This window comes from Sorangium sp. So ce124, assembly GCF_051525235.1.
GTDB classification, from domain to species: domain Bacteria; phylum Myxococcota_A; class Polyangia; order Polyangiales; family Polyangiaceae; genus Sorangium; species Sorangium atrum.
This window is the reverse complement of sequence record NZ_CP150312.1, coordinates 13,716,614-13,774,284: the sequence shown is the minus strand read 5'-3', so window position 1 is coordinate 13,774,284 and position 57,671 is coordinate 13,716,614. Positions and strand designations below refer to the sequence as shown.

The window sequence follows — 57,671 nt, the reverse complement described above, 5'->3', positions numbered from 1 at the left end:
TCGGCCGAATGGGCCGAGGCCTGGTCCAAAGCGCAGGCCATGCGGCAGCAGAGCCCGATCCAGAACTTGATCGAGCTCCTCCAGGAGGGTGCCTCTTCCGGAGACCTGCTCGCTGTCGGGTCGGACGCGATCGAGCTCTTCTTCCAGTCCTACGATCCCGTCCTGTTCGAGATGGAGCGCCAGCACGCGGACGGGACCCTCGACGCAAGGCTCACGGAGCTGCGCGCGAGCTGGCTCTCGGTCGCGGAGAAGGTCGTCGAGTCCGGCGACTCGTCCCAGAGGGCGTCGACGTACTGCTGCCGCGCCAGCGTCTCCTTCTCGGACAACTGGAGTTGCTACCAGTTCAACACGATCGGGATCTGGGCGGCCGCGAAGTGTTCGGCGTTCTTCGCCGGGGTGCCGGTCGTGGACGGCATCCGCCTGTCGAAGGCGTCCTGCTCCAGCATCCAGGAGTGCCAGTAACCGATCCCGAGGGCGCGGCGAGCCGGGCACCCGAGCCCGGCTCGCCGTGAGCCCGGAGCCTTCGTGACATGCGCTCACGCCTCGTCGCTCTCGCCTGCGCGGCCCTCGGCGGCCTCGGGGGGTGCTCGGACGTCCTGCCCGGCGACCCCGTGGAGGAGCAGTCTTTCGCGATCAAGGACGGGAGACCGGCGACCCCAGACGCCCTCTTCGGCGCGGTCGCCGTGCTGGACAGCGAGGGTGTCCAGGAGTGCTCGGGCGTCCTCATCTCACCGAGCTGCGTTGTCACCGCGGCCCACTGCGTCGTGCTCCAGGACGAGGTCACCGGGGAGCTCCTTGCCGAGCTCGGGCCAGCGAACCTGCGGGTGGCGGCGGGCGCGCTCGACGTGACGGACGCGCCGCCCGAGCAGACCTTCCGTATCCGAAAGGTCGTCCGGCACCAGGGCTTCCCGGCGCCTGGCACGATCGGCGCGAGGGAACTCGCCCGGGCGGAGGACATCGCGCTCTTGCTGCTGGAGACCCCCGTGCAGACGATGCCCCCGGTTCCGCTGGTCCCGCCCGAGGCGCTGGACGACCTGCTGGACGAAGGCGCACAGGTCGTGATCGCCGGCTACGGCGCCCGGGGCGAGCCTGGCGAGCCCTCCGGCGCGCTGTACGTCGGCGAGACGCCCTTCCAGCAGCGGAACGCGACCGAGTTCTCGGCCGGCGCGCCCGGGTCGCCGGACAGCTGCCCTGGTGATTCGGGCGGGCCTGCGTGCCTGATGATCGCTGGAGAGCCGCACCTGCTCGGCATCAGCGTCCGGGCGCTCGGCTCGCCCGCCGGCGCCGAGTGCGGAGACGGCGGGATCTATACGCTCGCGCCCGCATACGGCCGCTGGATAGCGGAGAACGCCGACGGAGAGGCGCCCGTAACGGGCGACGGCGAAGCGCCGGCGGCGGGCCTCGAGGGAGCCCCGCCGGGCGGGTGCGCCGTTGGCCGCACCGGGCGCTCCATGGACCACCAGAGAGGCGTCGGAGCGAACGTCGCCTTGATGGCGGGCGCCATCGCGATGCTCGTGCGACGATCCAGGGCACGCCGGTGAGATGTAGTTGGGCTTTCTATGACCAGCGCGATCAGGGGGTGCAGCTCGGGTTCGCGGGGGAGGTCGGCGACTGGCGTGAGGTTCGCCAGCGTTGCGGAGAGCCCCATGGTTGCTCGAAAGAGCGAATGCGCACCTATCCGCAGGGTTGGCGGGTGATGGATGCGCCGTTATCGTTCCGCGCATGAAACCTGGGCGCGCAAGCCGGACCGCGGAGCTCGTGTGCATGGGACGTGCAGCGGCGCACGGCGCGACGACGGTGACGCGGTTCTCCGATCCGACCGCGATGGCGCTCCTGCCCGAAGAGGCGCGAGCCCGCGTCGAGCGCTTCCGTGCAGGCGTCGCGCCGAAGGGGCTACGCGGGCGCCTCGGCCGCTTGTACCTCGAGCGCCAGTCGAAGGTGATGGTCGCGCGCACGGTCGCGATCGACGACGCCATCCGAGGGGCCACGTCACCGCAGCTCGTCATCCTCGGCGCCGGCCTCGACGGCCGCGCGTGGCGCATGCCCGAGCTGCGCGACGTCGTCGTCTTCGAGGTCGATCACCCGGACTCGCAGCGCGACAAGCGCTCGCGCGTCGGGGCGCTCTCCCCGTGCGCGCGGGACATCCGCTGGGTACCCGTCGACTTCGAGCGCGACGCCCTCGACGGCGCGCTCGCGAAGGCGGGCCACGATCCCGCGCGCCCGACCACCTGGATCTGGGAGGGCGTGGTCATGTACCTGACCCCGGCTGACGTCGAGGCGACGCTCGCCGCCCTCGCGCAGCGATCGGCCGCGGGCAGCCGCCTCGTCATCCTCTATCACAGCCCCGCGCTCATGCTCCGCGTGGTCGGCCTGCTCGTGCGCCGGCTCGGGGAGCCGCTGCGCTCCGCGTTCACCGCCGACGCGATGCGCGCGCTCCTCGCCAGGCACGGCTTCGGCGTCACCGCGGACGAGGACGTCCACGGCATCGGCGCCGCGCTGTCTCCCGACGTCGGCCGCGCGACGAAGGTGGCGAATCATCTGCGCATCGTGACGGCGGATCGCCTTTCCTGAAGCGGAGAGCGCGCGACGCGGCCCGACAGCGACCGCGCTCCACTTCCGGAGCCGGGAGGCAGCGCCCTACCTGCCCACGTTCCCATGAACGAGCCGCCATGACGCTCGCGCTCCCGCCCCTCCGGTTCGCCGCGCCACACTTCATCGCGCAGCGAACCGGCTTCCGTTACCTACGCGCAGAAGCTCAGAACGTCGCGAAATACGCCCAGGGCTCGTTACCGGCGCTGGCCTGCATGCAGTAGCCGCCGTTTCGCGTGGCCGGCAAAGTGACGTTGGCGCCGTTGCAGGTCACGAGCACGTTGTTGATGCGGAAGGTCCGCCCCGCGGCGAAGTTGCCGCAGTTGAGCCCTTGCAGGCTCGCGAGGGTCTCGTGGCAGGTGGCCGCAGTGCCGAGGTTGCCCGACTGGTAGCTCTGGGTCGAGAACACGACCGGGCTCGAGCAAAGGCCGCTGCAAGGAGCGCTGCCGCCGGAGCCGCCGCACACGTTCGGAGTGCCGCCGCCGCCGCAGGTCTCGGGAGCCGTGCAGCTACCGCACGAGCTCACGGTGCGCGGCGCGCCGCAGTTGTCGACGTCGTTCACGCTGCCGCAGCTGGCGCCGAGCCGCGCGCACAGCTGCGCGTCGCTCTCCGGAGTGCAGGTTCCGCCCGTCACGTCGAAGACGAGCTCGGCCGTATCGAAGAGGCCATCCTGATCCGTGACCCGCACGACGGCCGTACTCAGCCCGGCGGAGGGGGGCGTGCCGCTCAGCGTGCCGTCGCTCGCCACCGTGAGCCAGCTCGCGCCGCTCTGCTTGGAGAACGTCAGCGTATCGCCGAGGTCCGGATCGGCAGCCGTCCCCGCGAGCGTCTGCCCGGACAGCGCCACATTGAGCGTCGCGCTCCGCGCGATCGGATCGCGCGTGAAGCCGGGCGCGCGATTGCCGAGGTAGAGCGCCGAGACGCCGGGGAACTCCGTCTGCGCCCTGGCGAACTCGAGCTCGAGCTGCGGGGTCCAGCGGAAGGCGAGCCGGGCCTCGTCCTCGAGATCCACCCCCGCGGCGCCCGCGCAGAAGTGGATGAACTCGCCGACGTTGAGCGGGCGCTTGCCGTACGTGCTGTTGATCGTGGGCAGGTGCTCGGCGAGGAGCTGGAAGAACCTGGCCAGGAACCGGCTGCCCTTGTGGTCCGCGTCCGTGTTGCCGAACTGGCCAGTATAGAGCGGATAGTACCAGTCGCGGAACCAGTGATTGCCGAATGCGTCGGTATGGGGCACGTTCTCGTCGTAGATCGCCGACGCGAGGTTCGGGGAGAGCGTGGTCAGGTGCAGGAACACGTCGTAAGCGAAGATCTCGACCCACCTGCTGTCACCCCAGGCGCTATAGCCGGGCGAGCCCGCGGTGCCGTTGTTGTTGCTCTCGACGATGTGCCCCATCTCGTGGATCAGCGACCTCAGGACCCAGTCGTAGTCCGGCACCGACCAGTCGCTGCTCACGGTGAAGATCATGTTTTGATAGGGGTCGTCCGAGGCGTACACGTTCCCCCCGGCGTTGTAGGCCAGGCCGGGGATCTCACCCGGAACGTTGTCCTGGTTTCCGATCAAGTAAAGTCTCGGGGTGACCAAGCTGCCGTAGGTGTCCTTCACGTACGCCCAGGCTTCGCTGATGATCGGGTTCACCCAGGTGACGCCGGACGGGTTCGGGACGTACTCGTCGAAGTACGTGGCGATGTGCGCGTCCGAGTAGGTGAGGGTTACCGTGCGGTTGTGGCCGCCGAACCAGCCGCCTTCCACGAACGACGTCGGCAGTGTGTCGTCGGTGGTGGTCGCGCTCACGGGTCCGGCCGCGATCGAGCTGCCCGCCGCATTCACCGCGCTCACGCGAAAATAGTAGGTCTGGTTCGGCGCCAGCGCCGTGGCGCGGAATTCGGCGCTGCCGGCGCCGGTGGTCCCGACCACGAGACCGGAGGTGAAGCTCGAGTTCGTGGCTCGCTCCACGCGGTACGACGTTTCGGGGTTGAGCTGCCCGGCGTTGTCCGTCCAGGTGAGGCGGATCTGATTGTCCGACAGGACCTGCGCGTTCAGATTGCTCGGCGCGGCCGGCGCGGCGAGCGAGGCGCTGCTCGTGCCGAAGAGCCGCCACTCCGCGAGCTGCGTGTCAGGGGAGCCGTGGTTGGCCAGGATGTGCAGGCGATAGCGGCTGAACTCCAGGCGCTCGGGGTTGCAGGAGTACGTGCGCGTGCTGTGGCGGTTCGTGAACGACTGGTTGCTTCGCGTGTCGAGCACGGTCCAGCTCGTGCCATCGTTCGAACCTTCGAGCGTCCAGCCCTTCGGATCGCGGTCCGGAGCATCGTTGGCGGACGTCAGACTGTAGCTTCGGACCACGGAGCTCGGCGTCTCGAGCCGGATCCAGGTGCTGGAGCTCGGCTCCAAGTACTTCGAGAACGGATTGTTGTCCGTGACCTTCGTGACATCCTCTTCGGGCGTATGGTTTCCAGGGTACTGCTCGACAGGCTCGGACGAGGAGAGCGCGGTGATGTCCTGTAGAGCGGCGACTCCAGCGGTCGTGGCGCGCGCGGAGACCTCGGACGGGAACCCGCGCAGCGCGCCGTTGACCGCCTGCACCTGGTAGAGATAGCTCGTGCCGGGAGCCAGGTTCGTGTCGGTGTAGCTGGTAGAGCTCGTGAAGAACTCCGTGGTGCCGCTGCCGTCGTCGTTCACGCGCTGGACGTAGTAACCGGTGGCGTTCGCGGCGGGCGTCCAGGTCAGCGTGACGGCGTTGGAGTCCACGCTCGGCGCGCCGAGCGCCGGAGTGCCTGGCATGGTGCCCGCCGCCACCGAGCCGCCGACGCGCAGCTCGGCAAGCTGCAGCTCGTCGCCGTGCGCTTCGCCGTCGCCGCGGTTCTGAGTGACGTTCAAGCGATAGTAGAGGTACGCATTCGAGTTCGAGAAAGTGAAGGGCCGGGTCTGATGCCGCGAGGTGAAGGACTCGTTCGTTCTCGTGTCGAGCACGTGCCAGGTCAGGCCGTCGTAAGAGCCCTCGAAGGTCCAGTCGCGCGGATCGCGGTTCGGGGCGTCGTTGGCCGAGGTGATGTCGTACGAAACGATGATCGACGGAGCCTGCATCCGGTACTGGATCCACTCCGTGCGGTGGGGCATGAAGAGCTTGGTATAGATGTCGCCGTCATGAACCTTGTCGATGCCCTCGACACCCGGGGGATTTCCCCGCATGTCGCTGACGTCGGCCGTGGACGTCGGGGTCAGATCCGTGCCAGTGAGGGCCGCTTGCTGCGACACGGTCGCCTCGACGGAGTCGGGCGAATCGAAAGAGACGCAGGCGGGCAGGCAGAAAAGCGGGAGCCAGAGATGCACGCGGGTAAGATGCTGACGCATTGCCACTTGACCTCGTGAAGGATGAAGCAAATTGGATCTGGAAACGACGCAAACGAAGGAGCACCGTTTCGAAAAATAAAAAGCAAAACAATTTGATAATGTCAAGGCCAAATCATCACGCCTGCTTCAGATAACTGATGATTGCTTATGCAATCTGCTGCCTCCTGGAACGGCGACATCATATCAACGATTAATTTACACATCAAAGGAGCCGCCTTCACACCACTGCCAGCCTGCAGGGCCGCGAGCCCCGGCGTCGCGATGGAGCCCAGGGTGATCAGGTCGCTCGCAAGGCGTTCATGTCGCCCGTCGACCCCGCCTTGCTCGAGCGCACTGCGAGGCGAGCTGTACGGATCACCGGTCACCTTGACCTCGATGGGTTTCGAGAGGAGCTCTCCCAGGCGTATCGAGAGCTCCGTCGGCTCTCGCGGCTTAGGATCCAGGTGTTCCTGACCCACGGTCCAGCCGCAGGCCCACAATCGCGGATCGCGATCTGCCATCGGTGCACCTCGCCCCTCTAGGCGTCCCTCTGCCATTTCCCGACCAGCCGCGAGCGTGCGGCGGGTGCCCGCGCTAGGCTCGGCCGCCGCGCCGAGCAGCCACGCGAACAAGGAGCCCGAGCGCGAGCGAAGGATGCGTCGTCCCCGATCCCCCCTCTCCCCCCGGTCCCTGATCCCTGCCCTGCTCGTGCCGCTCGCTTGCGGCGCGGGCGCGTGCTCCGGCGGCTCCCTGCGGGACGCGCCCGCACAGACCGGCACCGCGGCGCACGCGCCCGGCATCGGCCCGGCCCAGGCCCCCGCCTCGGAGAGCGCGCCCTCGACCGGCGCCGCCGCGACCGCCCTCGCCAGCGTGGCGCCCCCCGGCCGCACGCCTCTCGGCGCGGCGACAGCACAGCCGCTCCCGTTCACGATCGAGCCGTCGCTCGACCGACGCTCGGTGCTGTTCCTCTCCAAGCTGTCGTCGGATCGCGCCGGCTGGGTCAGGCGCCTCGACGCTGCCACGGGCGAGCTCGGACCGCCGCACCTGCTCCTCGACGAGGACCTCGCCGGCGCCCGCTCCTCCCCCGACGGGACCACCACGCTGCTCACCTCGCAGGGCGGCGAGCTCTGCGTGACGGCCATCCTCCCCGGCGAGACCTCGGCCGCGTCGCGCACGTGCGCCCCGATCCGCGCGCACGCCATGGCCGCGGTGGGCGAGCGCGTCGCGCTGGTCGAGCTCGCCGAGATCGCGCCGCGCGACAGCTCCACGACGCCGGCGCAGCGCGCCGCGCGCGAGCGCTCCGCCGACGCGAAGCCCTCGCGCAAGGCCCCCGTCCGCAAGGCGACGGCGTCGAAGCCGAAGCAGCCGGGAAAGACCTCCAGCGCGAGCGGCAAGGCAACTCGGAAGAAGAAGCGCGGCGAGCATCGCGGGCGCGAGGGGCGGCCCACGAAGACCGCACGCTCCGCGCCCCGGCCGAAGCGGCCGGACCCGCTGCCGGAGGTCGAGGTGCGGCTCCGATGGGTCTCGCCGTCCGAGGGGATCGCGGCCACGTCGTCCCCCACCGGGCTGCGCTTCCGGCCGCCGCTCGACGGCATGGGGCTGATCGACGCAGGCGGGCGGCCGGGAGCGATCGACCTCCTGTACTACGCGGCGAGCTCGAAGAAGACGAGCTCGTCGTGGCTCGGGAGCGCGCAGATCGCCTTCGCCTCGCTCGGCGAGGACGGCAAGCTCGATCCGAGCCGGCGCGCCGTCGTGGTCGAGGGGGATCTCGAGTACGGCGCGCTGCGCGGCCACCAGGATCCACGCCTCGTGACGACGAGCGCAGGCGCGGTGGTCGTCGACGTCACCGGCCGCAACGGGGCCTGCCAGGCGACGCGCGTCGCGCCCTCGCTCCAGCGGCTGCTCGCCGGCGCCGCGCCCAGGGCCGTCTGCGCCGTGGATCCGGCGCGCCTCGCGGATGCGACCCCGGTCACGCCGGCCGAGATCGGCGCGCTCGAGCGCATCGCCGCGAGCGGCGCCCGGCGCGCCGCGGGGCAGCCGCGGTACGATCCCGGGCTCGCCGCGTGGGCGGGAGATCGCGCGTACTTCCAGACGATCGCCGGCGGGCTCTTCTCGGCCTCGCGCGCCGACGGGCAGCCGCGCCGCGAGCCGGATCCGTTCCCGGCGCGGCGCGCGCGCATCGCGTGGGGCGCGCTCGCGACGGACGGCGAGGGGCTCGCCTTCGCCGCGGGGCAGCTCCACCGGCTCGACGCGCGCGGGCAGGTCGCCGCGGCGGCTGCGCCGGAGGGCCTCGGCGCCGCGGCGGCCGGCGACGCGCCGGGCACGCCGCTCGGCGCGCCGGGCACGCCGCTGGGCGAGCCGGAGCGCCCCACCGACAGGCGGCGCGCCGCGCGCATCGGGGCGTCCTGGTGGCTCGCGAGGACCGATGTGGTGCGGCTCCTGCCCGAGCCCGTCGTGGTGCCCGCGCTGCGGGGGCGCGCGCACGAGGACAGCACGGCGCTCGTCGGCGGTCGCGAGCGCGGGCTCTTCCTCGAGGTGCTCGGCGACAGGCTCCAGATCACCGGGATCGACGCCTCGGGCGCGCTCACCGCGCTCACCGCGCTGGGCGCGCTCACCCCCGGCGCGCCCCCGCCCGCCGCGCCCGCGCCCGCCGCGGCAGGCCGCGCGCCGCCCGCGCTCGCCCTCGCGTCGCCGGTGCGCGCGGGGTTCGACGCGTGCGAGCGCCGCGGCGGCGGAGCCATCGTCGCCGGCGTGAGCGCCGCGGATCCGCGCAAGGTCGTGGCGCTGTCGATCGACGCGCTCGGCCGGCCCGGCGCGGCGCGCGCGACCTCGCTGCCGGTCGTCGAGGGCGATCTCGCGGTGCGGCTCGTCGCCCTGCCCGACGGCGGCGCGCTGCTCAGCGACGCGGCCAAGCGCCACGTGGTCTGGCTTGACGACGACGGCGCGGAGCTCGCGTCGCAGCCGTGGCCGACAGACGACACCGGCGCGCTCTGTGTCGACGGGCAGCCCGCGCGGCGCGCCGTCCCTGCCCCCGCGCCCGGGGCCTTCGTGACCGTCCCGGAGCTCGCCGCGCCCGGCGCCTGCGTGGTGGGTGACGCCGTCTGGGCCTCCGACGGCAGCCTGCGGTGGTTCGGGAGCGCGGTGAGCGGCCTCGACGCGCAGGCCGAGGCGGGCGTCGCGCGCCCCGCGCTACCCGCGAGCGCGGCGGTGCGCCCGGCGGCGGGAGCGCCCGCGGACACGCCCGCCCCCGCGCCGCTGGGCGCGCCCGCGTGCCCGGCGGACATGGTGGCCGTCGACGGCGGCCGCTTCTGCGTCGATCGCTTCGAGGCGATGCTCGTCGACGGCGCCACCGGACAGGCGCTCTCGCCCGACTACCCGTCGACCCCGAACCTGCTCGAGCTCACCCTCGCCGACTGGTCGACCGGCCTCCGGCGGATCGGCGACGTCCACGCGCGCGCCTTCCCCCTGCCCCTGCTCGCCCCCTGGCAGCGCGGCCGGGCGATCGCCGCCCTGGCCCGCTCGCGGTCCGGGGTGCGGCCGAGCGGCTATGTGACCGGCCTCGTGGCCGAGAGCGCCTGCGCTGCGGCCGGCAAGCGGCTCTGCTCGGTCGAGGAGTTCGTCACGGCGTGCCGCGGCGAGGACGACACCCTGTACCCGTACGGCGACACGTTCGAGGAGGGCGCGTGCAATGTCTACAGGCCGGCGCACCCCGCCGCTCTGCTGCACGGCAACGCGTCGATTGGCCACCTGGATCCCCGGCTGAACCGCGTGCGCAGCGCCCGGGAGCCGCTGCTCCGGGAGACGGGCGGGAGCCCGCGGTGCAGGAGCCGCTGGGGCAGCGACGCGGTCTACGACCTCGTGGGCAACCTCGATGAGTGGGTGAGCGAGCCGGGCGGAGCGTTCGCCGGCGGCTTCTACTCGCGCTCGACGCGCGCAGGCTGCGAGGCCCTCGTCACCGTCCACCCGAGGAGCTACCTCGATTACTCGACCGGCGTCCGGTGCTGCCAGGACGGGCCCTCGCCCGCGGTGACAGCGACGGACGCGCCGTCGCCGTCGGAGTCGGACGCCCCGGCCGCTCCCGCCGGCTCAGAGCCGCGGCCGCCCGGGCATCTGCCGTAGCATCCCGGTCACGGCGAAGGCGGCGGAGATCACGAGGAGCGCGGGGGTCCACGGGTGCACGGCCAGCACACCGAACACGGCGAGCAGCCAGGTCAGCAGCGAGACAAGCACCACGCTCCAGAGCACCACATCGGTCCAGCTTCTCATTCGTGCCCCTTTCGATGAGGGTCCATCCAGCAACGAGGCGAATGGCGTGCCATCCCATCGCTGACGCGCGGCCCCGCGTGCTACGTTGGGCCGCGATGAGCGCGTCATCCTCCGCAATGGAAAGCGATCTGGAAAACCCGACGGAAGAGCACCGAATGCTGCGGCAGATGGTGCGGGATTTCGCCCGTGATGTCGTCGAGCCGCAGGCCGACGAGCACGACCGGAGCGCCACCCTGAACGTCCCCCTGATGCGGCGGCTCGGCGAGCTCGGCCTGCTCGGCGTGACCGTGCCCTCGGAGTACGGGGGCGCGGGCATGGACGCGGTCGCCGCGGTGATCGTGCACCACGAGCTCGCGAAGAGCGATCCGGGGTTCACGCTCGCGTATCTCGCCCACGCGATGTTGTTCGTGAACAACCTCTTCCACGCCGGCAATGACGAGCAGCGCGCGCGGTACCTGCCGAAGGTGCTCTCCGGCGAGTGGATCGGCGCGATGGGCATGACCGAGCCGACGAGCGGGACAGACGTCCTCGGCATGAAGACGTTCGCCCGGCGCGACGGGGATCGGTACATCCTGAAGGGGCGCAAAGCGCTCATCACGAACGCCCCGGAGGCCCAGATCTTCCTGGTCTATGCGACCATCGAGGGCCGGGTCACGACCTTCGTTGTGGAGCGGGGGTTCCCCGGGTTCTCGACCGACGAGAAGACCCCGAAGATGGGAATGCGGGGGAGCACGATGAGCGAGCTCCTCTTCGACGACTGCGTCGTGCCCGCCTGGAACGTCCTGGGCCAGGAGGGGGGCGGCATCCGCAACATGATGAGGAACCTGGAGCTGGAGCGCCTCACGCTCGCGGCCATGAGCCTGGGTATCGCGGACCGCTGTCTGGAGATCATGATCCAGTACGCCGGAGAGCGGAAGAGCTTCGGCAAGCCCATCGCCGAGCACGGGCAGATCCAGCGCTACATCGCGGAGAGCTACGCCAAGACCGAGGCGGCGCGCGCCCTCATCTACGCGGTGGCGCGCAACGTCAGCCCCGAGCGGAGGAACCGGCTCGGGACGGACGCGGCAAAGCTCTTCGCCGCGCCGGTGGGCAAGGAGGTGGCCGACAACGCCATGCAGGTGCTCGGCGGCTGGGGCTACTGCACCGAGTACAAGGTGGAGCGCTTCTTCCGTGACGCCAAGCTGCTCGAGATCGGCGGCGGCACGCTCGAGTCGCATCAGAAGAACATCACGCGCGAGCTGATCGGCCGCATCAGCTGACGCTGCCCGGTCGCCCCGATGCGCCCGCGTCGCCCCGGCGCGCGTGCGTCGGCGACGGATCCTGCGCAACCCGAGTTCGTACCGGCCATCACCGTGTGTCGTGGCCGTGAGGGCCTGTCACGCCTCGGTCGCGAAAAGTCAGCGCTGGGTTTGCGGTCCGGCCATCGAGACGCCACGCGTTTCGATCAGCATGGCCATCCATGGATTGGGGAGATCTGGCGACGGTCGCGCCGACGGCGCTGTCATCCATCATCTACGCGACGATCCAAACCTCCTTCCTCTGGAGGATCGCGCGGCACCGGCTCGTGGCGCCGGTCGACGCGTGGCGGCCGCCCGGGGCGACCCCGTTCGTCAGCATCCTCAAGCCCGTCGCGGGCGTCGACGACGGGCTCGCCGACAACCTCGAATCCTTCGCCCGCCTCGATTACCCCTGTTACGAGATCGTCTTCGGCGTCGCCTCGCGAGAAGACCGGGCGGTGCCGGTGATCCAGGCCTTCATCGCGGCGCACCCCGAGGTGAAGGCGCGGCTCTGCCTGACGGATCCGAACGAGGCGTTGAACCCGAAGGTGGCCCAGCTCCTCGAGCTCGAGCGCAGAGCCGAGGGCAGCGTGCTCGTCATCTCGGACGCGAACGTGTGTGTCCGTCCAGACTACCTCCGATCGCTGCTGTCGGTCTTGATGCGGCCGGGCGTGGGGCTCGTCTCGAGCGTCGTCGTGGGCACGGGGGAGCGGACGCTCGGCGCGGTGGTCGAGAACGCGCAGCTCGGGGCGTTCATCGCGCCCGGGGTCGTCGCCGCCGCCGAGCTCGCGGGGCGGTCGATCAGCGTGGGCAAATCGATGGCGATGCGGCGGGTCGATCTCGCGCGGGTGGGAGGGTTCGAGAGCGTGGCCCACGTGCTGGCGGAGGACGACATGCTCGGACAGCGCTTCAGCGCGTGCGGGTTCGTTGTCGATCTCTGCCTGGATCCGATCGAGAACCGCAACACGAGCGGCTCTCTCACGCGCATGCTGGATCGGCACACCCGCTGGGCGAAGATGCGGCGCACGCTCGTTCCGCGCTGCTTCGCGGCGGAGCCGCTCAACTCGCCGCTGCTCGTCGCGTGGCTCACGTTGCTGCTCAACCCGACGGGCCTCGCGCTGGAGATGTGGCTGTTCGCCTGGACGCTGCAGAGCCTGGGGACCTTCCTGGCCTTGAAGATGCTGCGCCCGACGCGCTCCAACCTGGCGCTGGTGGCGGTGGAGCCGCTCCGGACGCTGTGCTGGTTCTTCTGCTGGCTGAACGCGTATTCGAACCGGCGGGTCGCCTGGCGAGGCAACGCGTTCTACATCGGGTCCGGGACGGCGCTGGTGGCCGCGGACGAGCCGTCTTCCTTGCGATCGCCCGCCAGGTAGCGGGGGAGAGGATCCCGGGCCGCTCTCCGGGCGCTGGAACGGCGAGGAGCGCCGGTTCAGAGGTGAACCGAGCGCCGGTCGCTCATCAATCGATGGGGGGCACCGGGATCTCCGGCGGGACGAGGAAGAAGACCTTGCGGGTGCTGAGCGTTGTCACGCCGTCCCCGGTGACGACGATGTTCGCCGTGAACACCTGCGGCTCGGTCGTCGGAGGCACCGAGACGTTGGTCTTCGGAATCACGTCGAAGCAGACCGTGGGCCCGGGGAACACGTTGGTATAGGTGTCCGCGACGCCATCGACGTTCTTGTCGATGACCCTGAGGCCGGCGGTGCAGGGCTCGGGAGCGTCGTTGTTCGCGATGATCTTGTCGATGAACGCGCTCGCGGCGTCGACCGCGTCGGTCTCGTCCGCCACCGCCGCCGCCGAGATGTCGAGCGTGACATAGGTCGTGAGCACCTTGATCGCCTGCACGACGGCCAGGTTCAGCCCGGCGCCGCTGCTGGCGACCCGGAACACGAGCGGGCACTTGCCGTTCGCCATCGTCACGCCGCTCCCGTTCTCGCCGATGCAGCACTGTTCCACCGCGCACCGCGGCGGGCGCACGCCCTCCGGTCCCCACGCCGCCGGCGGGACCACCGAGCCCGTCGCCACCGCGCCGGCCGTCAGGTCGGCTTCCGCATCGGCTTGCGCCTGAGCCGAGCTGGCGGCCACCATGCCGAGGACGCGGCCTCCCACGCGGGTCACCGCCTGCAGCGCCTGCGAATGGGTCGGCGACACCACCTTGGCCGTGGAGTAGTTGTTCTGTACGAACGTCCCGTTGTGGCTCGGGGTGTCGGTGATCATCACCACGATGGGCAGCGAGCCGAAGCGGAAGCCCACGCCACCGATGGTCCCGACCGCCTCGCCCGCCGGGATCATGCCCGGCGGAGCGTTCAGCGGATTGAACATGGGCACGTGGGCGCCGCCCTCGTTCGTGCCCGCCCCGGTCGCGATCTGATAGAGAGCCTCCCAGCCGCTCTCCGGGATATCGCCGCCGGCCTCGGCCTTGAGGTCGTCCACCGCGTCCTGCACGGACTCGCGCCCTGCCGGCGTGCGGACGCTCATCACCCGGTGCTCCAGGTAGAACGGCTGATCGTTGGGGCCCCCATAGGAGTTGATCGGGAAGTCCTTGTACTGCGTGACCCCGATGCCGATGTTCGGGATCTCCTCGGCGAGCTGATCGATCATCTCCTGGAGCGCGCCCTTCAGATTGTTGATCTGGCCGCCCATGGTCGCGGTGGTGTCCATCGCGAACACCACGTCGGCCTGCGAGATGTTGGTCGAGAAATCCAGCGTGTCCTGCGCCGGATCCGGGTCGCCCTGGTAAGGCACGATGAACACGAAGTCGCCGTTCGCCCGCGGGTTGTCCAGATCGTCGTTCGGGTTCGTGCCTGCGGCCTGCTCGATGAGGTCGCTCACGCCGTCATCGTCCGTGTCCTCGCGCGCGGTGCTGGACTCGCCCGGGTCGAGCACGCCGTCGCAGTCGACGTCCTCGAGCTCGTCGAGCAGGCCGTCGTTGTCGCTGTCCAGATCGAGGAAGTCGCCCCCGCCGTCCATGTCGCTGTCGACGGGCGGCTGCTCGGGCGCGCCGTCGCCTCGCTCGACCGAATCGGGCCGGCAATCCCCGTCCGAGTCGAGATCCCGGAACGCCGGTATCCTGTCGCCGTCGACGTCGAACTCGCGCTCGAACCGATCCAGGATACCGTCGTCGTCGGAGTCCCTGTCGCGGAAATCAGGCCACCTGTCGCCGTCGGTGTTCACCGGATCGAGCGGGTCCGAGCCGAGCTCGACCACATCCAAGAGGCCGTCGCCGTCATCGTCGGGATCCGCATAATCGGCGGTTCCATCGCCGTCACGGTCGCCGTCGCCGTCCTCCTCGTCGGGCAGACCGTTGTTGTCGGAGTCCTCGTCCCGATAATCAGGCACCCCGTCGCCGTCGCTGTCACGCGGCTTCGCCTCCCCTGGGAAAGGAGCGCCCTCGAGCTTGTCGGACAACCCATCGTTGTCGGAGTCGGTGTCCTCGAAATCGGGCTGGCCGTCGCGATCCGTGTCGACCGCATCGGCGCGCCCTTCAACCGCGTCGCTGATCCCATCGCCATCCGCGTCCGCGGCCGGCAGCTCCGCCGGTTTGTCGCCTGACGGCGGTCTGTTCGTCGACGTGGCGTCGCAGCCGATCGGCACGGAGAGCAAGAGGCAGCAGAGCAGAGGGCGAAGACTGCGACGCATAGGAGCTCCTGCGCGAATGTGGGCGCGAAATCCTAGACGCTCCACGCAATCCGGATCAACCGACATTCCATGGTGCGCCGGGGCTCTCCGCACGTCATCAACCGCAGACGGATTGCCGCCCACAGGTCCCCGCGAAACGTCGGCACGCGCGCGTGCGCAGCAGCTTCTGCGATACCGTCACAGCGGCGCGTTGCATGGCGCCGCTCGCCGCGAGCCGCCGCGGATGCTCGACCGCTGCGCCGGCGTCAGGGGAGCTTCAGCCGAGGCAGCACGACGGAGATCGCGTCTGCCGGCGCCTTCTCCCGGTAAGGGCAGTGGCGGCACTTGGAGTTACAGCAGTATCCCCGTTTCAGGTGATACGCCTCTGTAAAAACTACCCGGCCTCCCTCGAGGTAATAGTCTTCGCCTTCGACGGCCCTGGGAGGCTTCGGCCCGCTCATCGACCCTCGATCAAGCTACTCCGAAAGGCGCACCCGCGCCATCCGGCGCGCGGGCGGTTGGATGGGGCGCGCCGGCTCCACGACGCCCGCCCGCCGCCCGTGCTACGCCTGCGCCGCCCGCCGCACACCGGTGCACCGGCGGGTCCGCCCGCGATGCCCGATCGATCCTGCTCGAAGCTCCTCCGCGCCCTGCTCCCGCTCCTCGCCGCCGCCGGCTGCGATGGCTGCCCGAGCTCCAGGCCCTACACGCCTTACACGCTCGGCTCGGCCACGCCCTCCGGCTCGCCGCCCCCGCTGAGCGGCGTCGGCCCTGGCGCGGCGAGCGCCGGCCCCGAGGCCGACGCCGGCGCTCCGGACGCCGCCGCGCCTCGGTTCGCGGTGGTGCCGAGCGTCCCGGCGCCGGAAGGCGGCAAGCAATGGCCCCTCGAGGGCGGCGCCGTGGTCGCGGCGCCGACCGGGCGCACGTTCGAGACCGGGCTCCTCCTCGACGTCGACGGGGACGGCGCGCGCGATCTCGTCGCCTGGGCCCGGTCGCCCGACGGCCTGCGCGGCGAGCTCCTGCTTGCGCCCGCCGCGCGGCCGCAGGCGCTGCGCACGCTCGCCGCGCTCCCCGGCGATCTCGACGCGCAGGGGTGCACCCCGCGCGTCGGCCTCAGCCAGATCGGCCCCTCCGCGCTCGCCTTCGATTTCGCCCCGCAGTGCGGCGGCGCTCACCGCGGCGCCGCGGGCGCGGGCGCCACGCGCTGGATCGCCGTGATCCGCCTCCCCGGGCCCGCCGCGGGCGCGGGCGCGCCGCCGGAGCTCGCCCTGGAGCTCCGCCTCCGCGCGCCGCCCGCGGAGGAAGCGCTCTCCGCCTCCCTCGAGGTCGCCGACCGCGACGCGGACGGCCGCGACGACCTCATCGTCTCGGTTGGCCTCTCCGGCGCCCTGCGCCCCTTCCCTGCCCCGGCGGGCGCCGCGTCCGAGGTCCGCGCCCCGCTCGTCTTCCTGGATCGCCCCGCCGGCCTCTCGCGCGACGCGGCCCAGCCCGGCGAGGCGCTGCGCGCCCTCGCTGCCTCCCTGCTCCGGGACGCGCGCGCCAAGTCGACCGCGCCGGCCGTGGCCGCCTCCGCCCAGCGGCTGCGCCGGCTCCACGCCGCCCTCTGCGCCGACGCCGAAAGCGGCGCCGGAGCGACCGCCGGCCGCGACGCCGCGCGCGCCGGCGAGGCCCTCGTCTGGACGGGCGCCGGCCCTGTGCGCTGCGGCGAGCGGGGGCTCGCGGCCGCCATCGACCACGCCGAGGCGGTCGCGGCGTCCACGCGGGGCGCGCCGATCGCGGCCATCGCGGCGCTCGACCGCGGCGGCGCCGAGGCGCGCACCAAGGACGACGGCAAGCTCCTCGCGAAGCTCGCGCCGCCGGCGACCGCCGCCGCCGTGTACCGCACGGCCGCTGCCCCGCAGCCGACAAGGACCGGCACCTTCGGCCCGCTCGCGTTCGAGGCGAGCGGCGCCCTGCTGGTCCGCACCGCGCAGGGCGTCGTCCGCGTCGACCCCGCCACGTCGACCGAGTCCGCGACGGACATCCCTCCCTGGCCCGCCGCCGTCCACGCCGGGCCCGCGGAGCTCGTCGCCGTCGAGCGGCGCTGCGACGCGCCCACCTTGCTCGGGCTCTTCCGCAGCTCGCCCGATGCCGTCGGCGAGATGGAGGTCCCGCTCCCGCTGCTCCGCGGCCAGGGGCCTCGCGCCCGGCCCGGCGCGGCCGCGCCCGAGCGCTGCGCCGGGACCGAGCGCCTGCCCTTCGTCCCGCTCGCCGCGTCGGAGCGCGGCTTCGACATCGCCCTCGGCGCCGCGCTGATCTCGATCGACCTGCGGGCCGCCGCGCCGGCCTCGTCCGCGCTGTCGTTCCCGCTCACCACGCCCGCGCCTCAGGGCGCGGCGCGGTCGCCGGACGGCGCCACGCTGGCGGTCCCGGCCGCCGGCGGGCTCCTCGTGGCGACCGCGGGCGGCGCCGCGCGCCTCTGGACGGGCGGCGACCTCGCGCAGGCGACGGCGTGCGCGCCGGCCAACGGAGGAGCCCGCGTCGCGTGCGTCGCCGGCGCGGCCGCGGTGATCTTCGAGGCGAAGTGACCTCCGTCGTCCCTCGGACCCCGGAGGTCAGCCGGGGCTCACTTGTTGACGCGCTCCAGGTACTTGCCGTCGGTCGTGTCGATCTTGATCCACTCGCCCTCCTTCACGAAGAGCGGGACGTTGACGGTCGCGCCGGTCGACACCGTGGCGGGCTTGGTGGCGCCGCTCGCCGTGTCGCCCTTGACGCCCGGCTCGCTGCTCACGATCTGGAGCACCACGTGCGGGGGCATGCTGACGCCGATCGGCAATCCGTTGAACAGGGTCACGTCGATCGACATCCCGTCGCTCAGCCACTTGGAGTCATCGCCGATCTTGTCGCCGGGGACCGTGAGCTGCTCGCCGGTCGCCGGGTCCATGAACACGAAGTCGGTGCCTTCCGGATAGATGTACTGGAGGCTGCGCTCCTCCACGTCCGCCGGCTCCAGCTTCTCGCCCGATTTGTACGTGCGCTCGAGCACCGCGCCCGTCGCCATGTTCCGGATCTTGACGCGGGTGAACGCCTGCCCCTTTCCCGGCTTGACGAACTGGAAGTCGATGACCGAGTAGGGCTGGCCGTCGACCATAAACTTGAGGCCTTTTCGGATGTCGCTTGTGTCCATGGGGAGAGCTTCCTGGTAGCGTAAGGGCGGCCTGTCGGCGAGGCCGGGGATCCGCGTCCGCGGCCCCCTGGCGCGGCTCGGGGGTCCGCGTCCGCGGCCCCTTCCACGGGTCGGGGGTCCGCGAACGCGGCCTCCGTCTACAGGTCGGGGGTCCGCGTTCGCGGCCCCCTTAGCACGAGCACGACCTCCTGCACAGGGCACGGTTTCAGGACCTGAAAATGCACGACTTCGACGACGAGCTCAGGGAGATCAAGCGTGAGATCGTGGAATCCCGTGGGCTCATCATCAAGACGAACAACCTCACGAACGCCCTCGCAGCGGATCTGAAGAGCATCTCCAAGCGCCAGATGGCGTACGAGCGGCGCGCCTTCTGGAACAGCGCGAGCGCGAACCTGCTCTTCGTGATCGTGGTGATCGGCGTGGTCAAGCTCGCCTGGGACGCACGCGTGGACGCCGTCCAGGCCGAGACCAAGGGCGCGCGCGACCGCATCGCGAAGCACGAGGCCGATCTCAAGGAGATGCAGCAGCGGAGCGACGCGCGCGCCAAGGCCGAGAGCGACGCCGCGGCGTTCTACGAGCTCATCCGTGCCGAGCGGCGACAGGAGGTGATCGAGGGCTTCGAGGCGCTGCGCAAGGCGCCGCTCACCCGGGCCGAGCTCGCGTTCTTCTCGGACTCGGTCGACAAGGCGCGCTCGGAGCTCTCGATCAAATCGTACCAGACGGGCCTCGATCACATGCGGACGGGCCGCTGGCACGAGGCCGCGGTCGCCTTCGAGGACGCCATCCGGCAGAAGGAGACGGCGTCGCACACCCCGTCGGCCCGCCTCAACCTGGCGCGCGCCTACCGCAGGCTGAACCGGCAGCGCGACGCGATTCCGCTGCTCATGACGCTCTCCGAGGCGTCGCCCGATCGGGAGGTCATGGATGACGCGACCTTCCTCCTCGCCGAGTGCCTCCTCGACATCCAGGCCTGGAACGACGCGAAGACGACCTTGCGGTCGTTCATCCGCCGCTTCCCGGACAGCGCGTACATCAACGACGCGCGCCTCGCGCTGGCCGACGTCTCGCTCCGGCACTGACGCGCGCCGCCACGGCCGGCCGGCGCTCCCCCCGCACGGCGCCGCGCGGGGGGGACGACGTCAGGACCCGCGCCGCACGTCGATCCGGCGCGGCTCATCCTTCTTCTCGAACCAGCTGGATCGGAGCTGCCGGCGGAGGCCTGACGCGAACAGGCAGTCGCGGAACGCGTTCTGCTCGAAGGTCACCGCGCTGTGCGCGAGCGGGACCTGGATGAAGATGGCGCGGCCGTCCAGGAGCTGCTTGCGCGTAAGCTCGCCCGGGCGCCGCTCGTGAAGGCAGGCGACGCCCTGGGCCTCGAGCGCGCGCGCGAGCTCGAGGTTGAGCCGCCGCACGTCGCCCGCGACGAAGTGGCTGATGAGCTTGTGCCTGTCCCGCCCCGATCGGCCCTTCCGCTCGAGCACCCAGTCGCGGAACGCGTCGACCTCGCCGTACAGCGCGTCGAACAGGTACACCTCGTTCACCTCGCAGCCGCCGTGGCGCAGGCACGCGGCCGCGACGCGGTATCCGCCCGAGTGCGCCGACAGGCAGAGCGTCCCGAGCCTCGCCTGCCGCGGGATGGCGCAATCGCCGAGCGCCCGCCGCGCCGAGGGGGCCGCGAGCACCGACGCGAGCTCGCCGCACAGCCGCCGGAGGCCGCCCTTCTGCCCCAGCTTGCCCGGGGGCGACTCCGCCGCGTTCACCGCGCACTGCGGCACCACGAGCACCGCGTTCTGCTTGCTCTCGTGGAGCTGCTCGCGGAGCTTGTGCGCCGCGATGGCCCGCTCCGCGGTCGTGACGTGGCCGTGGAAGTGGATCACGAGGTCGAGTTCATCGCTCTCCGGCGCGCGGTAATGCGCCGGCACGAAGACCATCGCCGTGGCGTCCTGGTAAGGAGCCCCGTCGCAGGGAAACGGCGCGTTCGACAGCTCGATCTTGAGCGTCACGCCGATGTCCGACGCCTCGACGGCCCTCACCCTGGAGGCCGCCCTGGCGAGCGCCGGCGCAAAGAGCCCCGGCGCGGCCAAGGCGCCGCCCGCCACGCCGAGCGCTCGGAGAAAGGCCCGGCGGCCGAGCGCCGGTGATGCGAATCGGGACATCTGGCGACCTCGTCCCGCGCCTAACACCGACGCCCGACCCCGGCCAAGAAACCGAAACGCCGCAGAGCGGCGGGCATCCGCTGCTCAGCTTTGGCTGACGGCCGCGCTGCTCACTTGCGCGAGCAGGTCCTGGATGCGCCGGACGAGCTTCGCCGGCTCCTGCACCACGCCCTCGACGAGGAGGGCCTGGTCGAGGAGGAGCTCGGACCACTGCTTCACCCGCTCCGAGCCGGGCTCGCGCCCCGCCAGGATGTTGAGGTTCTTCACCACCGGGTGACCGGGGTTGAGCTCCAGGATCCGCTTGGACTCCTCGGCGTTCTGGTCGATGAGCTTCATGATCCGCTCGAGGTTCGCCCCTGGATCCCCCTCGGCGGCGACGAGGCAGCTCGCGCTGTCCGTCAGGCGCCGCGAGACGCGCACGTCCTTCACCCGGTCGCCCAGCGCCGCCTTGACCGCCGCCACGGCCGCGTCCACCGACTCCTCCGGCTCGTCCTTCTTCTCCGGCTCGGCGCCGAGATCGACGTCGCCGTGCATCACGCTCTTGAGGCGGCGCTTGTCGAACTCGTTCAGCGCCTTCACGAACCACTCGTCGACCGGATCCACGAGGAACAGCACGTCGTAGCCGCGCTTCCGGAACGCCTCGAGGTGCGGGCTCTGCTCGACCGCGTGGCGGCCGAGCCCCGTCACGTAATAGATCTCCTTCTGCGCCTCCGGCATCTTCGCCACGTAGTCGCGGAGCGAGATGAGCTTGCCGGCCTCCGTGTTCATCGACTCGAAGCGGCACAGCTCGGCGATCGCGTCCTTGTTCTTCCAGTCGCTCGTGGCCCCCTCCTTGATGACCCGGCCGAACTCCTTCCAGAAAGCCGCATAGCGCTCGGGATCCGACTCGGAGAGGTCCTTGAGCGATTTGAGCACCTGCTTGACGATCTGCTGCTCGATCTGGGAGAGCGTGCGGTTCTCCTGGAGCATCTCGCGCGAGACGTTGAGCGAGAGGTCCTCGGAGTCGACGACGCCGCGCAGGAAGCGCAGGTACATCGGCGTCAGCTTGTCGCAGTCCTCGACGATGAGGACCCGCTTCGCGTAGAGGCGCACGCCCCGGCGGTCCTTGTGGAACATGTCCGCCGGCGCCTTCTCGGGCACGTAGAGCAGGGCGTGGAACTGCACGGGCGCGTCGATCGACAGGTGCACGGTGAGCAGCGGCTTCTCCCCCTCGTAGCCGCCGGTCACGTGCCGGAAGAACTCCGCGTGCTGCTCCTCGGTGATCTGCGACTTGGGCAGCGTCCAGAGCGCGGCCGAGCGGTTCGCGACCTCGTCGTTCACCTTGATGGGGAAATGAACGAAATCCGAGTACTTGCGGATGATCTCCTTGATCCGCCACACCTTCGTGTACTCGCGCGCGTCCTCCTTGAGGTGGAGGACGATCTTCGTGCCGGGGTGCTCGCGATCGCCGGAGGCCACGGTGAACGAGCCCGCGCCGGACGAGCGCCACAGGACGGGCTCCGCGCCCGGCAGCATCGAGCGGGTCTGCACGTCGACGCGTGAGGCGACCATGAACGCGGCGTAGAAGCCGACGCCGAACTGGCCGATGAGCTGGAGCTTGCCGCCGTCTTTCTTCTGCTTGGCGGCCTCGGCGTTGGCCTTCAGGAACTCCAGCGACCCCGAGCGGGCGATGGTGCCGAGGTTCTGCACCACCTCGTCCCGGGTCATGCCGATGCCGTTGTCCTCGATGGTGAGGGTCCGGGCGGCGTCGTCGAGCGTGATGAGGATCGCGGGCTCGCCGGCTTGTTCTGCGACCCCTTCGCGCGTGAGGGCCAGGAAGCGGGCCTTGTCGAGCGCGTCGGACGCGTTCGAGATGAGCTCGCGGAGGAAGACCTCCTGGTTTGCGTAGAGCGAGTTGATGACCAGCGCGAGGACCTGCTGCACCTCGGCCTGGAAGGGAAGCTCGACCGCGCCGGCGGCCTTGGCCTCCTCGGACGGGGTCGACGCGGGCGTCTCCGGGCCCGGAGCCGCACCCGAAGGCTCGGCAGAGGGCGTGGAACCGCTGGTTTCGGGGTTCGGGCTTTCCGTGTTCATGTCGGCGACCAAATGGATCCGATTTTCGAAAGGGCAATCCCCCGGCGCACCGCGGGGCGCCGCGGAGCGCCCCCAGAACGCGCCGCGGTGTGTCGCCTCGCTCCGAGCGCGCTCCGCGGCCGGCTCCGGGCCCCGCCGGCCGGGTGAGGGGCTCACCAGGCCGGGGGCCGACGCTGCGTCGAGGTCGGGATCTGCGCGCCGGGTCGTCACGTTCAGGTCGCTGTGCGCGATCCCCGCATCCCTGCCCGGTTTTTCCGGTGGGTAAGGGTTTCTTCATCAGGTCGCCGGAGCTAGATTCACTGGCGTTACACCCTCGCGGTCCGGGAGATCTGTTGTGGTAGCACTTCTCCGTGCAGTACTCCGTGTTCTCCCGGCAATCGGCCTGCTGGCCGGGGAGCTGGCGCTCGCGGGGTGCGGCGATCGGGGCAAGACGGCCGAGCAGGACCTTCTGAAGCGGCCGCCCCCTGTGCTCCAGTTCGACGGCTATGTCTATGTCCCGACCGGGACGAGCGATTTCAAGATCCTGGAGCGCGTGCGGGCGCAGACGCGCACGGTGTTCACAGGGCTGCGGAAGTCCCGGGTGATGGTGAGCCGGCGCGAGGTCCAGGGAGCGACCACGGATACCTTCGCCAAGGAGGCCGTGACCGTCGTCGACGCCGCGGGGCACCGCACCCTCGCGCTCCGCGTGCGGTACCGCTTCGTGGCCCGGCCGGAGGTCGCGAACGGCATCGACGATCGCAAGGAGCTCCCGCTCGCGCTCCTGCACCGGGAGGATGACGAGGTCGCGGAGCGCATCTACGAGGAGTGCACGCCGCCCCAGGAGCGGAGGAAGGGGGGCGCCAGCGCCGTCGGCCTCGACTTCGATCCGTCCATTCCGAGCTGCAAGGCCGCGATGGCCGCGGAGCAGGCGGAGATCGACGCGGCGCGCGCGAAGGTGCCCGAGCTCGCGGGCGGGCCGCCTGCCTCCGCCAAGGACACCGTGGTCCCGCTCGAGGAGGTACGGCGCCTGTACATCCCGACGCAGGTGACCGTCGAGCTCCGCGATCGCAAGCCGGGCGAGGTCACGCCGCGCTTCGTCCCGGTGGATCGACCGGAGAAAGAGGACGCGCGGGTCGCGACCGCGGAGCGGCCCGGCGGCGAGCACCCCGAGGGGCTCGAGCCGGCGGCGGTGCTCATCGACCCGGATCTCAAGGTGGAGCGGACGCCCGAGGAGAGGGCTATCGCCGAGGGGACCCTGCTGCCGAAGATGCCCACGACCGGCGGCACGGGCGCGGTGAGCGGCGAGAGGCGGATCGAGGTCGTGAGCCCCGCGGTGGCGCAGGCGCAGCAGCGCAAGGCGGAGGCCGCCGCGACCGCGAACGAGCGCTTCGAGATCCCATTCGAGACGCTGACCGACCCGAAGTTCCTGGTGGTCTGGTTCAGCCTGCTGATGGCGTACCCGATCCTCCGGGGCGATCCGCGGAAGAAGCGCTGACGCGCGGCATGAGCGCTGAAGAGCGCTGACGCGCGGCATGAGCGCTGAAGAGCACTGACGCGCGCCGCGGCGCGCCTCGCCGAGAGGGGCGACGGCGCAGCGCTCGGACCGGCGCGGGCAGAGGCCGCCGCGATCGCGGGGTCGTCCGCTACGATGCCCGCCATGATGCTTCGCCTGATGAAGATGTTCGGCCTCGCCTTCGTGGAGACCACGACCGAACGTGCCCGCCGGGGGCCCGCGCGCCCGAGCTGGGGCTTCGGCTTCGAGTGGGTGGTCCGCTTTCTCCGCCGCGATTTCGCCTACGTGCTCGACCGGCCCTACCCGGACGTCAGGGCCGAGCTCGACGCGCGCCCGTACTCCCAGAAGGCCGTCCGGCGCGTGAAGCGCACGGACGACACCTTGAAGGGCGTCCCCGCGGTCTGGTTCGAGCCGTCGGGCGCGGCGTCGCGCGGCGTCGTCCTCTACCTCCACGGCGGCTCGTACCTGTTCGGCTCCACGAGGACCCACGCGGACCTCATGGCGCGGCTGGCGCTGGCGAGCGGCGCCCGCGTCGTGGGCATCGACTACCGGCTCGCGCCGGAGCACCGCTATCCCGCGCAGCTCGAGGACGCGCTCGCCGCCGTAGGCGCGCTGGTCGAGCGCGGCCATGCGCCGGGGGAGATCGCGCTCGCCGGCGACTCCGCCGGCGGCAACCTCGCGCTCGTCACGCAGCTCGCGCTGCGCGACCGCGGCGCGCAGGCGCGCTGCGCCGCGCTCATCTCTCCCTGGCTCGACCTCACCGCGAGCAGCGCCTCGGCGATCGCGAACGACTCGACCGATTACGGCACCCGGGAGGGTCTCCTGCGCCAGGCGCGCGATTTCGCGGGCGCGACCCCGCTGGACGATCCCCGGCTGTCACCGCTCCACGCGCGCCTGGAGGGGCTGGCCTCGCTGTTCATCCAGGTCGGCGACGCCGAGCGCCTCCACGACGAGGGCCAGGAGCTCGCGCGGCGCGCCCGCGAGGCGGGCGTCGACGTCACGCTCGACGTGCTGCGGGACATGCCCCACAACGGGCCGGTGCTGGCCGATTTCCACCCGGAGGGCGCGCGGGGCACGGACGCGCTGGGCGCGTATCTCCGAGCGCGCCTGTCGTCGAGCGCGGCAGCGGCGACGCGGCCTGACGCGGCCTGATGCGGAGCTCGCTCCGCGGCGCTGCGGGGCGAGGTGGTTGCCGTGAGCGGGCGGCGCGCGTAGGGGATCGCGCGGTGAGGCTCGCCTCGAGGGCCCACGGAGGAGACGATGACCCCTTCCCAGGACCTGGTCGAGCTGGCAGAGCTTCTCGCGGACGCCAGCGGCGCCGTGATCCGGCGCTACTTTCGCAAGGGCATCGAGGCCGACGACAAGGCGGACGCGAGCCCTGTCACGATCGCCGACCGCGAGGCCGAGGCGGCGATACGCGAGCTGCTCGCCGCGCGCGCGCCGGGACACGGGATCGTGGGAGAGGAGCTCGGCCGCCAGAACGAGGCAGCGGAGCTCGTGTGGGTGCTCGATCCCATCGACGGGACGAAGGCGTTCATCACGGGCAAGCCGCTCTTCGGCACGCTCATCGCCCTGCTGCATCGGGGGCGGCCGGTGCTCGGCGTCATCGACCAGCCCGTCCTCGGCGATCGCTGGCTCGGCGTCCTGGGCCGGCAGACGCTCTGGAACGGCGAGCCGGCGCGCGTCCGGGCGTGCGCGGGGCTGCCGCTCGCGCGCCTCTCCACCACGGGCCCGCAGTACTTCCCGCCGGCGAAGACCCGCGCCTTCGGGGAGGTCGCGTCCCGGGCCAAGCTCGTGAGCTACGGCGGGGATTGTTACCAGTATGGCCTCGTGGCGAGCGGCAGCATCGACGTGGTCGTCGAGTATGGCCTCAAGCTCCACGATTTCGCGGCGCTCGTCCCGGTGATCACCGGCGCCGGAGGGGTCATGACGGACTGGGAAGGGCGCCCGCTCGACGCCGCGAGCGGCGGTGACGTGGTGGCCGCCGGCGACCCGCGCACCCACGCCGAGGTGCTCGCCGCGCTCCGCGCCGGCGATCCCCGGCAGGGCGCGCGCTGACGCGCGCCGACGTCGGAGCGCCGGCGGCGGCTCACGCCCGGAGCCCTCGGAACTGGAGGGCGAGCGAGCTCTTCAGCACGGGATCCAGCGCCGCCGCGAGCGTCACGAAGCCGCTGAGCCAGGACAGGAGCGCCGCGAAGTAGAGGGCGAAGATGTTGTGCGCCGCGGCGAGCGGGTCGATGTCGCCCGCGACCTCGCCGCGCGCCTGCGCGTCGCGCACCAGGCTCGCGATGCGGTGCAGGAAAGCGAACGTGAGCGCGTTCAGCCGCTCTCCGTTCGGACCCGACGCACCGGGGAAGGCCTTCACGAACGCCTGCGAGACGAGCGGCTGCTCGCCGTACATCGCGAACAGCCGCTGAAACACGTGGATGAGCTGAGGGAGCAGGGGCTCTTTGCGCGGCAGCGCCTCGAACGCCGCGTCGACCGCGGCCGCGAGCCGGTCGTGCATCACCATCATGAGCAGATCGGCCTTGTCGCGCGCGTGCACGAACACCGTCCCCGTCGCGACCTCCGCGCGCTCCGCCACCGCCTTGGTCGTCGTGTCGTCGTACCCGAGCTCGGTGAAGAGCGCCCACGCGGCGTCCCGGATCCGCCGGCGGGTGTCGAGCTTCTGCTGGGCGCGCCCGCCGCGCTCGGGGGCCGGCGCGCTCGGCGCGGACGCGGCCGGCGCGGACGCGACCGGCGCCGACGCAACCGGAGCTCGCGGCGCCGCGGATCGCCTCCGGCGTTTCGTCGCGCTTGTAATGACCTTGCTCATCGACGGGGAACTCTGTTGCCGAGGATGCCTCCTCGTCAAGCGGCGATCTCCTTGACAGAACGAGCGCGAAGAATGACCATGGTCAGTGACTGAAGTCATCGAACGAGGGTGGTGCCATGGCTCTTGTGCATTACGACGAAGGCCTCACGATGCGGGAGGCGCGGGCGCTCTACTTCGAGGTGAACCGCTTCGGCGCGGACGGCGGGTACGGCGACGCGTGGGTCGACTTCAAGCTCGGTCCGCTCCCGGTCCCGTTCCCGAACACCCGGGCGCGCGTGCGCGCCGTGCGTTATCACGACCTGCACCACGTGCTGACGGGCTACGACACGAACGCGATCGGCGAGTTCGAGATCGCGGCCTGGGAGCTCGGCGCCGGCTGCAAGGGCTTCTTCGCGGCCTGGCAGCTCAACCTGGGCGGCCTCTTCGCGGGGCTCCTCGCGGCCCCGCGCCGGACGGTCCGCGCGTTCTTCCGCGGCCGCCGCAGCGAGAGCCTGTATGGCCGTCCGTTCGAGGAGCTGCTCGATCGAGAGGTCGGCGAGCTGCGCAGGGAGATGCGCGTCGATGAGCGCTCTTCGTCCGGCTCCAGCCCTGCGGCGCTCGACGTGCTCTGGCTCGCGCTCGCGAGCCTCGCGGGGCTCGTGGTCGGCGTCCTCGGGTTCGCGGCGGTGCTCGTCGTGGCGCCGATCGGGATCGTGAACCTGGCGCTGCGCCGGCACCGCGCGCGCAGCGCCGCTGAAGCGGGGGCCTGAGGCGAGGAGCCTGCCGGCGTTCAACCCCCGAACAGATTACGAGGGTTCAACGAACCCCCAACACCTTCTCGCATACTCCACGACCACCTCTGCGATACCGTGCTCAATCGATGACACGTCCGCGCGAATAAAATCGCCCTTGAGAGGTCCACCGGAAGCAAGGACAGTAGTTGGGCCGTTATCGGACAGACCTCTACCACCATCAAGCTTTATGAGGACGATCGCCCCGTCGCCGCGCATGCGCTCCAAGATCGGGAGGACCGCATCGATCCCTCTCCACTGCGCTGGAACTGGGCTCAAACCAAGGTGGGTTGCTACCATTGGAATGAGTCCGTAGTCATCTGTGGCCATGAAAACCCCCGGGATGTGGCACAGTAGCCTCCTGTCAAACCGCAGCCTCGATAACCTTGACGAATGGGGTTCCGAAGAAGTCTGAACCGCCACGATCGTCGACAAACTCCGAGGCGAGTACAGTACGCCACCGGACCTGAGAATGCCTCACGCACAGCATCTGTGCGCCCGTCCGGCCGCCGGCCCGCCCCCCTGCCGAAGCTCGACGCGCCCCCCGGCGCACCCCGCCCTCCCCCTCCCCAGCTTGACCTGGCCCCCGCGACGCACGAGGATCCGCCTCGTGCCCCAGCGAAAGCGTTACCTCTTCGTCTGCGTCAACCGCCGCCCGGACGGCGTTCCCAAGGGCTCCTGCGCTCAGCGCGGCGCCGAGGGCATCCACGTGCAGCTCAAGGCCGCGCTCGCCGAGCGGGGCCTCGCCAAGGTCGAGGCGCGCGCCTGCTCCGCGAGCTGCCTCGACGTCTGCTGGGCAGGCCCCGTCATCGCGGTGGAGCCTGACGGCTACTTCTACGGCCGCGTGACCCCGGCCGACGTCCCGGAGATCGTCGATGCCCTCGCCTCCGGCCGCCGCGTCGAGCGGCTCGTGCTCCCGCCCGAGGACTACACGGAGGCGACGGCCGCCCCGCCGCTGCCGGCGCCGCCGCGCGGCGCGCCCCCGGAGGCGTGATGCGCGGCTTCGAGTTCTGCGAGACCATGGCCGGGAGCTTCCACCTGGTCGACTCGCCCGCCGACGAGCGGCCCATGTCGTTCACGATCCGCGCGCGCTCGCGCGGCCTCCTCGACTTCCTGCGCAAGCCCGAGGTCGAGATCGAGGGCGAGATCGACGCCGAGGGCTTCGCAGACCACCGGTACCTCTCCGGGCGGCTCGGCCTCGACGTCGCGCGCACCGGGACCCTGCCCTACTCCTTCGAGTTCACCGCCAACGACGGCCGCCGCTGCGCGTTCGCCGGCCGGAAGACCGTGCGCCCCGGCGATCTCATGACGTCGATGACCGTCCTGCCCGGCGTCCTCGTCGGCGACGGCGGCGCGCTGATCGGCGAGGCGCTCCTCCGCTTCGACCTGCGGAGCGACCTGCTCCGGTTCCTGAGGAGCTTCCGGGCCACGAGGTAGCCACCATGCAAAGGATCGAGCCCGCAGACAGCGCGGTCATCGTCATCGACGTGCAAGAGAAGCTCGCCGGCGCGATGCCGGCGCCCCAGATGGACGCGCTCACCCGCGCGGCCACGGTGCTGATCGAGGCGGCGCGGCGGCTCGGCGCGGCGATCATCGCCACCGAGCAGTACCCCGCGGGCCTCGGTCCGACCATCGCGCCCATCGCCGAGCGGCTCGCCCAGGCGGGCGCGCCCGTCATCCCCAAGATGGAGTTCTCCGCCTGCGGCTCCGCCGAGTTCGAGCGCGCCTTGCGCACGTCGACCGCGCGCACACCCCGCGCCGCCATCGTCGTCGGCGTGGAGGCGCACGTCTGCGTCTTCCAGACCGTGCGCGACCTCGCCGCGCGCGGCGTCCTCGTCCAGGTCCCGCTCGACGGCGTCGCCTCCCGCCGCGACGACCACCGGCTCGCCGGCCTCGATCTCTGCCGCGCCGCAGGCGCCACCATCACCACCGCGGAGACCGTCGTCTTCGACTGGCTCAAGATCGCCGGGACGGACGACTTCAAGCAGCTCTCGAAGCTCATCCGCTGACCGATCCCGCGATCTTCGCGGGCGGCGCGCGGGGACCAGGTCGGCCTGTCAGTTTGTCAGGCGCCGGATCGGACTTTGTCAGACCCGTGCTCTCCTGGACATGCCGCCGACGCCTGTGACACAGTGGCGCATGGCTGACGATCTGGCACAAGTCCCCCCGAGCGCGCCGCCCGCTGGCCCCGCCGCGCCGCCGCCCGGCGCGCCGACGGTCCTCGTGGTCGATGACGAGCCGTCGAACGTCGCCTCCATCGAGAAGATCTTCCAGCGCGACGGCATGCGGGTCATCACGGCGGACAGCGCGAAGGCGGCGCTGGAGATCGTGCGCAGCCGCCGCGTCGAGGTCGTCCTGACCGACCTGATGATGCCGGGCGTCAGCGGCCTCGAGCTGCTCCGCGCGCTGAAGCAGCTCGCGCCCGACACCGAGGTCGTGATGATGACCGCCTACGGGACCGTCGAGACAGCGGTCCAGGCCATGCGCGAGGGCGCCTACGACTTCGTGGAGAAGCCGCTCAAGCGGATGACGATCATCAAGAGCGTGCGCAAGGCTGCAGAGCGCCAGTCGCTCGTCGCCGAGAACCGCTCGCTCCGGCAGGAGATCAAGCTGCTCACGAAGCGCGAGATCGTCGGATCGAGCCCGACGCTCCGCCGCGTGCTCGACATCGCGACCCAGGCGGCGCCCTCGAGCGCCACGGTGCTCGTGCTCGGCGAGAGCGGCACCGGCAAGGAGCTGCTCGCGCGCTTCATCCACGAGCGCAGCGCGCGCTCGCGGGGGCCGTTCGTCGCGGTCAACTGCGCGGCCATCCCGGAGACCATCCTCGAGGCCGAGCTCTTCGGCCACGAGCGCGGCGCGTTCACCGGCGCCCTCGCGAAGCGCGACGGCCGCTTCGCCAAGGCGGCCGGCGGCACGCTGTTCCTCGACGAGATCGGCGAGCTCTCGCCCGCCGTGCAGGTGAAGCTCCTCCGCGTGCTGCAGGAGGGCGAGTACGAGCCCGTCGGCGGCGACACGGTGCGCGCCGACGTGCGCCTGGTCGCGGCCACCAACAAGGACCTCCGCGCCGAGGTCGCCGCGGGCCGCTTCCGCGAGGACCTGTTCTACCGGCTCAACGTGATCGCGATCACGGCGCCCCCGCTCCGGACCCGCCGCGAGGACATCCCGCTCCTCGTCGACCACTTCCTCGGCATCTACTGCACGAAGAACAACCGCCCCCGCCTGGAGGCGCCGCGCGACGTGCTCGCGCGCCTGACCGACTACACGTGGCCGGGCAACGTGCGCGAGCTCGAGAACGTGATCGAGCGCGCCGTGGTCCTCTGCCGCGGCGACCAGCTCTCCGTCGACGACCTGCCCGACTTCATCCGCGAGGCCGCCCCCGCCGAGCCGAGCTCGCTCACCTTCTCGGTCGGCACGCCCCTCGACGAGGTCGAGCGCAGGCTCATCCGCGAGACGCTCCGCCACGCCCGCGGGGACAAATCCGTGGCCGCGCAGTTGCTCGGCATCTCGACGCGCACCATCTACCGAAAGCTCGGCGAGCTGGAGTGACGCCGCGCGCGCCGTCCCGCGGACACCGCGCGCGCCTGCGCGCCGGCCCCCGCGAAAATCCATTTGTCACTTTGGCAAAGGAGGCCGTCCGACACGCCCGGGGTTCGTCACCTTGGCGGGACAGCTTCCGAAAATTCGTGAAGACGCGGGAAACCACCGGCGATTGACCGCTGGCATGAAACTCGCCTAGAGGAGGATGGGCGCATGGGCATCGACGCGATCCTGAAGCGGTATTTTCCCTGGGTGCTGGGCGCGCTGATCGCGCTCGCCGCCTACTTCCAGGCGTCGGGCATGGGTCAGCTCGTGGTCTCCAGCGTCGCGATCGACGCCCCGCCGGCGCCGCCCAGCCATCCGACGCGCCCGGCGTCGTTCGGGCCGACCGCGAGCAGCACGGACCACACGACGAGCGCCGCGGCGATCCTCTCGCGCAACCCGTTCGACTCGGTGACGGGGCCGCTCGACGGCAAGCCCGTCGAGCTCCCGACCGTCCAGCACGAGCTGCCCAACAAGGACCCGTACGCGGACCCGTCCTGCGACGGCGCCCGCGTCCTCCTCATCACGCAGGCCGACGATCCCGCGTGGTCGTTCGCGGCCATGACCGGCTCGGACGGCAAGGCGATCTTGCGGCGGCAGGGGGATGAGATCAGCGGGCAGACCGTTTACTACGTGGGGTGGGATCGGGTCTGGCTGACGTCCGGCAGCTCGCGGTGCCAGGCCATCGTTGGCAGCCGCGCCGTCGCCCGCGCCAGCGCCGCGCCGGCGCCGGCGCCGGCGCCCCCGACGACGTCGACGGGCGCGGCCTCGAAGCCCCCCGCCCGCGGCGGCAAGAAGATCCCGCCGGAGATCGCCTCGAAGATCCAGCGCGTGAGCGAGACGGAGTTCAACGTGGAGCGCAGCGCCGTCGACCACATCCTGGAGAACCAGGGCGAGCTGATGCGCTCCGCGCGCATCGTCCCCGAGAAGGAGGGAGACAAGGTGGTGGGCATCCGTCTCTTCGGGATTCGCCCGGACTCTCTGCTGGGGACGCTCGGGCTGGAGAACGGAGATCGGCTGTCCAGCATCAACGGGTTTGAGATGAGCGATCCGCAGAAGGCCCTCGAGGCCTACGCGCGGCTCCGGACGGCGGACCGGCTCACGGTGAGCATCAACCGCAAGGGCAAGCCGATGAACATCGACTTCAACATCAAGTGAGCGCTCCGGACTGAATCCAGGGACGAAAGCAGGGTAGCGGCATGGCGCGATGGATAGGGACGCTGAACGAGGGGAGCCTGCTCCGGCGGACGCTGATGGTGATCGGCACGTTCGTCCTCGGCTCCCTCACGTTCGTCGGGGTCATGAGCCTCGTCCTCGTGTCGGTCGCCAAGGCCGTCCTGCCGCCCCACGAGGCGTCCCACGACAAGGAGTCCGCGGCGGACACGACGGAGGAGGCCGACAGCGAGGCCGCCGCCGGCGCGACCAAGACCGCCCTGGGCAAGACCTCCCGCTCGAAGCGGCCGCGGCCCCCCTCGCCGGCCGCGCGCGAGAGCGCGCCGAACGCTGACTGAGCGGCGCCGCCTCCCCCTACCAACCAACGCAGAGAATATCGAGTCGACTGATGGTGATGACGACCCTCGAGCGATCCTGCTGCCTCCGGAGGAGGCTCCTCGCCGCGCCGGTGGCGGCGCTCGTGCTCGCCGCCGCGGCGCCGCCCGCCGCAGCGCAGCCCGCGAACCGCGGCGCCCCCGTGCTGCGGACCCCCGGCCAGGTCCCGCCGGCGCCCGCCCGCCCCGCGCCTGCGCCGGGCGCGCCGGCCGCAGGCGCCCCACCCGCCGGCGCGCCGGGCGCAGCCGCGCCCGCGGCAGGCGCTCCGGGCGACGCCGGCGACGACCCGCTCGCCGCGGTCAAGCAAGGGGTCCAGGAGATCGAGTTCAAGCCGAAGCCCGGCGGCTACAAGGTCAGCTTCAACCTCGACGAGGCCGACCTCCCCGAGCTCGTGAAGGCCATCAGCAACATCACCGGGCGCCGCTTCATCTACGGCGGCAAGCTCCGGCAGATCAAGGCCACGGTGTACGCGCCGGAGAAGGTGACCGTCGCCGAGGCGTACAGCGCGTTCCTGTCGATCCTCGCCTCGAACGATCTCACCGTCATCCCCCACGGCCGCTTCCTCAAGATCGTGGAGACGCCAGGCGCGGTATCCGAGACGACGCCCGTGTTCGGGACCGCCACGCCCGTGCCCGCGGAGGACCGGTTCGTCACCCGCATGTACCGGCTGTCGCATATCGACGCCAACGAGGCGGGCGGCGTCCTGAGCAAGTTCAAATCGAAGGACGGCGACGTCACCGTCTACCCGCCCGGCAACCTGCTCATCATCACGGACACCGGGTCGAACATCCAGCGCATGCTGCGGATCGTCGAGGAGATCGACGTCGGCGGCGCCGGCGATCAGCTCTGGGTGCAGCCCGTTCATTACGGCTCCGCGGCGGAGGTCGCGACCAAGCTGAACGAGATCGTCGACCCGAGCAGGGCCGCGGCGGGCGGCGGCAGGCCCGGCAGGGGCGGCGCCGGCGGCACCGGCGCCCGCATCATCGCGGACGACAGGACCAACTCGCTCGTCATCACCGCGACCGAGCCGGACTACCTGCGCGTCCTCGGCATCCTGAAGCGCCTCGACGTGCCGCAGACGGGCGAGGGGCAGGTCCACGTGCTCTCGCTCCAGCACGCCGGCTGCAAGGAGCTGTCGGCGACGCTGAACCAGATCCTCGGCGGCGGAGCGGGCGGGGGCGGAGCGGCCGTCGGCGGCAGGCCGGGCGCGCGCGCCGCCCCCGCGGTGCCGGGCTCGACCGACGACATCTTCGAGGGGCAGGTCAAGGTCACCTGCGACGAGGCGAGCAACAAGCTCCTCATCACGTCGTCACCCCACGACTACGCCCAGCTGCGCACCGTGATCGACCAGCTCGACGAGCCCCGGCGGCAGGTGTTCATCGAGGCCGTGATCATGGACGTGAACGTCAGCCGCTCGCTCGATTTCGGCATCGGCTACCACGCCGGCGCGCCGTTCAACGGCCTCAACCCCGACGACAGCGTCGTCTACGGCGGCAACAACATCCGCCAGTCCGTCATCGGCCTGCCGGCGCAGCTCGGCGCGCTCGCGCTGGGCGTCAAGGGACCCGCGATCACGGGCTCGAACAACATCCTCGGGACGGGCATCTCGATCCCCGCGTTCGGCGTCGTCCTCCACGCGCTGGCCCAGGACGGCGACTCCAACGTCCTCGCGACGCCGCACATCCTCGCGACCGACAACGTGGCGGCCGAGATCTCGATCGGCCAGAACATCCCGCTGCAGACCAACGTGGGCGGCGGCGGGCTCAACCAGCTCGCGAGCCTGGCGGGCGGCGCGGGCGCGGCGGGCGGGCTCGGCGCGCTCGGCGGCCTGCTCGGCGGCCTCGGCGGCCTCGGCGGCGGCGCCGCCGCGCGCCAGGACGTCGGCACGAAGATCAAGGTCGTCCCCCACGTCAACGACTCGGATCAGGTGCGGCTGGAGCTCTCCGAGGAGATCTCCGACGCGGGCGCCCCCCTCGAGGGCGCGCTCGGCGCGATCCCCATCAACAAGCGCACCGCGAGCACAACGCTCGTCGTCCGGGACCAGCAGACCGTCGTGATCGGCGGCCTCATGCGCGACGGCATGACCACCTCGGAGACGAAGATCCCCGTGCTGGGCGACATCCCGGTGCTCGGGTTCCTCTTCCGGCAGCGGGTCAAGACGAAGACGAAGACGAACCTCCTCCTCGTGCTGACGCCCTACGTGATCCGCGACCAGGACGACCTCCGGACCATCTTCGAGCGCAAGATGCAGGAGCGGCAGGAGTTCATCGACCGTTACTTCGTCTTCAGCGAGAGCGCCGCGTGGGAGCCGCCGCGCGACTTCGGCCGCGCGAACGGGCTCCTCGAGGACATCCGCCAGTCGATGCTGGCCGAGGAAGAGCGAGCGCGCCTCGAGGAGGAGGCGCGCCCGAAGGGGCCGCGCGAGCACGTGCCGGTGGATCCGGTCGGCCTGCCGACGTTCGGCGGCAAGGCCACCGGCGCGGTGAATATGCAGCCCGGCATGGTCGACATGGAGGGCGAGCCGGCCCAGCTGCCGCCGCCGCCGAACGGCGCCCCGCCGCAGCGGCCCACGCGGCGGCCGCCGGGCGGACGGCAGATGGAGCGCGTGGAATGAGCCTGCAGCAGCAGCAGTACCTCGGCGAGATCCTGATCCGGCGGGGCGTCGTCCCCGCGGAGCGGCTGGTGCCGCTCTACGACACCGTCCGCGAGCGCGGTCAGCCGCTCGCGGACCTCATCGTCTCGTCCAACATCGCCGACGAGGCGAGCATCGCCAGGGCGCTCGCGGAGGAGTGCGAGGTCGGCCTCCTCCCGCGCATCGACATCGACGCGGTGCCGCTCGATCTCGCGAGCCGGGTGCCGATCACGTACGCCAAGCAGCACAAGATCCTGCCGCTCGCCGAGCACGACGGGGTCGTCTACTGCGCCGTCGCCGACCCCCTCGACACGACGGCGATCGACGACGTGCGGGCGCTGTTCGGCAAGCCCGTCGAGATCGCGGTCGCCACGAGCGACGTCGTGCTGAACGCGATCAACCGCATCTGGGAGCGCAAGGAGGACGGCGGCGCGAAGCTCGAGGGCGACACGGCGCTCGAGGAGGACAACCTCGTCGACATCATCGACTCCGACGACGACGCCCCGATCATCGCCTGGGTCAACGGCCTCTTCGCGCAGGCGGTCCGCGAGCGGGCGAGCGACATCCACATCGAGCCCGAGGAGCGCGACGTCGTCGTCCGCTACCGGATCGACGGCGAGCTCTACGTCGCGAAGCGCGCCTCGAAGCAGTTCATGGCGCCGATCATCGCCCGCGTGAAGATCATGGCGGCGCTCAACATCGCCGAGAAGCGGCTCCCGCAGGACGGCCGCATCACGCTGAAGATCGCGGGCAAGAGCGTCGACATCCGCGTCTCGACCGTGCCGACGAGCCGCGGCTTCGAGCGGATCGTGATGCGCATCCTGCACAAGGCGTCGGTCCTGCTCGGGCTCGACGACCTCGGCTTCGCGCCGCGCGAGTTCGCCATCATGGACGCGCTCATCCAGCGGCCGGACGGCATCATCCTCGTCACCGGCCCGACCGGCAGCGGCAAGACGACCACGCTCTACGCCTGCCTCAACCGGATCAACGAGCCCAGCCGGAACATCCTCACGGCCGAGGACCCGGTCGAGTACGAGATCGGCGGCATCCACCAGATCCACGTCCACCCCGGGATCGGGCTCACCTTCGCCTCGGCGCTCCGCGCGTTCCTCCGGCAGGATCCGGACGTGATCATGGTCGGCGAGATCCGCGACAAGGAGACCGCAGAGATCGCCATCCACGCGTCGCTCACCGGCCACCTGGTGCTCTCGACCCTCCACACGAACGACGCGGCCAGCGCGGTGACCCGCCTCGTCGAGATGGAGATCGAGCCCTTCCTCGTGCGGAGCAGCGTGATCGGCATCCTCGCCCAGCGCCTCGTGCGCCTGCTCTGCCCGGCGTGCAAGGTCCCCTACCGGCCCTCCGATTACGAGCTGCAGCAGCTCGGCCTCGACGAGGACCGGCTCGCCTGGAAGGCGCGGCGGAAGGTCTCGGCCCGCTACAGCGTGCACGGACAGAAATACGACTACATCGGGCAGGACATCGATCGGGCCGTGTTCTACAAGCCCGGGGGCTGCGACGCCTGCAACCAGAAGGGGTTCATCGGCCGGCGGGGCATCTACGAGCAGATGGTCATCGACGACGCCGTGGGTCCGCACATCCTGAAGAGCGCGGACGCGCAGACCATCAAGCGGGTCGCCATCTCCCAGGGGATGGATACGCTCCGGGACGACGGGGCGCGCAAGGTGCTCAAGGGCATCACCACCGTCGAGGAGGTCCTCGCGGCGACGCAGGAAGACGTCATCGTCGACGAGTAGGGAAGGCCGTGGCGGTATTCGAATACAAAGGCATCCTCGTCGGCACCGGAAAGCCGGTCAAAGGGGTCCGCGACGCGGAGAACGCGAAGGCCCTCCGGGTCGCCCTGCGCAAGGACGGCATCATGCTCACCGGCGCGACCGAGGAGCAGGCCGCGAAGGCGAAGGCGAAGCGCGATATCAAGATCTTCGCCTTCGCGGGCCGCCCCTCGACGTCGGACATCGCCGTGATGACCCGCCAGCTCGCGACGCTCATCGGCGCCGGCATCCCGCTCTTCGAGTCGCTCAACGCGCTCATCGAGCAGGTCGAGAAGGAGTCGCTGAAGAAGGTGCTCACGCAGGTGCGCGAGCAGGTGCGCGAAGGCACGAGCTTCGCCAAGGCGCTCGAGGCGCACCCCTCGGTCTTCCCGCCGCTCTACGTGAGCATGGTGCGCGCCGGCGAGGCGTCCGGCACGCTCGAGGGCGTGCTGACCCGCCTGACGACCTTCATGGAGAACCAGGCGAAGCTCGTGGGCAAGGTGACCGCCGCCCTCGCCTACCCCGCGCTGATGGCGCTCATCGGCATCGGGCTCATCTCGGTCCTCATGGTCGCGGTCGTGCCGAACGTGACAGGCATCTTCGCCTCCATGGACCAGGCGCTGCCCTGGTACACGGCGGCGCTCATCGGCACGTCGGCGTTCGCCTCGAGCTACTGGTGGCTCGTCCTGCTCGCGATCGTGGGCGCGGTGTACGGGTTCCGCCGCTGGGTGCGGACGCCGAAGGGCCGCCTCGCGTGGGACACGTTCGTGCTGCGGGCGCCCATCTTCGGCAAGCTCATCCAGATGCTGTCCATCGCGCGCTTCGCGCGGACCCTCGCGACCCTGCTGTCGTCGGGCGTCGCGCTCCTCAGCGCGATGGACATCGTCCGGAGCGTGCTCGGCAACGCCGCCCTGGAGAAGGTCATCGTCGACGCCATCGCGTCGATCCGCGAGGGCCAGAGCATCGCCGAGCCGCTGAAGCGGAGCGGCCGGTTCCCGCCGATCGTCACCCACATGATCGCCATCGGCGAGAGGAGCGGGCAGCTGGAGGCGATGCTGGAGAACGTGGCCAACGCCTACGACTCCGCCGTGGAGACCCGCGTCCAGGTGCTCACGAGCCTGCTCGAGCCGCTCATGATCGTCATCATGGGCGGCGCGGTCGCGTTCATCGCGATATCCATCCTCATGCCGCTCATCCAGATGTCGAGCTTCGTCGGGTAGGTGGCTATGGGGCGGCGCAGGCAGCGAGAGAGCACGATCTTCTTCCCCTGGGAGCGCGGCGGCGGGCTCTTCCGGCGGACCGGCATGGCGCGGGCGAGGCCCTTCGCCGCGGGCCTCGCGATGGTGGTCCTCCTGCTGCTCCTCGGCGCGCGCGAGCGGCGGCTCGTGGGAATTCGCTCGACCCGCGCGACGTTGTCCGTGGTCCACGGGGCGATCACCCTGTACCGCGCCGATCACGAGCGGCGGTGCCCGGGTTCCCTGGAAGAGCTGAAGCGCGAGGGATACCTCGCGATCGACCCGGTCGACGCGTGGGGCAGGCCGCTCCGGCTCACCTGCCCTGGAAGGAAGGATCCGGACGGATACGATCTCATGAGCGACGGGCCGGACGGCGAAATAGGCGGCCTTGACAGGGTGGAGTGAGAGATGGAGACGAACAGAGCAAGCAGCGCAAGAAGGATTCGACGGCTGAGCCGGAAGCTCTCGCGGGGCGTGACCCTGGTCGAGGTGCTCATCGTCGTGACGATCATGGCGATCATCGCCGGCGGCGCCACGCTCGTGGTGTGGCCGAAGCTCAAGCAGTCGCGCGTCAAGAGCGCCTATACCGGGGCGACGGTCATCAAGACCGCCGCCGAGCAGTACCAGCAGCTCGGGGCGGGCGGCGAAGGGTGCCCGACGATCCAGGCGCTGGTCAGCGCGAAGCAGATCGACGGCAACAAGATCGACGATCCCTGGGGCCAGCCGTACAAGATCAAGTGTGACGAGAACAACGATATCCATGTCGTCTCGTCCGGCGACGACAAGAAAGAGAACACCCCGGACGACATCCGGGATGACATGAAGCAATCGGATCTCAACAAGATCGCGGAGATGTAGCGCCGCGCCGGGAGCAGGAGCGCCCATGACACGCCGCCGGACGAGGGGACTCACGCTGGTCGAGGTGCTGATCACCGTCACGGTGATCGCGCTCATCAGCGGCTCGGTCATGCTCGGCATGGGCGCGGTCACGAGCGCGCGGCTGAAGCGCAGCGCGGCGCTGCTCGCCGGCGCCGTCCGGGTCGCGTACGCCCACGCGAACGCGAAGTCGAAGCCGGTGCGGCTGGTGTTCGATTTCGAGGAGCGGATGATCGTGCTCGAGGAGTCCACCGGCGAGCTCCTCGTCGAGCGGAACGACCGGGCCGGCGGCGCCGCCGCGGCGACGGAGGCCGAGAAGGCGGCCACGGCGGAGGCCGAGGCGATCCTGAAGGGGCCGCGCGCGCCGCGGCCGTCGTTCGAGCCGGCGAAGGCGTACGGCTTCAACCCCGAGAAGGACAGGCCCGGCAAGGAGCTGTCGAGCGGCGTGCGCTTCCTCCAGGTGGAGACCGGGCACCAGGACGAGCCCGTGACGGAGGGGCGGGCGTATCTCTACTTCTGGCCCGGAGGCCAGACCGAGCACGCCGCGATCCAGCTCAGCCTTGGCGGCGGGGAGACCGAGGACGCGGTGATGACGGTGCTCGTCTCGCCGCTGACCGGCAAGACGGAGCTCAGGAAGGGCAAGGCGAGCATGCCCAGGCCGCGCGACGACGCCGAGGCGTCCGAGCGCGAGGACACGGGGTTTTGATGCGCGCCCGCGGCTTCACCCTGCTGGAAGTGATGGTGGCGGTGGCCATCCTCGGCCTCGGGCTGACGGCGATCCTCTCCGCGCAGGCCGGCGCCTTCTCGGCCGCGGCGCACGCGAGGAACCTCAGCCTCGCGAACGGGCTCGCGCGCTGCAAGATGACCGAGCTCGAGGAGCGGCTCGCCAAGGACGGCCTGCCGGCGCTCGACGAGGCCGACAGCGGGCCGTGCTGCGAGGGCGACGAGTCGCCCAACATCAAGTGCAGCTGGCGCATCGAGAAGCCCGAGATGCCCGAGCCCAAGTACGGCGATCTGGACCTCGACACCAACCTCGAGGGGCTCGGGGCGCTCGGCAAGCCGGGCGAGTCGAGCGGCACCGCGGCCCCGAGCGGCAACCTCGATGATCTCGCGCAATCGCTGGTCGGCGGCGGCGCGGGGGGCGGCGAGTCGGCCGGCGGGATCTCGGGGCTCCTGCAGCCGTTCGTCGACATGCTCGCGCCGACGCTCCAGCCCATCTTCGAGGCGAGCGCGCGGCGGGTGACGGTCAAGCTGACCTGGCAGCAAGGGTCTCGGGAGCACTCGTTCGAGCTCGTGCAGTGGGTCACGATCCCCCAGATGGGCCAGCCCGACGCGGGCACGGGCGAGGGAGGAGGAGGACCGTGACGGCGCGAAGGACGAGCTCTCTCCGCGGGCGCCGCCGCTCGCGCGCGGTGACCCTCCTCGAGGTCCTCGTCTCGGTCGGCATCCTGGCGCTGATCGGGACGCTCATCTACGGCGCGTTCGACGGCATGAGCCGGGCGCGCTCGGGCATCGCGCGGATGGGCGATCGCTACCACCAGGGCCGCGCGGCGATCGCGCGCATCTCGCGCGAGCTCCAGACGGCGTTCCTGTCCAGGCACCAGCCGGCCGACAAGAACATCGTCGCGCGGCTCACCGCGTTCGCCGGCGAGGACTCGTCGCCCGCCGACCGCGTCGATTTCACCGCGTTCGCGCACCGGAGGCTCCTCCGGAACGCGCACGAGTCCGATCAGTGCGAGATCGGCTATTTCGGCGCGCGCGACCCGGAGCACGACAGGCTCGATCTCGTGCGGCGAGAGGCGAGGACCATCGACACCGAGCCGACGAGGGGCGGAGTCGTCAACGTGCTCGCCGAGGACATCGAGAGCTTCAATCTCCAGTACCTCGACCCGATCACCGGGGAGTGGGTCGACTCGTGGGACTCGACGCAGCCGGCGGCGCAGCTCGACCGGCTCCCCTCGCAGGTGTGGGTGACGCTGGTCCTGAACGGCGGGCCTGGCGGGCAGCCGATCAAGTTCGAGTCGAAGGTGCCACTCCCGATGCAGGTCCCCATCGCCTTCGGGGCCAACTGAGCCATGAGCCGCCCGAGGAGCCCCCACGCCGAGGAGCGCGCCGCAGAGAGGCCGCGCTCCAGGCGCGCACGCGCGCGCCGCCGCCTCCGGAGGCGGCGCGACCGGCGCGGCGTGGCGCTGGTCATGGTGCTCGGCGCGATCACGGTGCTCACCGTGTTCCTGACCGAGCTCCAGGAGGAGACCTCGACCGAGCTCTCCGCGGCGCTCGCCGATCGCGACGCGCTGCGGGCCGAGTACTACGCGAAGAGCGCCGTGAACCTGTCGCGGATGCTCATCGCCTCCGAGCCGAGCGTCAGCACGGCGATCGGACCGATGCTCGCGATCGTCGGGATCAAGGGGAAGTTCCAGGTGCCGGTCTGGAAGTTCACCGACATGTTCCTCGGCCCCTTCAACGCGCAGCTCGCCGGGGCCGCGGGCGAGGGCAGCGCGGCGCCGCCCCCGGAGGCCGCGGGCGAGGGCAGCGCGGCGGGCAAGAACCTGGGGCTCACCGGCGGCGGCCGCTTCGAGCTCAAGATCGTCGACGAGGACTCGAAGATCAACGTCAACCGCGCAGCCGACGACGTGGGCGGCATCTCCGATCAGATCGCCGTGGGGAACCAGCTGCTCAGCCTGATGAGCGACGCGCAGTACAACGCGCTCTTCGAGGAGCGCGACGGAGACGGCCAGTTCTCGGACCGCGCGACCATCTGCAGCGCGCTCATCGACTGGGCCGACCCCGGCGACCAGACGTTCGCCTGCGACGCGACGTCGAACGCCCCGAGCTCCACCGGCGCAGAGGACAGCTTTTACCAGACGGTCGGCCTCGCCTATCAGCGCAAGAACGCCCCGTTCGACTCGATCGACGAGCTGCGGCTGGTCCGGGGCATGAACGACGACTTCTGGGCGACGTTCGTCGACCCGGATCCGAGCAACCCGGACAAGAGGGTCCTGACCGTCTGGGGCAGCCGGAAGCAGAAGGTGAACGTCTCGTCGGCGAACGCGCTGACGCTGCTCAGGCTCACGTGCACCGCCGATTTCGTGGATATTGCGACGACGACGCTCTGCACCGACGTGAACCAGCAGACGGCGTTCCTCACCGTGGCGTCGCTCGTGCAGAGCATGACCGGGGGGCTGCTCTTCCCCACACCGAAAGATTATGTCGATGCGATGACCCAGAAAGCGGGCAGCTCGCTCGGGGGGATGCTCGGGCAGCAGTTCAAGGCGATGGGCGTGGAAGCGGTGAAGTTCAAGCCGAACGTCACGAAGTCGCTCGGCAACAGGACCAACTTCCTGAGCATCTACGCCGATGGCATCGTCCCTGGAAACAAGCGTGAGACGCGCGTGCGCGTCCATGCGGTGGTCGACCTCACGGGGGCGACGCCGCTCGGCCAGGGCGGCAGTGGCGGCAACGGTGGCAATGGCGGCAGCGGTGGCAATGGCGGCAGCGGTGGCAGCGGTGGCGCCGCTCCAACGCCGGAAACGTACGAACAGCAGGTACGATCGAACCCTGCCGGGACGATCATCTACTATCGCATCGAATAGGACACCCCTCCGGGAAGAAGCGCGCAAATGCACAGGCTGCTCGGGATAGATGCTGGGAAATCCGTGGTGCGGGCGGCGCTCATCCGCACCACGTACAGGAGGGTCTTCGTCGAGGCTCTCGGCGAGGCGGCCGTCACGGACGGCGTCTCCGAGGCCGAGGCCATCCGCGCCGCCGTGGGGCTCCACCGCCCCGACGCCGCGGCGATCGCGCTCTCCGGAGAGAAATCGTTCTACCGCCGCCTGGACCTGCCCGCGGCCGCGCAGAAGGAGGTCGAGAACATCCTCGGCTTCGAGCTCGAGGCCACGGTGCCGTTCGAGATGGAAGACGCCGTCTTCGACCACCGCCTGCTGAAGCGGCCGCCCGGCGTGGAGACGCTGCCGGTCTTCGCCGCCGTCGCGCGCACGGACGACGTGCGCGAGCGCATCGCCGTCGTGAAGGAGGCGCTCGGCTTCGAGCCGGAGCGGGTCGCGCTGGGCGCGGTGTCGCTCGCCAACCTCGAGGCGGTGATGCCGGAGCTCGCCGCGCCGTCGCGCGAGGCGATGACGGGCGCTAGCGCGCCGATCGCCCTGCTCGACCTCGACTACCTCACGTCCGAGATCGTGATCGTCTCCGGCGGCGAGCCGGTCTTCGCCAGGACGCTGTCGCGCGGGACGGCCGGCCTCCCCGGCACCGCGCCGGCGCTCGCGCGCGAGCTGCGCCAGACGCTCGCGGCGTGGCGCAACCTCGGCGGCGAGCCGCTCGCGGGGATGTACCTCGTCGGCGGCGGCGCCACGGCGCAGGGCGCGGAGATGTTCCTGTCGACGCAGCTCGGCCTCACGATCCTGCCGCTCCCGACCCCTCGCATCGAGGGGCTCACGCCCGAGCAGGCCGCGGCGCTGCCCCGCTTCGCCAAGGCGCTCGGGCTCGCGCTCGGGCTGACGCCGAAGACCAAGGGGTTCAACCTCCGGAAGGGCGCGCTCGAGGCCGAGCGCAGCTACCCGTTCCTGCGCGAGAAGATCCCGATCCTCGCCGGCCTCGGCACCGTCATCGCGCTGAGCTTCGGCTTCTCCATCGTCGCGGAGCTGCGCACCCTCGACGCGGAGCGGGAGCTGCTCTCCGCCTCGCTCGCGACCGCCTCCCACGACGTGCTCGGCGAGGAGACGAGCGACCCGCAGAAGGCCCGCGAGCTGCTCGAGCAGGGCCCCGGCGCGGCTGACGAGGATCCGATGCCCCGCGTCGACGCCTTCGACGTCATGGTGCAGCTCTCGAAGGCCGTGCCGAAGGAGATCACGCACGACGTGCTCGAGCTCGACGTGAACCGCGGCCACGTGACCCTCCAGGGCGTCGTCCCGTCGGTGTCGGACGCGCAGATCATCGCGGATCACATGAAGGAGCACCGCTGCTTCCGCGACGTGAAGATCGGCCGCACGAGCCAGTTCACGGAGGGCAAGCACAAGTACGTCCTCGAGCTGGATCTCAAGTGCGAGGACAAGGCGAAGAAGAAGAAGACCGGCGCCGCCGACGCGGCGGAGAGCGCCTCGGCCGGCGCGCCGGAGAAGCCGGAGGGATCGCGATGACGCTCCGCGAGCGACTCGACAAGCTGGAGCCGCGCGAGCGCCGGCTCCTCACCATCCTCCTCGGATTCCTGGGGGTGCTCGTCCTCTTGCTCGTGCCGATCGGGCTCGCGAGCGTCGCGTCCAGCAAGCGCGCCCAGAACCAGGAGATCCGCGATCTGCTCCAGTCGATCTACGAGGCCTCGGGGAAGGTCAGCGAGCGCAAGGCGCTGAAGGACGCGCTGCTCGCGCGCTATTCGCGGCCGGCGCCCGCGCTCGCCGGCTTCATCGAGGACGCGGCGAAGCAGCAGCAGCTCACCGCCGCCGAGTCGCAGGATCGCCCGGACGTCCCGCACGGCAAGAAGTACACCGAGCGGATCACGGTGGTGAAGATGCACAGGATCGGGATGCTCGGGCTCGCGAAGATGCTCGAGCATATCGAGGGCTCGGGCCACCCGGTCGCGGTGACGAAGCTGAACCTCAAGCCACGCGCCGGAGAGCCGGACTCCTACGAGGTCGAGCTCGGCATCTCGGCGTTCGACCGGAAGGGCGAGCCCCCGCCGGCGAGCCCCCCCGCGCCGTCCGCGCCCCCCGCCGCCGAAGAGGAGCAGGAGCCATGAAGGCGCGGCTCATCAAGATCGCGAGGTGGGCGGCTTATCCGCTCTTTTACCTCTTCTGTCTGGGCCTCTTCGGCTACCTCACGTTCCCCTACGACCGGCTCAAGGACCGGCTGATCGCCGAGTTCGACCGCACGCAGCAGAAGCGGGGCCCGAGCCAGGCGCAGCGCCTCGAGATCGACGAGCTCGACTCGTACTGGTTCACGGGGGTCGAGATGAAGGGCGTGCGGCTCATCCTGCCGCCGGGCGAGCTCGGCTCGGGCAGCAGGCCGAGCGGCGCCGCGGCCTTCGCCTCGGGCGACGCCGCCAAGGACAGCGCGCCGAAGCCGAGCGTCATCGAGATCGACGAGGCGCACGCGCGGCTGAAGATCCTGCCCCTCCTGATCGGGCGGATGCGGGTCTCGTTCTGGGCCAGCGTGTTCGGCGGCGAGATCGAGGGCGTGGTCCCGATGGGCCGATCGGGCGGCGACGTCCACGTCGAGGTCGCGAACGTGGAGCTCGCCAAGGTGGGTCCGCTCGGCGAGATCCTTGGCCTGCCGATCGCCGGCACGCTGAGCGCGAACCTCGATCTCAGCGCGCCCGAGGGCAAATTCAACAAGGCGAACGGCGCGCTCGAGGTCTCCGCCAAGGAGGTCTCGGTCGGCGACGGCAAGACGAAGATCCAGGGGCTCATCGCGCTCCCGGAGGCCAAGCTCGGGGAGCTGCTCCTGTCGGCGGAGGCGAAGGACGGCGTCCTCAAGGTCACGAAGATGTCCGCGAACGGCCAGGACCTCGAGCTCGACGGCGACGGCAAGGTCAACATGCGTGAGCCGTGGAACAACTCCACGGCGGATCTCTACGTGCGCTTCAAGTTCACCGACGCCTACCGATCGAAGAGCGATCTCACGAAATCGCTGCTCGGCGCGCCGGGGTCGAGCGTGCCCGGGCTGATCGAGATGCAGCAGCCCAAGATGAAGCGGTCCAAGCGAGCCGACGGCTTCTACGGCTGGCACGTCCACGGCCCGCTGAAGAAGCCCCGGTTCGACCCGCACGCGGCCGAGTCGCCCGCCGCTCGGGGCCGCACGCCTGGCGCGAGCCCGGCCACGACCACGAGGAAGCCCGGCGGCATCAACATGCCCCTCGGCGCCTCCGAGGCCGCCCCGAGGGACGGCGAGGAGCACGAGCCCTCCATGATGCCCCCGCCACCGCCCCCTCCCTCCACCGAGGACGAGTCGCCTACACGGCCGCCGTCTCCTCCGCCTGTAGACGGCGAGGGCACGCCTCCCGTTGAATAGAGCGAGGTGCAAAATTCGTGGGACACGGGCTCGGCCGCTGGGCCGGCGAGTGAGGCGTACGAAGCACGCCGCAGCGAGCCGAACGACGCGGACGAGCCCGTAGCGCACGAAGGCGCGCCCCGCTCCAGGACCCGGACTCACGCTCCAAGGACTCGGTGATGGGGGATCCCAGCTGGCAGCAGAACCGGCGCGTTTTGCTGATCGACGACGACGAGGCCATCCACGAGGATTTCCGCAGGATCCTCCGATCCGACGCGGAGGGCTCGGCCCTCGCGAGCCCCCAGCCGGCGCGGCTCCGCGAGCCGCCCGCCCGGCGGCCGGTGAGGTTCGAGCTCACGTCCGCGACCCGCGGGGAGGAGGGGCTGGCGAAGGTCCGCGAGGCGCAGCAGAGCGGCGCGCCGTACGCGCTCGTGTTCGTGGACGCGCGCATGCCGGGGTGGGACGGCCTCGAGACGCTCTCGCGCATCTGGAAGGAAGACGGCGCCATCCAGGCCGTCCTCTGCGCGGCGGACTCGGATGACTCGTGGGAGGAGATCGCCGCCCGGTTCGGGCAGACCGACAACCTCCTCATCCTCGCCAAGCCGTTCGGCCCGAGCGAGGTCCGCCAGATGGCCTTCGCGCTCACCGAGAAGTGGAACCAGCGCCGCGCCCTCGCCGAGGCCAACTACAAGGTGTCGACGCAGTACACCGTGACCAGGATCCTCGTCGAGTCGACGACGCTCGCGGAGGGCGTCCCGGCGCTCCTCGGCGCGCTCGGGGAGACGCTCGGCTTCCGGTTCGCCGCCCTGTGGCTCGGCGACGACGAGAGCAAAGGGCTGCGCTGCGAGCACACCTGGAGCGCCGCGCCCGACGACGCGATCGCGCTCGAGGCGGCGACCCGGGGCGCGCGCTTCGCCCGCGACGCCGGGCTGCCAGGCCGCGCGCTCGCCCAGGGAGAGCCGACCTGGTTCAGCGACCTCGACGCCGAGGCGGACGACCCGCGCGCGCGGGCGGCGCGGCACGCCGGCCTCCGCTTCGCGGTCGAGCTCCCCATCTCGGTCCGCGCCGACGCGCAGGTCGCGGCCGTGCTGGAGCTCATGGACGCCGAGCCGCGCGCGCCCGATCCGGGGCTGCTCGACGTGCTGCTCGCGATCGCCGCCAAGGCCGGCCACTTCATCGGCAGCAAGCGCGTCGAGGCGGCCCTGCGCCGGAGCGAGGCGAACAACCGCGCGCTCCTCTACGCCATCCCCGACACGATCCTCCGGATCGACAGCGACGGGATCTGCCTGGACTTCAAGGCCTCCCGCGACCCGAGGCCGTCGCTCCGGGCCGGGGATCTCCTGCACAGGCACGTCGGCAACGTGTTCCCCGCCCACGTCGCCGAGCAGATCACCGGCCTCGTGGCGCGAGCGCTCGCGGACGAGGCGACGCACGTCTTCGAGTACCAGGAGCAGCTGGCGGGCAGCGCGCGCGACTACGAGGTCCGGATCGCCGGCAGCGATCGGGCGGAGGCGGTCGTCATCGTCCGGGACATCACGGAGCGAAAGCGCGCCGAGGCGGAGACCGAGGCGCGACGCGCACGGGAGGAGGCCCTCCGGGCGCAGAACGAGATCCTCGCGGCGCTGTCGACCCCGCTCATCCCGATCAGCGACGACATCGTCGTGATGCCGCTCGTCGGCGCCCTCGACAGCCAGCGGACGCGCCGCGTGCAGGAGACGCTGGTCCGCGGCGTCGCCGCCCGCCGCGCGCACGTCGCGATCCTCGACATCACCGGGGTGCCGCGGATCGACGGCCCGTGCGCCGACGCGCTCCTTGGCGCCGCGACGGCGGTGCGCCTGCTCGGCTCGGAGGTGATCATCACGGGCCTGAGCCCCGACGTGGCCAGGACGCTCGTCGAGATCGGCGTCGACATGAGCGGCATCGTGACGCACAACACCCTGCAGAACGGCATCGCCTCCGCGATGACCTCCGCGCGCGGACGGCGCCGGCGGCGCCGCGCGAGGGCGCGCCGGTAGCGGCGGCGTCGCGCGGCGTCCGGCTCAGCGCTTGCCGCTCTGCGCGGCGTGCCTGTCGAGGGCTGCGAGGACGCGGTCGTAGTCGGGCGGCAGCTCGACCGGCGGGTTGGCGAGCCGGCTCGTCACGTCCGCGAGCGCGCGCTCGTGGTATTTCACCTTGAACTCCGTGAATTTGAGGCCGTTCGCTGTCGAGACCACGACGACCCGCTGGCGCTTCTCCACGAGGCCCTTCTTCACGAGCTTCTCCAGCGCCGCGAGGGCGACCGCCGTGTGCGGGCAGGTGTACATCCCGGTGCGATCGGCGCGGGCCGCCGCGTCGCAGAGCTCGTCCTCGGTCACCTCTTCGGCGACGCCGTCCATCGCCTTGAGGGCCAGCATCGCCCTCGGCGCGCTCACCGGGTTGCCGATCTGGATCGCGCTCGCCAGCGTCTCCCCGGCCTTCATCGGCACGACCTCGCTCCGCCCCTCGGACCACGCCTTGAAGAGCGGGTTGGCCCGCGCCGCCTGCGCCACGCAGAGGCGCGGGAACCGCGTCGTCAGGCCGAGGTCCTTCAGCATCTTGAAGCCCGCGTAGAGCGCGTAGGCGTTGCCGAGGTTGCCGCTCGGGAGGATGACCCAGTCGGGCAGCGTCCAGTCGAACTGCTGCACGATCTCGATGGCCACGGTCTTCTGGCCCTCGAGCCGCAGGGCGTTCATCGAGTTCGCCAGATAGACGACGCCGTCGGCCGAGAGGCGCTGCACGATGGCCATGCAGCCGTCGAAGTCGGTGTCCAGCGAGAGGACGAGCGCCCCCGACGCGATCGGCTGGACGAGCTGCGCCGTCGACACCTTGCCCCGCGGCAGCAGCACGACGACGGGCAGACCGGCCGCCGCGCCGTACGCCGCGAGCGACGCCGAGGTGTCCCCGGTCGACGCGCACGCGATCGCGCGCACCTCGAGGCCCTCGCGGATCGCCTTGTTCACCACCGAGACGAGCACCGTCATGCCGAGGTCCTTGAACGACCCCGTGTGGCTGTTGCCGCAGAGCTTCACCCAGACGTCATCGAGCCCGAGCGTGCGGCCGTAGCGGTCGGCCCAGAACAGGTTCGAGCCCCCCTCGTCCATCGACACGATGGCCTCGTCCGGTACCTGCGGAGCGACCCACTCCCGCTTGCCCCAGACCCCGGAGCCGTAGGGCCACACCGTGCGCTTGTAGCGCTCGTCGAAGAGCTTCATCCACGTCGCGGGGCTCCGGTCGCGGAGCGCGTCGATGTCGTGGGCTACGTCGAGCAGGCCGCCGCAGGTGGGGCAACGGTAGAGGGGCTGCGTCAGCGGGTAGCTCCCGGCGCAACCGGACAGGCATCGGAATGCAGCAGAGTAGGCCATGGCAATACGGATCTCCTGGGTGGCGGGAAGCGCCCGCGGAAGGTGGTGTCGGTTCAGTCGAAGCGTGGGGCTTCCATGCCGAGCCGCCTATAGAAGTAGATCGCCGCGTTCCTGGCAAACGATCCCTGCGGGACATAGACGTCGCTGGGCTCCCGTAGCGGCTCGTCGGCCGAGAGCGGCCCGTCGCGGTCGCCGGCCAGGCGCTCGAGATCCTCGAGGAACGCTTCCATCGAGGGATAGCGGTTGTCCGGGCGCTTCCGGATCGCCTTCAGGATCACGGACTCGAGCAGCGGGTCGAGGCTCCGGCGCTTCTCCGAGGGGCGGGGCGGCGGGGTCACGAGCTGCCGGGCGAGGAGCTCGGATTGCTCCGAGCGCGGGAACGGGAGCTCGCCGGTGAAGGCCCGGAACATGACGACGCCGAGCCCGTAGACGTCGGTGCGGGCGTCGGGCAGGTCGCTCACGACCTGCTCGGGCGCCATGTACTCGAGGGTGCCCACCGCGGTGCCTGTCGCCGTGATGAGATCGGCGGCCTGGATCTTCGCGAGGCCGAAATCGAGCACCTTGACCGCGTACGGGTCGCCCTGCGGGCCCACGAGGTAGATGTTGTCCGGCTTCACGTCGCGGTGGATGATCCCGGCGCGGTGCGCGGCGGCGAGCCCGGACGCGGCCTGGGAGAGCACCGGGATGGCGAGGTCCGCGTCCATGCGGCGCTCGCGCCGGAGCCAGTCGCCGAGCGACTCGCCGAAGAGGTACTCCATCACGAGGTAGGGGGCGCCGTCTTCCGAGCGCGTGCCGGCGTCGAGCACCCGGACGAGGTTCGGGTGCCCGATCATCGCGGCGCTCTGCGCCTCGCGCACGAACCGCTCGCGCGTCCGCTCCGCCCGGGCGGCGAACTCCTCGAGGACCTTGATCGCGACCGGCTGGCCCGTCTCGATCTCGACCGCGAGGTAGACGCGCGCCATCGCCCCTTTGCCGAGGTAGCCGCGCACCTCGTAGCGCTCCCCGAGGCGGGTCCCGCGCAGCCGGGTCGGCTTGCACCGGAACAGGTCGACGCGCCGGCCCTCGGCGAGCTCCGCGCCGTCGTAGGGGCAGAACCGATGGCCCGCGTCGTACTCCCGGTGGCAGCGCGCGCAGAACATGGCCTCGCTTCGAATAGCGCTCCGCGCTCCGGCCACGCAAGCCCGCTCGGCGGGCCCCCGCGCTAGCCGCTCTAGCCCGCCTTGCGCGGCGAGCGCCCCGTCAGCTTGGTGTACGCGTGATAGCCGAGCCAGCGGAGCGGCTCGGGCGGGACGCCCCGGAGGGGGGCCATGTAGAACGGCAGATCCCGCCACTGCGCGTCGTCGCCCGCGTAGATGTCGCAGAGCACGCGGCCCGCGAGGTTGGCGAGCGTCACGCCGTGGCCGCTGTAGCCGAGGGCGTAGTACACGTTCCGGTGCTCGCCGCGCACCCCCATGCTGCAGAGCCGGCTCATCGTGATGCCGAGGGTGCCCGTCCAGCGGTGCGCGATCCGCAGCCGCTCGGCCGCAGGGAAATAGCCGGTGAGCCGGCGCCGGATGGCCTCGAACGCCGGCCCGGCCGAGTCGGGGGTGCCCGGGTAGGAGGTCTTGTTCCCGTAGAGGTAGGCGTACGCCGCGTTGCTGCCCCCGCCGAACACCAGCTCACCGGCGGGCGTCATGCTGGCGTACGCGATCCGGTCGCGGTCGTCGCTGAAGCCGGCGACCTGCCCCCAGCCGAGCGCGGCGCGCGCCTCGGCGTCGAGCGGCTCGGTCGCTATCACGTGCGAGTGCAGCGGGAAGACGCCGCTCTTGAAGTAGCCGAGGCGCGGCGTGTAGCCGTTGGTGGCGAGCACGATGGCCGCGGCTCGGACGACGCCCCCCGGCGTGGTCAGCTCGATCGTGCGCCCCTCCCGGATCCCGAGCACCGGCGTGTCTTCGTGGACGGCGACCCCCCACGCGAGCAGCAGCGGGCGCAGGCCGCGCAGCAGGTCGACCCCGTTGAGCTGCCCCTCGGTCGCGTCCAGCACGGCCCCGGCCGCGCCCCGGACCCCGAGCCGCTTCGAGAGCGCCGCGCTGTCCAGGTACTGTAGCGAAATGCCCCAGCTGGCCAGCTGCTCCACCCGAGCGTGCGCCGCCTCGGCCCGGCGCGCGTCGGTGAGCACCTCCATGCATCCGTCGCGGCGGTGGCGCACCGGGAGGTCGTGCTCCTGGATCATCCCGACGATGCCGTCGATCCCCGCGCGCGTCGTCTCGTACACGCGGCGCGTGAGCTCCGGATCGCGAGAGCTCACCCCGTTAATCCAGTTCAGCATCATTCCCCCGTTGCGCCCGCTCGCGCCGTTCGCGAGGTGACGCGCCTCGAGGATCATGATGCGGAGGCTCGGAAATCGGCGGATTAGATGATATGCGGTGGAGATCCCGGTGAACCCTCCTCCGATGATGGCCACGTCGGCCGCCGCGTCCGCGCGCAGCGGAGGGACGGGCTCATAGACCGGGCCCGCCTCGCTCCACACGGAGCGCGCGGAATCGATGTGCGAGCGGGTGTCGACGAGCGCTGCGCGAGCCACGATGATCACCTATCAGAGGAATGCGCCTCTGGCACCATGAACCCCGGGAGCCCTGCTTGAAGCGACGTGTCCGGCTCTGCATGAAGGATCTCTTCCACCAGGACGTGGTGGAGATGATCGAGCGCGAAACCCGCAAATACCAGATCTGGTCCATCGAGGATCCTTCCGACCCGGACTTCGACGCGGCGTATCAGATCCTCTGGGACTGCTTCGGTCCTCACGGAGAGATGGAGCGCAGGGAGGCGATCGAGGCGTTCCTCCGCGACGACCCGTTCACGCCCGAGCCGTCGGGCACGTACATGCGCTACTTCCTGCTCGTGGCGCGAGACGCGGACGGAAAGGTGCGCGGCGTACGCGACGGCACCGTGCTCATCAATCCAGCGTACGCGCCGGACCTCTGCGTCATCTACCTCGCTCATATCTTCATGCTCCCCGAGGCGCGCGGGACGGTGCTGTCGTACTGGCTGCGCATCTCGCCGGTCGAGCTCGCCATGCAGTACCTCACCGACCTCCACGCGATGGGGAAGATCACGCTCCCCGCGCCCTCGGCCCCGGGCAAGTACTTCGGGATGAACGTCGATCTCGCGGCCGAGGTCGAGTACTTCACGCCGGAAGAGCGCCTGTCGTGGCAGCGCATCCTGTTCTACGGCCGCGGCGGGTTCGACGCGATCAACCCGCGCCACTTCCCCTACCGACAGCCCGACTTCCGCGATCCCGACGTGATCCGCGCGACCGGCAACCAGCCGTCTCCCTTCATGGTCCTCGTGCGGCGCATGGGCCGCGAGCGGCAGGCGCAGCTGCCGATCGACGAGGCGAGGGCGCTCATGCGGCTCCTGTACGACGACTTCGCGGATCACTGCGCGCCGCACCTGCTCGAGAACAGCCTCCAGCTCGTCCTCGACCGGCTGGAGGAGCGGGCGAAGCGGAAGAGCTTCGTCGAGCTCTTGCCGCTGCCGACCGGGCCCAGGGACCTGCACCGGTTGAAGCCGCTCTTCCGGCACAACGTGTTCACGAAGTACTACCCGGACAGCCCCGACGTCCGCGGCTACCTGAACAGCGGCATCCGCGAGAAGCTGCTCGCGAACCCGCGCCACCTCGACGAGGAGCTCGCCCACATCGCCCGGGAGCTGGAGACCCGTCCGCCGTTCGTCTACGGGAGCCGGGACAAGACAGCGACCTGGGAGGGCACGCCGCTCTCGCCGGGCTCGGAGCCGATCCCGGACGGGGCCGACCCGGGCGAGATCACCCGCGAGGTGCCGGCGCCGGCGTCGACCCTGCCGCCGCGGTGATCACCACGGCGCCGCGCTGATCACGCCGCCCCGGGCGGAGCGGCGGCGCCGCTCCCGGGGCCGGCCGTCGCGGCCCGCGCGCGCAGGGCGCCCGCGCGGAGCTTTTGCACCGCCGCGGAGGCGGCCTCGTGGGCGTCGAGCGCGCCGCGAAGCACGAGCGCCCGCCCCTTGGCCGCGGCGGCTTCTCCCAGCGTCCCGTCGAGCACGCCCTCGGCGAGCCGGACGAGCGGGCCGATCTCGGCGAGGTTCCGCGCGAGCGCCCGGGCCTCCGTGGCGAGCCCGGACGCCGCCTCGCAGGGCGAGGCGCCCGCGATGGCCGCGGCCTCCTCGCAGAGCTCGTCCGCGACGGGGCCCATGTCGCGCCAGCACGACACGGCCGCGCGCAGGCTGGCCGGCGTGACGTGCGCCGCGCGCGACGCGTGCGACGCGTCGATCCCGCGCGCCGCGTCGACCCGCGGCCCCGCCGTCGCCGCCTGCGCCGCGGCGATGACGGGCGAGAGGGCGAGGAGCGCGCGCTCCAGCGCGCGCGTGGCCTGCTCGACGCGGACGAGGCGCTCCTGCACGTCGGCGCTGGCCAGCGGGGCGTCGCCCAGCGCGAGCGCGGAGAGCCGGCCGGAGACGTCGATGGCGAGCTGCTCGAGGGCGCCGACGATCCGCTGGTCGAAGCGGCGCGGGACGACGTCGAGCACGCAGAGCGCCCCGAGCACGTGCCCGTGCGCGCGCACCGGCACGCCCGCGTACGCGCGGATGCCGTAGCTCTCGACGAGCTCCTTCGGGACGCGCTCGTCGCGCAGCGCGTCGTCGACGATGAGCGGCACCTCGTCGAGCACGACGAGCTGGCAGAACGAGTTGCTCCTCGACGTCGCGCAGCTCACGGCGAGCTCGAGGGGGAGCCCGTATTGCGCGCGCAGGAGCTGGACATGGCGCACGAGCAGGCTGACCACGGCGATCGGCGACCGGGCCAGCTTGGCGGCCCGCACCACGCAGGCGTCGAGGATGGCGTCCGCGTCGGCGCGCAGCACGGCGCCGCGCAGCTCGGCCAGGCGGGCGGGGTCGTTCAGGTCGGCCATCGCGCGATGCTACCCTGCCTGGCGGGGCGCAGGTCGGCCGAGGTCACCCCGGGCGCGCCGCCGCTCCCCTCGCCCGCGCCGCCGCGATGAAGGTGCGGAGGTGCACCTCGACCACCCGGCTCACGTCGGGCGTGTACCCACCCGCGAGCACCCACGCGATCGGAACGCCTCGCTCGCGCGCGGCCCGGAACACGATCTCGTCGCGCGCGTAGAGATCGTCGTGCGTCAGGTCGAGCGGCGAGTACGGGTCCTCGCGGAACGGGTCCGCGCCGGCCTGGTACAGGATCAGGTCGGGCGCGGCGCGGTCGATCGCCGGGCCGAGGTGCCGCTCCAGGATCTCGAGGTAGGCGGCGCCGCCGCTCCCGCCCGGGACCGGGACGGACCAGCAGTTCTCCGTGTCCGGGGCGCGCTCGCCCTCGACGTCGCGGTATGCCCGGTTCTGCTTGTACCAGCTGCCGTAGATGGAGAGCTGGAACGCCCAGGGGCGCGACGCGAGCAGCGAGGCGGTGCCGTTGCCGTAGTGGAGGTCCATGTCGACCACCAAGCCGCGGCGGATGCGCCCCTCGGCGCGCGCGCGCTCCAGCGCGACGACGAGGCCGTTGAAGGTGCAGAAGCCCTCGCCGTGGCCCTCGTGCGCGTGGTGGAAGCCGCTCGCGAGGTTGCCCGCGACGCCGTCCTCGAGGGCCGCGGCGGCGGCGGCGACGCAGCCGCCGTTCGTGAAGCGCACCGCCCCGGCCAGCGCCGGCGACCACGGGAACTTCTGCGACTCGGCCAGCGCCCGGGGCTCGCCGGTCGCGATCGCCTGGACGTACGCGGGCGCGTGGACGCGCAGGAGGTCCTCGTCACAGGCCGCCTCGGGCTCCTCGACGCGCGCGGGCAGGCCGCTCCGCTCGATCGCCTCGCGCACGAGGGCGAACTTGCGCATCGGCATGACGTGCTCGCCGATGTCCGCGAAGTAGCGCGGCGTGTGGAACACCCGGATCGGGGGCGAGGCGGCGGCGTCAGAGGTCACTTGCAGACCGACTCGAGGTGGTCGAGCGCCTCGCCGACGTGGCGCGAGGCGAAGATCAGCGCCGGCCGGAAGCGGAGCGTGCGATCGCCCGAGCCGCCCACCTCGAGGCCGCGGTTGCGGAGCGCGGTGAGCGCCGCGTCGCGGCGGGCGGCGTGGGGGAAGTCGACAGCGGCGAAGGTGCCGCTGCCCCGGGCGCCCGAGAGCACCCCGGGGTAGCGCCGGCAGAGGTCCTCGAGGCCGGCGACCAGGCGCTCGCCGGTCGCCCGCGTGTTCTCGAGGAGCCGGTCGCGCTCGATGACCTCGAGGATCACCTCGAGCTGCGCGCCGCGGAGCGGGTCGCCGAGCCAGGTGTTGAAGACGCGCAGCGGCTCGATCGGCGCGAGCTCCTCGCGGCAGTAGAAGCCGCCGAGCTGCATCTTCTTGGAGAACGTGACCATGTCCGGCGGCTCGGGCAGGTCCCACGCCTCGTGCGCCCAGAGCGCGCCGGTCCCGCCGCCGCAGGTCTGCACCTCGTCGATGATGAGCGCGACGCCGCGCTCCGCGGTGAGGCGGCGGAGCGCCTGGAAGAAGGCCGGGCTCGCGTGGCGGTCGCCGCCCTCGCCCTGGATCGGCTCGACGATGACCGCGGCGACCTCGTCCGGGTGCGCGTCGAGCGCCGCCTCGACCGCCTCGAGCGAGCGCGCCTCGGCGGCGCGGTTCTGCTCGGCGTGCGCGGCGAGGGGGAAATGGCTCGCGGGGAACGGCGCGACGGGCCAGTCGAACGCGGGGATGTCGAGCTTGTGGATCGGCTTGCTCCGCGTCGCCGAGAGGGCGCCCATGCTGCGGCCGTGGAAGCCGCCCTCGAAGGAGAGCACCTTGAAGGCGTTCACGCCGGGCTGCCGGTTGAGCATGGCCGCGGCGAGGTCGCCGTCGCTCGGCTGCGCGCCGCCGCGCCGGCGCCGGGCGAGCCGGATGAACGCGGCCTTGAGCGCGTTCTCGACCGCCTCCGCGCCGGTCGTGAACGTGAAGACGCGCGTGTGCCCCTTCGGCGCGACGCGCATCAGCGTCTTCTCGACGAGGTCGACCCACTCGGGCGCGGGCGCGACGCCGAGCGCGGAGCGGTAGCCCGCGCACCAGTCGAAGCGGCCGTCGCGCCACGCGGCGAGCAGGTCCGGGTGGTTGTAGCCGATGGGCACGGCGGCGATGTGCCCGTACACGTCGAGCAGGACGTTGCCGTCCACGTCGACCATGTAGTTGCCCAGGCTCTTGCGCGCGTCCTGATAGAAGTGGATCGGGCGCGCGTCCTGGTAGCGATGGTGGCGGGCGCGGAGCGCCTCGGACGCAGGCCCCGGGATGGCGGTGCGCATCGAGGCGCGCTCGGGCTCGCCGGGGATGGGCGGAGGGGAGTGGGTCTGGGCGTTCATGGTCGGACTCCAATGCAACGGCAGCGGCGGAGCGTCACGCAGATCCGTCGGCCGCGGCGGCCGGCTCGACGCGCACCACGATCGATTTCGACGCGGGCGTGTGGCTCTTCTCGGCGATGCTGCCGAGCGGCACGAGCACGTTCGCCTCGGGGAAGTAGGCCGCGACGTTGCCGCGGGGGATCGTGTACAGCACGACGCGGAACGCGCGCGCGACGCGCTCCCCGTCGGAGAAGCGGCTCGTGACGTCGACGAGGTCCCCCTGGGCGAGACCGCGCTCGGCCGCGTCGTCGGCGTTCATGAACACGACGCGGCGCCCGCCCCGGACGCCGCGGTAGCGGTCGTCGAGGCCGTAGATGGTCGTGTTGTACTGATCGTGGCTGCGGATCGTCATCATCAGGAGCTCGCCCGGCTCGAGATCGTGCCGCGGGAGCGGGTGGATCACGAAGTTCGCCTTGCCCGTCGCCGTGCGGAACTCGCGCCGCGCCGCCGCGTTCGGCAGGGCGAAGCCGCGCGGGTCCCGGACGCGCGCGTTGAAATCGTCGAACCCGTCGATGGTGCGCTCGATGAGATCGCGGATCCTGTCGTAATCGGCGGTGAGCTCCTCCCAGGGCACGCGCGAGCGCGCGCCGAGCGTCGCGCGCGCGAGGCCCGCCACGATGGCCACCTCGCTCCGCAGCAGCTCCGAGGCCGGCGGGAGGCCGCCGCGCGAGCTCGAGACGACGCCCATCGAGTTCTCGACGGTCACGAACTGCGGGCCTCCAGCCTG

Annotated in this window: 48 protein-coding genes (2 of these 48 running past the window's edge); 32 read left to right on the top strand and 16 right to left on the bottom strand. The window is 71.3% G+C overall.

What is annotated here, in order from left to right:
- The 3 genes from WMF19_RS51685 to WMF19_RS51675 all read left to right on the top strand — a co-directional run.
- A protein-coding gene (locus tag WMF19_RS51685; RefSeq protein ID WP_437897091.1) for a hypothetical protein crosses the window boundary here: on the top strand, positions 1–462 show its 3' portion. It extends 204 nt beyond the left edge of the window; the window shows 462 of its 666 coding nt (coding positions 205–666); the start codon falls outside the window, past its left edge; it ends in the stop codon at positions 460–462.
- Between the two features lie 68 nt (positions 463–530).
- Positions 531–1,541 carry a S1 family peptidase gene (locus WMF19_RS51680; protein WP_437897090.1) on the top strand — a complete coding sequence of 337 codons (1,011 nt, stop codon included), beginning with the start codon at positions 531–533 and terminating at the stop codon, positions 1,539–1,541.
- A 181-nt stretch (positions 1,542–1,722) separates the two neighbouring features.
- Positions 1,723–2,571 (top strand): class I SAM-dependent methyltransferase, encoded by an 849-nt coding sequence (locus WMF19_RS51675; RefSeq protein WP_437897089.1) that lies wholly within the window; start codon positions 1,723–1,725, stop codon positions 2,569–2,571.
- Positions 2,572–2,755: 184 nt separating this feature from the next.
- On the opposite strand, the gene WMF19_RS51670 is transcribed toward WMF19_RS51675, so the two are convergent.
- Both WMF19_RS51670 and WMF19_RS51665 read right to left on the bottom strand, forming a co-directional pair.
- Positions 2,756–5,842 (bottom strand): fibronectin type III domain-containing protein, encoded by a 3,087-nt coding sequence (locus WMF19_RS51670; RefSeq protein ID WP_437897088.1) that lies wholly within the window; start codon positions 5,840–5,842, stop codon positions 2,756–2,758.
- Positions 5,843–6,039: 197 nt separating this feature from the next.
- Complete coding sequence (locus tag WMF19_RS51665) at positions 6,040–6,438, bottom strand: hypothetical protein (protein ID WP_437897087.1); 399 nt, start codon at positions 6,436–6,438, stop codon at positions 6,040–6,042.
- A 133-nt stretch (positions 6,439–6,571) separates the two neighbouring features.
- Between WMF19_RS51665 and WMF19_RS51660 the strand changes: the two genes are divergently transcribed.
- On the top strand, positions 6,572–10,036 hold the full coding sequence (locus tag WMF19_RS51660) for a hypothetical protein (RefSeq protein ID WP_437897086.1): 3,465 nt from the start codon (positions 6,572–6,574) through the stop codon (positions 10,034–10,036).
- Here WMF19_RS51660 and WMF19_RS51655 read toward each other — a convergent pair.
- Entirely contained in the window at positions 10,004–10,183 is a 180-nt protein-coding gene (locus tag WMF19_RS51655; protein ID WP_272096946.1) for a hypothetical protein, read from the bottom strand. The genes WMF19_RS51660 and WMF19_RS51655 overlap by 33 nt on opposite strands.
- 116 nt (positions 10,184–10,299) lie before the next feature.
- On the opposite strand from WMF19_RS51655, the gene WMF19_RS51650 reads away from it, so the two are divergent.
- Complete coding sequence (locus WMF19_RS51650) at positions 10,300–11,442, top strand: acyl-CoA dehydrogenase family protein (protein WP_437897085.1); 1,143 nt, start codon at positions 10,300–10,302, stop codon at positions 11,440–11,442.
- A gap of 200 nt (positions 11,443–11,642) precedes the next feature.
- The gene (locus WMF19_RS51645) at positions 11,643–12,833 is read left to right on the top strand and encodes a glycosyltransferase (protein ID WP_437897084.1); all 1,191 of its coding nucleotides are present in this window, start codon (positions 11,643–11,645) and stop codon (positions 12,831–12,833) included.
- Between the two features lie 85 nt (positions 12,834–12,918).
- Here WMF19_RS51645 and WMF19_RS51640 read toward each other — a convergent pair whose 3' ends face one another.
- Both WMF19_RS51640 and WMF19_RS51635 read right to left on the bottom strand, forming a co-directional pair.
- Positions 12,919–15,099 carry a VWA domain-containing protein gene (locus tag WMF19_RS51640; protein WP_437897083.1) on the bottom strand — a complete coding sequence of 727 codons (2,181 nt, stop codon included), beginning with the start codon at positions 15,097–15,099 and terminating at the stop codon, positions 12,919–12,921.
- A 245-nt stretch (positions 15,100–15,344) separates the two neighbouring features.
- On the bottom strand, positions 15,345–15,539 hold the full coding sequence (locus WMF19_RS51635; protein WP_272096942.1) for a DUF5522 domain-containing protein: 195 nt from the start codon (positions 15,537–15,539) through the stop codon (positions 15,345–15,347).
- A 153-nt stretch (positions 15,540–15,692) separates the two neighbouring features.
- Here WMF19_RS51635 and WMF19_RS51630 point away from each other — a divergent pair, with 153 nt between their 5' ends.
- Entirely contained in the window at positions 15,693–17,645 is a 1,953-nt protein-coding gene (locus WMF19_RS51630) for a hypothetical protein (protein ID WP_437897082.1), read from the top strand.
- A gap of 38 nt (positions 17,646–17,683) precedes the next feature.
- Here the strand turns inward: WMF19_RS51630 and efp are convergent, their stop codons facing one another.
- Positions 17,684–18,244: an elongation factor P gene (gene efp / locus WMF19_RS51625; RefSeq protein ID WP_437326770.1), complete on the bottom strand. Its 561-nt coding sequence runs from the start codon at positions 18,242–18,244 to the stop codon at positions 17,684–17,686.
- 218 nt (positions 18,245–18,462) lie between these two features.
- Here efp and WMF19_RS51620 point away from each other — a divergent pair, with 218 nt between their 5' ends.
- On the top strand, positions 18,463–19,323 hold the full coding sequence (locus tag WMF19_RS51620) for a tetratricopeptide repeat protein (protein WP_272096939.1): 861 nt from the start codon (positions 18,463–18,465) through the stop codon (positions 19,321–19,323).
- A 60-nt stretch (positions 19,324–19,383) separates the two neighbouring features.
- On the opposite strand, the gene WMF19_RS51615 is transcribed toward WMF19_RS51620, so the two are convergent.
- On the bottom strand, positions 19,384–20,400 hold the full coding sequence (locus WMF19_RS51615; protein ID WP_437326769.1) for a hypothetical protein: 1,017 nt from the start codon (positions 20,398–20,400) through the stop codon (positions 19,384–19,386).
- Between the two features lie 84 nt (positions 20,401–20,484).
- Positions 20,485–22,473 (bottom strand): molecular chaperone HtpG, encoded by a 1,989-nt coding sequence (htpG, locus tag WMF19_RS51610; protein WP_437897081.1) that lies wholly within the window; start codon positions 22,471–22,473, stop codon positions 20,485–20,487.
- 334 nt (positions 22,474–22,807) lie between these two features.
- Here htpG and WMF19_RS51605 point away from each other — a divergent pair, with 334 nt between their 5' ends.
- The 3 genes from WMF19_RS51605 (at position 22,808) to hisN (ending at position 26,023) form a co-directional block, all read left to right on the top strand.
- On the top strand, positions 22,808–23,947 hold the full coding sequence (locus WMF19_RS51605; RefSeq protein ID WP_437897080.1) for a hypothetical protein: 1,140 nt from the start codon (positions 22,808–22,810) through the stop codon (positions 23,945–23,947).
- 162 nt (positions 23,948–24,109) lie between these two features.
- Positions 24,110–25,117, top strand: coding sequence for an alpha/beta hydrolase (locus WMF19_RS51600; RefSeq protein WP_437897079.1), 1,008 nt, complete (start codon positions 24,110–24,112; stop codon positions 25,115–25,117).
- Between the two features lie 108 nt (positions 25,118–25,225).
- Complete coding sequence (gene hisN, locus WMF19_RS51595) at positions 25,226–26,023, top strand: histidinol-phosphatase (protein ID WP_437897078.1); 798 nt, start codon at positions 25,226–25,228, stop codon at positions 26,021–26,023.
- Between the two features lie 31 nt (positions 26,024–26,054).
- On the opposite strand, the gene WMF19_RS51590 is transcribed toward hisN, so the two are convergent.
- Positions 26,055–26,780: a TetR/AcrR family transcriptional regulator gene (locus WMF19_RS51590; RefSeq protein ID WP_437897077.1), complete on the bottom strand. Its 726-nt coding sequence runs from the start codon at positions 26,778–26,780 to the stop codon at positions 26,055–26,057.
- 116 nt (positions 26,781–26,896) lie between these two features.
- Here WMF19_RS51590 and WMF19_RS51585 point away from each other — a divergent pair, with 116 nt between their 5' ends.
- The 20 genes from WMF19_RS51585 to WMF19_RS51490 all read left to right on the top strand — a co-directional run bounded on the left by WMF19_RS51585 (position 26,897) and on the right by WMF19_RS51490 (position 48,203).
- Complete coding sequence (locus tag WMF19_RS51585) at positions 26,897–27,529, top strand: hypothetical protein (protein WP_437897076.1); 633 nt, start codon at positions 26,897–26,899, stop codon at positions 27,527–27,529.
- Between the two features lie 631 nt (positions 27,530–28,160).
- A complete protein-coding gene (locus WMF19_RS51580) occupies positions 28,161–28,544 on the top strand; it encodes a (2Fe-2S) ferredoxin domain-containing protein (RefSeq protein WP_437326762.1) in 384 nt (127 codons plus the stop codon).
- The gene (locus WMF19_RS51575) at positions 28,544–28,987 is read left to right on the top strand and encodes a hypothetical protein (protein WP_437897075.1); all 444 of its coding nucleotides are present in this window, start codon (positions 28,544–28,546) and stop codon (positions 28,985–28,987) included. Before WMF19_RS51580 ends, WMF19_RS51575 begins: the two co-directional genes overlap by 1 nt.
- 5 nt (positions 28,988–28,992) lie before the next feature.
- On the top strand, positions 28,993–29,559 hold the full coding sequence (locus tag WMF19_RS51570) for an isochorismatase family protein (protein ID WP_437897074.1): 567 nt from the start codon (positions 28,993–28,995) through the stop codon (positions 29,557–29,559).
- 130 nt (positions 29,560–29,689) lie between these two features.
- A complete protein-coding gene (locus WMF19_RS51565) occupies positions 29,690–31,096 on the top strand; it encodes a sigma-54-dependent transcriptional regulator (protein WP_272096928.1) in 1,407 nt (468 codons plus the stop codon).
- A 204-nt stretch (positions 31,097–31,300) separates the two neighbouring features.
- Positions 31,301–32,287: a type II secretion system protein GspC gene (gene gspC / locus WMF19_RS51560; protein WP_437897073.1), complete on the top strand. Its 987-nt coding sequence runs from the start codon at positions 31,301–31,303 to the stop codon at positions 32,285–32,287.
- 41 nt (positions 32,288–32,328) lie between these two features.
- Positions 32,329–32,640 carry a hypothetical protein gene (locus tag WMF19_RS51555; RefSeq protein ID WP_437897072.1) on the top strand — a complete coding sequence of 104 codons (312 nt, stop codon included), beginning with the start codon at positions 32,329–32,331 and terminating at the stop codon, positions 32,638–32,640.
- 50 nt (positions 32,641–32,690) lie between these two features.
- Entirely contained in the window at positions 32,691–35,291 is a 2,601-nt protein-coding gene (gspD, locus tag WMF19_RS51550; protein ID WP_437897071.1) for a type II secretion system secretin GspD, read from the top strand.
- Positions 35,288–37,066, top strand: a complete 1,779-nt coding sequence (gene gspE, locus WMF19_RS51545) for a type II secretion system ATPase GspE (protein ID WP_437897070.1) — start codon at positions 35,288–35,290, stop codon at positions 37,064–37,066. The genes gspD and gspE overlap by 4 nt, the downstream gene beginning before the upstream one ends.
- A gap of 8 nt (positions 37,067–37,074) precedes the next feature.
- The gene (gene gspF / locus WMF19_RS51540) at positions 37,075–38,301 is read left to right on the top strand and encodes a type II secretion system inner membrane protein GspF (protein ID WP_437326757.1); all 1,227 of its coding nucleotides are present in this window, start codon (positions 37,075–37,077) and stop codon (positions 38,299–38,301) included.
- Positions 38,302–38,307: 6 nt separating this feature from the next.
- Entirely contained in the window at positions 38,308–38,721 is a 414-nt protein-coding gene (locus tag WMF19_RS51535) for a type II secretion system protein GspG (protein ID WP_437326756.1), read from the top strand.
- Between the two features lie 3 nt (positions 38,722–38,724).
- Entirely contained in the window at positions 38,725–39,174 is a 450-nt protein-coding gene (locus tag WMF19_RS51530; protein ID WP_272096921.1) for a type II secretion system protein, read from the top strand.
- Between the two features lie 25 nt (positions 39,175–39,199).
- Positions 39,200–39,898, top strand: coding sequence for a pilus assembly FimT family protein (locus tag WMF19_RS51525; RefSeq protein ID WP_272096920.1), 699 nt, complete (start codon positions 39,200–39,202; stop codon positions 39,896–39,898).
- Positions 39,898–40,557, top strand: a complete 660-nt coding sequence (locus WMF19_RS51520; protein WP_272096919.1) for a type IV pilus modification PilV family protein — start codon at positions 39,898–39,900, stop codon at positions 40,555–40,557. The genes WMF19_RS51525 and WMF19_RS51520 overlap by 1 nt, the downstream gene beginning before the upstream one ends.
- The gene (locus WMF19_RS51515) at positions 40,554–41,264 is read left to right on the top strand and encodes a type II secretion system protein GspJ (protein ID WP_437897069.1); all 711 of its coding nucleotides are present in this window, start codon (positions 40,554–40,556) and stop codon (positions 41,262–41,264) included. Before WMF19_RS51520 ends, WMF19_RS51515 begins: the two co-directional genes overlap by 4 nt.
- A gap of 123 nt (positions 41,265–41,387) precedes the next feature.
- Positions 41,388–42,785, top strand: a complete 1,398-nt coding sequence (locus WMF19_RS51510; RefSeq protein ID WP_437897068.1) for a general secretion pathway protein GspK — start codon at positions 41,388–41,390, stop codon at positions 42,783–42,785.
- A gap of 27 nt (positions 42,786–42,812) precedes the next feature.
- The gene (pilM, locus tag WMF19_RS51505; RefSeq protein WP_437897067.1) at positions 42,813–44,342 is read left to right on the top strand and encodes a type IV pilus biogenesis protein PilM; all 1,530 of its coding nucleotides are present in this window, start codon (positions 42,813–42,815) and stop codon (positions 44,340–44,342) included.
- Entirely contained in the window at positions 44,339–44,938 is a 600-nt protein-coding gene (locus tag WMF19_RS51500) for a hypothetical protein (protein ID WP_437897066.1), read from the top strand. The genes pilM and WMF19_RS51500 overlap by 4 nt, the downstream gene beginning before the upstream one ends.
- Positions 44,935–46,209 (top strand): type II secretion system protein GspN, encoded by a 1,275-nt coding sequence (gspN, locus tag WMF19_RS51495; RefSeq protein WP_437897065.1) that lies wholly within the window; start codon positions 44,935–44,937, stop codon positions 46,207–46,209. Before WMF19_RS51500 ends, gspN begins: the two co-directional genes overlap by 4 nt.
- A 158-nt stretch (positions 46,210–46,367) precedes the next feature.
- The gene (locus WMF19_RS51490; protein WP_437897064.1) at positions 46,368–48,203 is read left to right on the top strand and encodes an STAS domain-containing protein; all 1,836 of its coding nucleotides are present in this window, start codon (positions 46,368–46,370) and stop codon (positions 48,201–48,203) included.
- 24 nt (positions 48,204–48,227) lie between these two features.
- On the opposite strand, the gene thrC is transcribed toward WMF19_RS51490, so the two are convergent.
- The 3 genes from thrC to WMF19_RS51475 form a co-directional block, all read right to left on the bottom strand.
- A complete protein-coding gene (gene thrC / locus WMF19_RS51485) occupies positions 48,228–49,568 on the bottom strand; it encodes a threonine synthase (protein ID WP_437897063.1) in 1,341 nt (446 codons plus the stop codon).
- A gap of 53 nt (positions 49,569–49,621) precedes the next feature.
- Positions 49,622–50,707: a serine/threonine-protein kinase gene (locus tag WMF19_RS51480; RefSeq protein ID WP_437326747.1), complete on the bottom strand. Its 1,086-nt coding sequence runs from the start codon at positions 50,705–50,707 to the stop codon at positions 49,622–49,624.
- A gap of 71 nt (positions 50,708–50,778) precedes the next feature.
- Complete coding sequence (locus WMF19_RS51475; protein WP_437897062.1) at positions 50,779–52,131, bottom strand: NAD(P)/FAD-dependent oxidoreductase; 1,353 nt, start codon at positions 52,129–52,131, stop codon at positions 50,779–50,781.
- A 56-nt stretch (positions 52,132–52,187) separates the two neighbouring features.
- Between WMF19_RS51475 and WMF19_RS51470 the strand changes: the two genes are divergently transcribed.
- Positions 52,188–53,420, top strand: coding sequence for a hypothetical protein (locus tag WMF19_RS51470; protein ID WP_272096906.1), 1,233 nt, complete (start codon positions 52,188–52,190; stop codon positions 53,418–53,420).
- Positions 53,421–53,440: 20 nt separating this feature from the next.
- Here the strand turns inward: WMF19_RS51470 and WMF19_RS51465 are convergent, their stop codons facing one another.
- The 4 genes in view from WMF19_RS51465 to WMF19_RS51450 are tightly spaced (at most 43 nt apart) and all read right to left on the bottom strand, a layout consistent with a single transcriptional unit that may run on beyond the window.
- Positions 53,441–54,490, bottom strand: a complete 1,050-nt coding sequence (locus WMF19_RS51465; RefSeq protein ID WP_437897061.1) for a GAF domain-containing protein — start codon at positions 54,488–54,490, stop codon at positions 53,441–53,443.
- A gap of 43 nt (positions 54,491–54,533) precedes the next feature.
- Positions 54,534–55,502, bottom strand: coding sequence for a histone deacetylase family protein (locus WMF19_RS51460; protein ID WP_437897060.1), 969 nt, complete (start codon positions 55,500–55,502; stop codon positions 54,534–54,536).
- Complete coding sequence (locus WMF19_RS51455) at positions 55,499–56,905, bottom strand: aminotransferase class III-fold pyridoxal phosphate-dependent enzyme (protein WP_437897059.1); 1,407 nt, start codon at positions 56,903–56,905, stop codon at positions 55,499–55,501. The genes WMF19_RS51460 and WMF19_RS51455 overlap by 4 nt, the downstream gene beginning before the upstream one ends.
- Positions 56,906–56,939: 34 nt before the next feature.
- A protein-coding gene (locus WMF19_RS51450) for an FdhF/YdeP family oxidoreductase (protein ID WP_437897058.1) crosses the window boundary here: on the bottom strand, positions 56,940–57,671 show its 3' end. 1,593 nt of this gene lie beyond the right edge of the window; the window shows 732 of its 2,325 coding nt (coding positions 1,594–2,325); the start codon falls outside the window, past its right edge; the stop codon is at positions 56,940–56,942.

Coding starts and splice junctions, on each gene's coding strand:
- WMF19_RS51630 (WP_437897082.1), top strand. CDS start 15,693: ATGCCCGATCGATCCTGCTCGAAGCTCCTCCGCGCCCTGCTCCCGCTC.
- WMF19_RS51510 (WP_437897068.1), top strand. CDS start 41,388: ATGGTGCTCGGCGCGATCACGGTGCTCACCGTGTTCCTGACCGAGCTC.
- gspN (WP_437897065.1), top strand. CDS start 44,935: ATGAAGGCGCGGCTCATCAAGATCGCGAGGTGGGCGGCTTATCCGCTC.
- htpG (WP_437897081.1), bottom strand. CDS start 22,473: ATGAACACGGAAAGCCCGAACCCCGAAACCAGCGGTTCCACGCCCTCT.
- WMF19_RS51555 (WP_437897072.1), top strand. CDS start 32,329: ATGGCGCGATGGATAGGGACGCTGAACGAGGGGAGCCTGCTCCGGCGG.
- WMF19_RS51620 (WP_272096939.1), top strand. CDS start 18,463: ATGCACGACTTCGACGACGAGCTCAGGGAGATCAAGCGTGAGATCGTG.
- WMF19_RS51530 (WP_272096921.1), top strand. CDS start 38,725: ATGGAGACGAACAGAGCAAGCAGCGCAAGAAGGATTCGACGGCTGAGC.
- WMF19_RS51455 (WP_437897059.1), bottom strand. CDS start 56,905: ATGAACGCCCAGACCCACTCCCCTCCGCCCATCCCCGGCGAGCCCGAG.
- WMF19_RS51465 (WP_437897061.1), bottom strand. CDS start 54,490: ATGGCCGACCTGAACGACCCCGCCCGCCTGGCCGAGCTGCGCGGCGCC.
- WMF19_RS51640 (WP_437897083.1), bottom strand. CDS start 15,099: ATGCGTCGCAGTCTTCGCCCTCTGCTCTGCTGCCTCTTGCTCTCCGTG.
- pilM (WP_437897067.1), top strand. CDS start 42,813: ATGCACAGGCTGCTCGGGATAGATGCTGGGAAATCCGTGGTGCGGGCG.
- WMF19_RS51565 (WP_272096928.1), top strand. CDS start 29,690: ATGGCTGACGATCTGGCACAAGTCCCCCCGAGCGCGCCGCCCGCTGGC.
- thrC (WP_437897063.1), bottom strand. CDS start 49,568: ATGGCCTACTCTGCTGCATTCCGATGCCTGTCCGGTTGCGCCGGGAGC.
- WMF19_RS51535 (WP_437326756.1), top strand. CDS start 38,308: ATGGGGCGGCGCAGGCAGCGAGAGAGCACGATCTTCTTCCCCTGGGAG.
- WMF19_RS51650 (WP_437897085.1), top strand. CDS start 10,300: ATGGAAAGCGATCTGGAAAACCCGACGGAAGAGCACCGAATGCTGCGG.
- efp (WP_437326770.1), bottom strand. CDS start 18,244: ATGGACACAAGCGACATCCGAAAAGGCCTCAAGTTTATGGTCGACGGC.
- WMF19_RS51480 (WP_437326747.1), bottom strand. CDS start 50,707: ATGTTCTGCGCGCGCTGCCACCGGGAGTACGACGCGGGCCATCGGTTC.
- WMF19_RS51590 (WP_437897077.1), bottom strand. CDS start 26,780: ATGAGCAAGGTCATTACAAGCGCGACGAAACGCCGGAGGCGATCCGCG.
- WMF19_RS51585 (WP_437897076.1), top strand. CDS start 26,897: ATGGCTCTTGTGCATTACGACGAAGGCCTCACGATGCGGGAGGCGCGG.
- WMF19_RS51635 (WP_272096942.1), bottom strand. CDS start 15,539: ATGAGCGGGCCGAAGCCTCCCAGGGCCGTCGAAGGCGAAGACTATTAC.
- WMF19_RS51645 (WP_437897084.1), top strand. CDS start 11,643: ATGGATTGGGGAGATCTGGCGACGGTCGCGCCGACGGCGCTGTCATCC.
- gspE (WP_437897070.1), top strand. CDS start 35,288: ATGAGCCTGCAGCAGCAGCAGTACCTCGGCGAGATCCTGATCCGGCGG.
- WMF19_RS51665 (WP_437897087.1), bottom strand. CDS start 6,438: ATGGCAGATCGCGATCCGCGATTGTGGGCCTGCGGCTGGACCGTGGGT.
- WMF19_RS51570 (WP_437897074.1), top strand. CDS start 28,993: ATGCAAAGGATCGAGCCCGCAGACAGCGCGGTCATCGTCATCGACGTG.
- WMF19_RS51490 (WP_437897064.1), top strand. CDS start 46,368: ATGGGGGATCCCAGCTGGCAGCAGAACCGGCGCGTTTTGCTGATCGAC.
- WMF19_RS51615 (WP_437326769.1), bottom strand. CDS start 20,400: ATGTCCCGATTCGCATCACCGGCGCTCGGCCGCCGGGCCTTTCTCCGA.
- WMF19_RS51525 (WP_272096920.1), top strand. CDS start 39,200: ATGACACGCCGCCGGACGAGGGGACTCACGCTGGTCGAGGTGCTGATC.
- WMF19_RS51500 (WP_437897066.1), top strand. CDS start 44,339: ATGACGCTCCGCGAGCGACTCGACAAGCTGGAGCCGCGCGAGCGCCGG.
- WMF19_RS51600 (WP_437897079.1), top strand. CDS start 24,110: ATGATGCTTCGCCTGATGAAGATGTTCGGCCTCGCCTTCGTGGAGACC.
- WMF19_RS51675 (WP_437897089.1), top strand. CDS start 1,723: ATGAAACCTGGGCGCGCAAGCCGGACCGCGGAGCTCGTGTGCATGGGA.
- WMF19_RS51660 (WP_437897086.1), top strand. CDS start 6,572: ATGCGTCGTCCCCGATCCCCCCTCTCCCCCCGGTCCCTGATCCCTGCC.
- WMF19_RS51680 (WP_437897090.1), top strand. CDS start 531: ATGCGCTCACGCCTCGTCGCTCTCGCCTGCGCGGCCCTCGGCGGCCTC.
- gspC (WP_437897073.1), top strand. CDS start 31,301: ATGGGCATCGACGCGATCCTGAAGCGGTATTTTCCCTGGGTGCTGGGC.
- WMF19_RS51575 (WP_437897075.1), top strand. CDS start 28,544: ATGCGCGGCTTCGAGTTCTGCGAGACCATGGCCGGGAGCTTCCACCTG.
- WMF19_RS51655 (WP_272096946.1), bottom strand. CDS start 10,183: ATGAGAAGCTGGACCGATGTGGTGCTCTGGAGCGTGGTGCTTGTCTCG.
- WMF19_RS51520 (WP_272096919.1), top strand. CDS start 39,898: ATGCGCGCCCGCGGCTTCACCCTGCTGGAAGTGATGGTGGCGGTGGCC.
- hisN (WP_437897078.1), top strand. CDS start 25,226: ATGACCCCTTCCCAGGACCTGGTCGAGCTGGCAGAGCTTCTCGCGGAC.
- gspD (WP_437897071.1), top strand. CDS start 32,691: ATGGTGATGACGACCCTCGAGCGATCCTGCTGCCTCCGGAGGAGGCTC.